Source organism: Paraburkholderia sp. BCC1876, assembly GCF_902833695.1.
Classification (GTDB): Bacteria; Pseudomonadota; Gammaproteobacteria; order Burkholderiales; family Burkholderiaceae; genus Paraburkholderia.
On the sequence record NZ_CADFGI010000006.1, the window covers coordinates 285,219 to 342,889 of the forward strand.

Consider the following 57,671-nt stretch of genomic DNA (forward strand, 5'->3'; position numbering starts at 1 on the left):
AGCGCTTCGACCGTGTGTTCTTCGAAGAACGCGGGCGTGACGCGTTTGCTGGTCGCCTCGGCGGCGACCGCCTTCACGCCGTTCTCGCAGAACTCGAAGGTGGACGCGTGCTCGCGGTCCGGCCATGCGCAGCCCGGGCAGTCGAAGCCGTTCGGCTGATTCTGCTTGAGCAGCGTGCGGTAGTTGCCGCCCGCGACCTTTTCCTTGAGCAGGTTGATGGCGACGTATTTCAGCGCGCCCCAGCCGGCGGCGGGGTGCGTGTAGGGTTCGATGCGAGCTTCGGGTTTCTTCATGATCTTGCCGCCGGATGGGCCTCGACATGGCTTTTAAGCCGATACCGTGAGCCTACTGTGTTCCAAATAGCGCGCAGCATACAGAAAATTGGAAAGGGGAGGGATACAGTTGCGGGGCTTTTGGCATAGACTGGCGTCCCAGCCCATGCCGGCGTGAGCGTTCTTTGAATGTTCTCTGCGTGTTCTTTTGAACGCCCCGGCGTTTTCTGTGAGCCCAATCCTTGAAACTGTACGAAAAGCTTGCCGCGGAAATGACGGAGGCCGTACGCCGTGGCGTGTTCGCGCCGGGCGAGCGGATTCCGTCGGTGCGGCAAGCGAGCCAGCAGCACGGCGTCAGCATCAAGACGGTGCTGCATGCGTATGCGTTGCTGGAAAGCCTGGGGATCGTCGAGACCCGTCCGCAGTCGGGCTATTTCGTACGCGACGCCGCGGCCACGGCCGCCGCGCTCGACCGGGCGGCTGTTTCGGCAGTGTCCGCTGTCTCAGCGGTCTTCGAGCAGCAGCGCCTGACCCGCCAGCCCGCGCCGCAGGCGTCGCCGGTAGCCGCCGCGGTCGACGTGAGCCGGCTGGTGCTGTCCACGCTGCGCAGCATTCGCGCGCACGACGCCGTGCCGTTCGGCTCGCCGTATCCCGATCCTTCGCTGTTCCCCTGGCGGCGCATCAACCAGTACGCGAACGCGATCGCGCGACGTCAGGCGAGCTGGAATCTGATCGACGATTTACCGCCGGGCAACCCCGAACTGATCCGCCAGATCGCGCGGCGTTACGCCGAAAACGGCGTGCCGGTCGATCCGGGCGAGATCGTCATCACGCTCGGCGCAACCGAGGCGATCAACCTGAGTCTGCAAGCGGTCGCCAAACCGGGCGACACGGTGGCCGTCGAATCGCCGACCTACTACGCAATGCTGCACGCGATCGAACGTCTGGGCATGCGCGCGATCGAGGTGGCGACGCATCCGGTGCACGGCATCGACATCGACGCGCTGGCGCGAGTGATTGCCGAACAGAAGATCGCCGCCTGCATGGTGATGCCGAACTTCCAGAATCCGCTCGGTTTCCAGATGCCCGACGCGCGCAAACAGCAACTCGTCGAACTGCTCGGCGCGCACGACATTCCCGTGATCGAGAACGACGTCTATCAGGAACTGTATTTCGGCGACACGCGGCCTTCGACGCTGAAGAGCTTCGACACGCGCGGCCTGGTGCTGCATTGCGCGTCGTTTTCGAAGAGTCTGACCGCGTCGTACCGGATCGGTTGGGCGCTGCCGGGACGGTATCGCGCGCAGGTCGAGAAGCTGAAGTTTCTCAACACGCTGACCACGCCGTCGGTGCCGCAGGTCGCCGTGGCGGATTATCTGCGCAACGATGGTTACGATCGGCATTTGCGGCACGTGCGCAAGGTTTACCGGCAGCAGGCGCACATCATGACGGCGCTGGTGCAGCGGTTTTTTCCGACCGGCACGCGGATGTCGACGCCGCAGGGCGGCTATGTGCTGTGGGTGGAATTGCCCGAGCGGGTGGACTCGATGCGGCTCTACCAGGCGGCGCTCGCGCGTAGCATCACGGTGGGGCCGGGGATGATGTTTTCGACGCGTAACGATTTCCGGCATTTCATCCGGCTGAACTACAGCTATCCGTGGACGGCGCAGACGGAAGCGGCGTTGAAGACTTTGGGCGAACTGGTCACGCAGATGGCGTGAGTCCACGGAGCGGCATCTGATGAGATTGACGGATTAGGCGGAGAGACTGGGAGACAAACCATGCAAGACGACGAAATCGATCCCGTGCTGGTGGCCGTGCTGGCGCAGTTGTGGCGGGCGCATCGCGAAACGCCGGGCGGCGCGTGGTCGCTCGCCAAACTGTCGAAGCAGGCCGGCGTGCCGATGAGCGGCCTGCGCCGGCAACTGACAGCGTTAGCCGATGGCGGGTTGGTTGAGACCACCTTCAATGAGGAAGGCACCGGCACGGCGCGCCTGAGCGAGGTCGGCGAGGGGTTGTGCGCGGAGTTGTTCAGCGAGAGAGCGGGCAATGACGATGATGACGATGGCGATGACGATGCGCCCGATCAGGATCAGATGGACCCGCCGCCGAAGATCCACTAAGTCATCTCCACGAGCGCGATGCCAGGCCCCGCGCCTATCAATTCGGGCTTATCCAAAACGCATTTGCCCCATGCCAATACGCGAAAAATTGATGCGCGCCACAGCCGCAAAAAAACGGCAAAAAGCCGCAAAAAAATTTTCGCGCTGAAATTGACCTCCGAATATGGCCCCCTATGCTGGAGCCTTGCCTGGTGATGTCGAGCCACGCCAGGCGCTGCGGCGGGCACCTTTATCCATCTTCGGAGAATCCATGAAAACAAAGCTGGCGCGAGCCCTCCATCATTCATTGCGCATTAGAGGCGTCCGTGCCGTGCTGGCCGCGACGCTTGCGTTAGGTGCGGCTAGCGCCGTACATGTCGCGGTCGCGGCCACCGCGCAGCCGCTCGGCATCGCGTTCGTCTACCTCGGCAATCCGGGCGACGCCGGCTGGACCTACGCGCACGAACAGGGCGTTAAAGCGGTCGAGGCGAAGTTCGGCGACAAGGTCAAGGTAACGCGTGTCGAGAACGTGCCGGAATCGGCGGATTCGGAGCGCGTGTTTCGCGATCTGGCGTCCAAGGGCAACAAGATCGTGGTCGGATCGAGCTTCGGCTTCCAGGACTTCGAACTGAAGGTCGCGAAAGATTTCCCGGACACCGTGTTCGAACACGCGACCGGCTACAAGAAGGCGGCCAACTTCGGCACCTATGACGTGCGCACCTATCAGAGCGCGTACCTCGCGGGTCTCGTCGCGGGTTATACGACGAAGTCGAACACGCTCGGCTTCGTGGGCTCGGTGCCGGTGCCCGAAGTCGTGCGCAACATCAACGCATTCACGTTGGGCGCGCGCTCGGTCAATCCGAAGGTGCGGGTGAAGGTGGTGTGGATCAATAGCTGGTTCGATCCGGGCCTCGAAAAACAGGCCGCCGAAACGCTGATCGGTCAGGGCGCCGATGTGCTGATTCAGAACACCGATTCGACCGCGACCATGCAGACCGCCGAGCAGAAGAAAGTGCATGCGTTCGGTTGGGATTCCGACATGAAGAAGTTCGGGCCGAATGCGCAACTCGGCGCGTGCGTGAGCAACTGGGGCGTGTATTACACGCATCTGGTGGATCAGGTGATGGCGGGCACGTGGAATAACACGCCGGTCTGGTGGGGGCTCAAAGAGAAAGCGATCGACCTCGCCGACATCAACACCGACGCCGTGTCGCCGGTCGCGCAAAAGGCGTTGAGCCAGAAGCGCGACGACATCATCGCGGGCCGCTTCAATCCGTTCGCGGGACCGATCATGGATCAATCCGGCGCGGTGAAGGTGGCGGCTGGAAAGTCGCTGAGCGATCCCGAGTTGCTGCGCCTGAACTGGTTCGTGCAAGGCGTGGACGGGTCGCTGCCTAAGTGAAGGCAGACCCTGGTGTGAGCGGCCGCGTCACGGCGCGGCGGCCGCTGCCACCTCCGTTGTCGCGGTGGGTTCGAGCATCGCGACGCCGCAGAACCAGTCGCCGCCATGCGGCTTGTATTTCCATCGACTGCCGTTCTCGCTGAGCACGGTGGAACACTGATCGTTCACCACGATCCCGGGATTCGCGGCGGTGCATTGGAGCATCGCCGTGGTGGTTTTTTGCGCGGGTGGCAGCGGCGCTTGCGTGCCCGCCTGCAAACTCGCGTTCAAACGCTGCAGTTCCTCGATACGCGTCGCGTACCACGTCGAGAGGCACGCCGCATCGCGGCAGTTCGCTTCCCGCCACGCCCATTTACTGTCGCTGTCGTTGAGAAAGGCCCGCCGGTTGACGACTCGCCGTCGTGCTTTCCAGTACAGTTGGCCTAGCGTGTCGTCGAGCGTCGAGAGCGCGGGGTCGTTGCAAATCATGCGCTCCGTCAGCGAGCGTCCCTTGTTGCAGTCGAAGCTGGTCGCATGCGCGGACAGGCTGGCGAGCATCAGCGCGGCGATCAGGCAAGGGCGAAGGTTCTTCATGGCGGTCCCGGCAGTGCATGGCTTTTTCATGCCGTCGATGATCGGTCGAGTCGCCGCAACCCGGACGTCGGAACAACGCGTGAGTTCGGGTGGGTGATTACAAAATCTTGCCGGTCGAGACGAATGCGAAGGCTTAAACGACTTGGCGCCGCGCGTTGACGGAACGCTTTCAGGCATGCGCCGTGCAACTCACGGAGCAGCGGACGGGGATGGGTGGATGCCACGGTCTTCATCACCCGCGCAGATCGGCCGGCAGTCGGAACGCGGCCGTTGAGAAGCAGGAAAAACAGCAGGCAACGGGAGACAGAATGAAACAACACCTCGTTCGACATTTTCGATGTCTTTATGCAGCGGCCGGTTTGTTCGCTGTGTCCGCGGGGGCCCACGCGCAGTCGCAGGCTTATACGAGCAGCACGGTTAACGTGCGTGCTGGTCCCGCGTCGGATTACCCGGTCGTGACGCAGTTGCCCGGCGGCGTGCCGCTGACCGTGATGGGGTGTCTCAGCAACTATCAATGGTGCGATGTCGCCGCGCCGAATCTGCGCGGCTGGGTGTATGCGGGACGTCTCACGTATCCGTACCAGGGCGGCAACGTGCCGGTGATGAACTACGGCACGGTGATCGGCCTGCCGATCGTGACGTTTTCGATTGGCGCTTACTGGGGGAATTACTATCGCGGCCGGCCGTGGTATGGGCAGCAGTCGCGCTGGGCGCATCATCCGCCGCCGCCTCCGCCGCGACCTGGTGCGGGACGGCCGCCGGGTGGTGGTCGACCGGGTGGTCCGCCGCCTGGGAATGTAGGTGGTGGTCGGCCGGGCGGTCCGCCGCCAGGGAATGCGGGTGGTGGTCGACCGGGCGGTCCGCCTCCAGGGAATGCGGGTGGTGGTCGTCCGGGTGGTCCGCCGCCGGGGAATGCGGGTGGTGGTCGACCGGGTGGTCCGCCGCCGGGGAATGCAGGTGGTGGTCGACCGGGTGGGCCTCAGCCCGGGAATGGGGGTGCCGGTCGTCCAGGCGGTCCTCAGGGCAATGCGGGTGGCCGTCCTCAAGGCGGTCCTCCGCAAGGTGGCGGAGGCCGGCCACAGGGCGGCGGCAACGGCGGCGGTGGTGGTGGTGGCGGTGGCGGTGGCGGTGGCCGTCCACCCGATCAGCACTGAATGCGGGAGCGGCGCTCGCGAGTGGAACACAACGACTCGACGCGCTCGCTCAACCAGAAGACCTGCGACGGCCCCTTTCTTAGCGGGCCGTCGACTCGCCCCCGTCGATCTCCGTAAGCCGCGGTGCGTTCAATATGCCCCATTCACAAATGCAGAACTCACCGCCCGCAGCGTCTCCTGCGAACGCGGATCGCTCAACCGCGTGTCCTGCACCCGCTCAGACACCGGCAGCCGCCAGCCAACACCTCGCTCGACACAACACGGCACACACCCGCCCATAACCGGCCCGTCAGCCGCCAAGTCCCGTCAAAATTTATGCGTCGCGATTAAATCGCGACAGACTCGCGTAAACCCCGGTGCGCCGCGTACACTAAGCTGCCGATGTTGGATTGGGGGGAGCGCACATATGACTTGTGAAGCGACATCTGGTAGCGCGGCGGAAACCAGGCCTGAGAGCACATCCGGGAGCACACCTGAGAGCACTCACTATCGGCCGGAACTGGCCGAGGAGGTGCTGGCGTCGGAGCGCAGCGTGTTGCGGCTGATCTCGCGCAATACGCCGCTGCCCGAACTGCTCGACGAAGTCTGCCGTCACGCGGAAGCGTTGCTCGGTGGCGGCGCGTTGTGCTCGATCCTGCTACTGGACCCCGACGGCGTGCATGTCAGGGTAGGTGGCGCCCCTTCGCTGCCGGCGCACTACAGCGCCGCGCTCGACGGCATCGTGATCGGCCCGCAGGTGGGCTCCTGCGGCACCGCGATGTACGAGCGTCGCCTCGTCGCGGTGGACGATATCGAAACCGATCCGCTGTGGGCGGATTACCGGCACCTGGCGTTGCCGCTCGGCCTGCGCGCCTGCTGGTCGGTGCCGTTCGACAACGACGCCGGCGTCGTGCTCGGCGCGTTCGCGGTGTATCACCGCACGCAGCGCCGGCCGACCGCCGAAGAAGAAACCATGCTGCGCGACATCAGCCGCAGCGTCGGTCTGGCCGTTCAACAGGACGCCATCTCGCAACGTCTCGAACAAAGCGAAGAACATCACCGGCTGGTGGTCGATCATCTGATCGAGGGGATCGTCGTGCAGTCGCGCGAGGGTATTGTGCTGGCCTGCAATCCGAGCGCGCAGCGCATGTTGCGCACGACCTCGCAACTCGTCGGGCGCAGCATCCAGAGCGTCATGAAGCGCGCCTATCACGAAGACGGCGCGCTCGTGACCGAGGCCGAGCGTCCGACCGTGCGGGTGCTGGCAAGCGGCAAGCCGATGCTGGGCGTCACGATCGGTCTGGAGCTGGTCGACGGCAACGTGGTCTGGCTCACCGAAAACGTCGTGCCGATCTTCAAGCCGGGCGACACCGTGGCGGCCTCGGTGCTGATTTCATTTACCGACATCGGGCCGGTGCGCGAGGCGCAACGGCAACTCAAGTTTCTCGCCACCCGCGATTCGCTGACCGGTCTCTATAACCGCGCCTATCTGACCGAGCGGATGCGCGACCTGTTCAAGCCGGGCTCGGCGCCCGGCATGCCGGAACTGGCGAGTGTCGCGGTGCTGTTCGTCGATCTGGACAGCTTCAAGAAGGTCAACGACACCGCCGGTCACGAAGCCGGCGACGCCTTGCTGTGCAGCGTCGCGGAGCGCCTGTCGGCCTGCATTGGCCGCGACGACACGCTCGCGCGCGTGGGCGGCGACGAGTTCGTGATCGTGGTCAGCGCGTACGACAACTCCGCGCATCTGATCGGCCTCGCGCGTCGCATTCTCGACATGATCGCGCTGCCGTTCGCGGTGGCGGATACCGAGTACTACCTGGGGGCGTCGATCGGCATCAGCCTGTTTCCCGAAGACGGCCAGGACGTCGCCACGCTGATGCGCAACGCCGATTCCGCGATGTACCACGCGAAGCAGCGCGGCCGGAACAACTTCCAGTTTTTTACCGCCGAGCTCAATCAGCATCTGCAACGCCGCTTCGTGATCGAGCAGGCGTTGCGGCGCGCGCTCGCCGGCAACGAGCTGAGCCTCGTGTATCAGCCGATCGTCGACAGTCAGGACGGCCGCACGATTGGTGCGGAAGCCTTGCTGCGCTGGTACAACGGCGAGCTGGGCAACGTGTCGCCGGTCGAATTCATTCCGGTCGCGGAAGATTCGGGCCTGATCGCCGAGATCGGCGAGTGGGTGCTGGCGCGCGCTTGCGAACAGGCCGCACTGTGGCGGCAGACGCTGGCGCCCGAGTTGATCGTCGCGGTGAACCTGTCGCCGCGGCAGTTCAACGACGGCCTGCTGGAGCGCATCGAACGCTGTCTGACGCGCTCCGGGCTCGATCCGGCGGCGCTGGAGCTGGAAATCACCGAACGGCTGCTGATGCACGACAGCGACTCCGTGCTGCCGATCCTGAGCGCGCTGAACGGCATGGGCGTGCGGATTTCCGTCGACGATTTCGGCACCGGCTATTCGTCGCTGTCGTATCTGAAGCGGTTCCCGCTGCATAACCTGAAAATCGACCGGTCGTTCGTTGCCGGCTTGCCGGATCATCGCGATTCGATCGCGATCACGCAGGCGGTGGTGGCCATGGCCCATTCGCTCGGCATGAACGTGACCGCCGAAGGCGTCGAGACCGTCGAACAGGCGGCGTTTCTGCGGTCGATCCATTGCGACAAGCAGCAGGGCTATCTGTACAGCCGACCCGTGGGCGCAAGCGCCTACGCCCGCGGGTTGGGCGAAGCGCAGCTGGGCATGATCGACGGCGCGGTCCGGGGTGCGATTCATACGCGCTGTAGCGGCACTTAAGCCGCGCTGAAGCCGATTGTTCTGTTTGGCAAACAACTGACTTCGCTTTCCTGGTATTTATCCGGAGGCGCGGTCTCCCTACAATTCACCCATCGAAACGTAAATGGTGCATGGCGTCGAAGCGACGCCGGGCGATGGGAGTGGTTATGCCGGCTTTAATCAGAGATCAGCTTTACCGGCCGTCGGTGGTTCTGCCGATGGTCGCGCTCATGCAGGTGATGGTGTCGCAGGACTTCAATCTCGGCCAGGTCGGCTGGGTCGTGGCGGCGCGCGGTGCGCAGGCGGCGTTGCAACGCTCGCGCCGGTTGATTTGCGCCGCGGCACATTGCGAGGCTTGAGCGCGTAAGGGCTTAAGAGCTTAAGCGCACCCAGCACAGGCAACCTGAAGCGCTGAGGGTAAGATGCTACGACCTGCATTCAAGCCCCAGGAGCGTTGCCATGCCACAGCACTTCGACGCGGTCGTGATCGGTACGGGACAAGGCGGTTCGCCGCTGGCCGTACGCCTTGGTGAAAGCGGCCGCAAAACGGCGGTGATCGAGCGGGGCGCCTTTGGCGGGACCTGCGTGAATGTCGGCTGTACGCCGACCAAATCTTATGTGGCCAGCGCCCGCGCGGCGCATGTGGCGCGTCATGCCGCGGAACTGGGCGTGCAGGTGAGCGGGACCGTCAGCGTCGATCTGGCGGCCGTCAAGGCGCGCAAGGACCGCATCATCGGCCAGTCACGCGACGGCGTCGAACAATGGCTGCGCGGCGCGGACAACGTCACGGTATTCAACGGCCACGCCCGTTTTACCGGCGCCCATACGCTGTCCATCAGCGGGCCGGACGGCGCGGTGATCGACGAAATCAGCGCCGACGACATCTTCATCAACACCGGCACACGCGCCGTCGTGCCGCCGCTCGAAGGACTCGAGCGGATTCGCTACTACACCAACTCCAATCTGCTTGAACTGACGGAATTGCCGGAGCATCTGGTGATTGTCGGCGGCAGCTATATCGCGCTCGAATTCGCGCAGATCTTCCGGCGCTTCGGCAGCCGGGTGACGCTGCTCGTGCGTGGCGAACGCGTGCTGACGCGCGAGGATGCGGATTTTGCCGAGTCCGTGCGCAAGGTGCTTGCGCGGGAAGGCGTGGAGTTTCGCTTCGGCGTCCAGCCTTCGCGGGTCGAGCCGCATCCGCATCGCGAAAACGACGTGTGTATCGGCTTCGAGCAGAACGTGCCCGCGCTGGAGGCGTCGCACTTGCTGTTCGCGACCGGGCGCGAGCCGAATACCGACGACCTCGGTCTCGCCGCTGCGGGCATTGCTGTAGACAAGCACGGCACGATTCCCGTCGACGGACAACTGCGCACCAATGTGCCGGGCGTCTGGGCGATCGGCGATGTCAACGGCCGGGGTGCGTTCACCCATACGTCGTATGACGATTTTCAGATCGTCGCGGCCAATCTGATCGATGCGGGTTCGCGCAGCGTCGACACGCGCATCATGGCGTACGCGGTGTTCGTCGATCCGCCGCTGGCGCGGGTGGGGATGTCGGAGGCGGAGGTGCGCCAGGACGGGCGGGCCGCGTTGATCGCGACGATGCCGATGTCGCGAGTGGGCCGCGCGCGTGAGCGCGGCGAGACGGACGGCTTCATGAAGGTGATGGTCGACGCGCACAGCAAGCAGATTCTCGGCGCGGCGATCCACGGAATTGAAGGCGATGAGGCGATCCACACGTTTATCGACATCATGACGGCCGGGGCGGCGTATCCGACGTTGCAGTTCGCGATGCATGTGCATCCGACGGTGAGCGAGCTGGTGCCGACATTGCTGGACCGGTTGAAGACGATGGAGTGAACGGAGTGAGTGGGGTGAGCGATGGCGGCGAACTTCACGCCCGAAAGCCCGGCGAACGACGCAACCAACCAGGGACCGTCGATGAAGCACGCAATCAGCAGCGGTAATGTGTTCGAACTCGGCGCGACGGTGTCCCCGGACGAGCAGGTCGACGCCCTGGTCGAGCAGAGCGGCGTGAGCATCGAGCGGATCGTGTCGCGGGGCCACGCTAGCCCGCCTGGTTTCTGGTACGACAGTCCGCGTGCTGAATGGGTGGCCCTGTTGAGCGGCGCCGCGACGCTCGAATTCGACGACGACGCGAAGCCGCACCGGATGAAGCCCGGTGATCACGTGTTGATCGACGCGCATCGCAGGCATCGGGTGGCATGGACGAGCGAGGCGGAGCCGAGCGTGTGGCTCGCGGTGTACTGTCCCGAAGACGCGTCGATCTGAACCCTGCCCGCGCGCGGTATTTAACGATTGCCGCGCGCCGTGGTTGCGACTGGCCGGCCGCATTCGACAAAGCCTTCCCCCATCGCCGATAATCGCCTTCGGCGCGAGCCGCCGGTGACGGGTCACACACTGGCGGGTTGTGCGCCCAACCGTATTCATCATCAGGAACCCGAGCGATGGGCAAAGGACGCGTCGAAGCCTTCAGCGATGGCGTAATCGCCATCATCATCACGATCATGGTGCTCGAATTGAAGGTGCCGGACGGTTTCGATCTGGCGGCGCTGCGTCCCATGGTGCCGGTGTTTTGCGCGTACGTGCTGGGTTTCATCTACGTCGGCATCTACTGGAACAATCATCATCATCTGTTCCATACCGTGCAGAAGGTCAACGGCGCGGTGCTGTGGGCCAACCTTCATCTGTTGTTCTGGCTGTCGCTGCTGCCGGCCGTCACGCACTGGGTCGGCGAAAATCATCTGGCGTCGTGGCCCACCGCGATGTACGGCGTCGTGCTGTTCATGTCGGCGATCGCGTATTTCATTCTGACGCTCGTGCTGATCCGCGAACATGGGCGGGACTCGACGCTTGCCAAGGCGATCGGCAACGACTTCAAGGGCAAGGTTTCGGTGGTCATCTACCTCGCGGGCATCGTGCTGGCGTTTGTCGCGCCGTGGGTTTCCGCGGCGCTTTATACGCTCGCCGCCGCATGGTGGCTGGTGCCGGACCGGCGCATCGAACACGTGCTGGAAGCGTAGGGCGGCGCGGTGGCGCTCAGGAATCGATGATGTCTTCAGCCACACTCAAGCTCGTAACATCCGCAGTCGCTCGTATCGGCTTGATCTCCGACACGCATAACCTCGTGCGTCCGGAGGCGTTGCCCTATCTCAAGGGTTGCGATGCGATCATCCACGCGGGCGACATCTGCAATCAGGCCGTGCTCGATGCGCTGATGCAAATCGCCCCCGTCACGGCCGTGCGCGGCAACAACGACACGGGCGACTGGGCCACGTCGCTGCCGACGCACGCCAGGCTAACCGTCCATCAGGTGACGATTCTCGTCGTGCACGATATCGCCGACGTACCCGCCGACCTGCGCAGCGAAGGGATCGGTGTCGTGGTGACCGGCCACTCGCACAAACCGTCGATCAGCGAGCGTGACGGCGTGCTGTTCGTCAATCCCGGCAGCGCGGGCCCACGGCGCTTCAAGCTGCCGATTTCCGCCGGCATATTGCGGGTAGACGGCGCGCACGCCAGCGCGACGTTCGATTTGCTGCTGACATAAAAAAACGGGCCGACCTGTCTGTCGACCCGTTTCGTACGATTTTCAATCGATCAATCGATCAATCGAGCAATCGGATTAATCAATCAGGCACGTGCCGTTGCCGCCGCCGCGTAGCCTTCATCCATCTCCGCCGCTTCACGCTCGCCGCGCAGCACCGCATGCGCTTCCGCACGCGTCGCCACACACGGACCCGAGCCCAGCAGCGGCTTACGCGCCGTTTCACGCAGGGCGAGCACCGACACGATACCGATCAGCGACGCGCCCATCAGGTAGTACGCGGGCATCATCAGATTGCCGGTGCTGTTGACCAGCCACGCGGTCACCAGCGGCGTCGTGCCGCCAAACAGCGACACCGAAATATTGAAGCCGATCGCCAGCGCGCCATAACGGATTTTGGTCGGAAACAGCGCCGGCAGCGCCGACGGCATCACGCCGGTAAAGCACGACAGCAGCACGCCCAGAATCATCAGCCCGCTGAACACCGGCAGCACGGTGCCCATGCGGATCAGCAGCAGCGCGGGGATCGACAGCGCGAACAGACCCACGCAACCGAACAGCATGACCGGCTTGCGGCCGATCGTGTCCGACAGACGGCCGGCGGCGAGCGTCATCGGCATCATCAGCACCATCACGAGCAGCACGAGGAACAGGCCGTGCGTTTCGTCGAAGTGCAGCGTGGCCGACAGATAGCTCGGCAGATACGACAGCGCCATGTAATCGGTGACGTTGAAAATCAGCACGAGGCCGACGCACAGCAGCAGCGGCTTCCACTGTTGCGCGAGCAACTGGCCGAACGATTGCTTCGGCAGCGCCTTGTCTTCGGCTTCGCGTTGCTCGGCCTGCTTCTTGAACGCGGGCGTCTCTTCGAGCTTCATGCGGATATACAGACCCACCAGACCCAACGGACCGGCGATCAGGAACGGCACACGCCAGCCCCACGAGAGCAGCGCGTCGTGCGAGAGCGTCGCGGTCAGCACGGCAACCGTGCCCGCGCCGAGCACGTAGCCGATCAGCGTGCCGAACTCGAGAAAGCTGCCCATGAAGCCGCGGCGCTTATCCGTCGAGAATTCGGCGATGAAGGTGGCCGCGCCGCCGTATTCGCCGCCGGTCGAGAAGCCTTGCACCAGCCGCGCGACCAGCAGCAGCATCGGCGCGAAAATGCCGATCGTGCCGTAGCTCGGAATCAGGCCGATCGCGAAGGTGCCGACCGCCATCATGATCATGGTCATGGCTAGCACGCGTTGCCGGCCGATCCGGTCGCCCAGCGGCCCGAACACCATACCGCCCACGGGGCGCACGAGGAACGCCGCGGCGAACGTGCCGAACGTGGCGATCAACTGCGCGGCCGGACTCGCCGACGGGAAGAACACTTTGCCGAGCGTGACGGCGATGTAGCTGTACACGCCGAAATCGAACCATTCCATCGCGTTGCCGAGCGCCATGGCGCCGACGGCCCGCTTGAGGAGAGATTTGTCGACGACGGTGATGTCGTCGAGAGAAAGGCGCTGTTCTTCTTTATGGTGTCGCCAGAAGCCGTTGCTGGAAGCGGTCAAGGTAAAAACTCCAATGACTGCGACGAAACTCATGATGCGCATGAACGTTCCGCCACGGGTGCTGGGGAAGTGCCGTTTCGCGAGCCAAAGCGAAGGCGGCGCTCGTCGCCGGAACCGGCGAAGGAGCGAAATGGGCGCCAAAACGAAAACGCCCGTGCCTCGCGAGACATCTCGCGAAAAAACACTCGTCTAGATTGTGCTTGCTGTTGTACCTGCGTGGCCGTGGAAGGGGGGCAGGTACATGAGGACGCTGGGGTGGCTGGAAGCTGGCCCACGCGCCGCTGGAAGGCTTGAAACGAAAAAGGCCGGTGTAAATTCACCGCTCACTGAGTGACATGAGACGGGGAAACGACCGACGAGCCTTCTTGTATAAAAACTGTTCGATTCAGGTCTGCGTGTGCACAAAAATAAGCACGAAATCTGCTCGCAAGGCCATGTTGAAAAGAACGCGAATGAAGGTGAAATGCAGTTGGAACGACGCACATATTAGCACGATGACAGAGGATCGTGCAAACCCAAGGCTCGGCGCAAGCCTTGGCGGACCGACTCAATCCCTTACAGGGCGGGGGATTGAGCGAATTGAAACGGTATGTAAAGACGGCTTAAAAGTGGCCCTGAAATGGACCATCTGGAGAGTTTTGGGGCGAAAAAAATCCGCGCACGCGGCGCGGATTTTTTGCAGGTTTCACGGGCTGCTTTAAGCCCTTTTTTGCAGCGCGGAGCGTGGCTTACTTCGGTGTGGCTTACTCCGCCGTCGGCGGCACATACCCTTGCGCGGTATCCGCGCCTTCGCCGAAGAAGAACTTTTCGGTCTGCTTCATCAGGTATTGGCGTGCGCGCGGATCGGCCATGTTCAGACGGTTTTCGTTGATCAGCATGGTTTGCTGCTTCAACCACGCCTGCCAGGCTTCTTTCGAAATGCTTTCGTAGATCCGCTTGCCGAGTTCGCCGGGCAGCGGCGGGAAATCGAGGCCTTCGGCTTCTTTGCCGAGCTTCGCGCATTGAACCATACGAGTCATGCTGTGCTTCTCCTTGAATCCTGTTGTCGATGTGGGGGGCGGGCAGTTGCTTGATCGCGCGCTGCTCAGAGCTGTTTCATCAGCACGAGCGATTTGCGCTGCCAGTTATAAAGTCGGCGGCGATCTTCCGGCAGGTCGTCGACCGTTGCCTTGACGAAGCCGCGCTTGAGGAACCAGTGTTCGGTGCGCGTGGTGAGCACGAAAATACGCGTGAGGCCGCGAGCCCGCGCGCGCTGCTCGATGCGCTTCAACAGCCGCTCGCCGTCGCCGGTGCCTTGCGCTTCGGGGGCGACCGTCAGGCACGCCATTTCGCCGATGCGCTCCTGCGTGTACGGATACAGCGCCGCGCAGCCGAACAGCACGCCATCGTGCTCGATGACCGAGAAATGGTCGATGTCGCGTTCGATCTGATGGCGGCCGCGCCGCACCAGCGTGCCGTCCGACTCGAGCGGATCGATCAGCGCAAGAATACCGCCGACATCGTCCGGCGTGGCTTCACGCAGGCTTTCAAGGTTCTCGTACGAGATCATCGTGCCGACGCCGTCGTGCAGGAAAAGTTCGAGCAGCAGGCTGCCGTCGAGCGCGTAGGGGATGATGTGCGCCCGCGCCACGCCGCCGCGGCAGGCGCGAATCGAGTGCTTCAGGTAGAAGCCCGCGTCGCCGGTGACTTCGCCGCTTTCGTGCAGCTTGTAGGCGTCGTCAAGCGACAGTTCGCGCACCAGTTCGGGACCTTCTTCGCCTTCTTCCATCAGGCCCGGCGTTTCGGTCAGGAACACGATCTTGTCGGCGCGCAGCGCGATCGCCGCCGCCGAGGCCACGTCTTCCATGGACAGATTGAACGCTTCGCCGGTGGGCGAGAAGCCAAGCGGCGACAACAGCACCAGCTTGCGGCTCGCGAGCGAATGGCGGATCGAATCCGCGTCGATCTTGCGCACCACGCCGGTGTGGGCGAAGTCGACACCGTCCAGAATGCCGACCGGCCGCGCCGTCACGAAGTTGCCCGACACCACGCTGATGTGCGCGTGCGCCATGGGCGTGTTCGGCAAGCCCTGGCTGATCGCCGCCTCGATATCCAGACGCACTTCGCCGGCCGCTTCTTTCGCGGACTCGAGCGCGCGGGCATCCGTAATGCGCATGCCGTGCGAAAACTCGGACTCCACGCCGTGCAGGCTCATCTGCTCTTCGACCTGCGGTCGCGAGCCATGCACCAGAACGATCTGGATGCCCATGGCCTGCAACAGCGCGATATCGGACACGAGCGCATTCAGGAGCCCCTGATGCACCACCTCGCCGCCGAAACCGACGACGAAGGTCTTGTTACGGAATGCATGGATGTAAGGGGCGACTGAGCGCATCCAGTCGACGAATTGCGCATGCTGGGCGAGGTTTTCCGTTGCCCCGGCGGGGGCCGGAACGCTCGCGGGCGCGGGGACGAGGTCGGTTTGGGAATTCATGCCGGGGATTATAATGCGCCCCCATGTCGAATGTACCCAAAAGTCCCGCTGCGGCGAACGAGAATCCGGCGCCGGCCGCCGATCAGTTGAACACCGGCGACGCCGGGCGCCGTCCTGCGCAGGACGCCAACCGAAACACGCCGCACAAGGCGCGCGAAACGCGTCGTCCGGAGCAGGGCGCGCAGGCGAACGCGCAGAAAAAAAATCCGCCGCGTGAGGGTGGTGCGAGTGGCGCGCAGGCGCCGAATCAGCCGAAACGCGGTGAAGGCCGAAGCGACCATCCGCGCCGCGAACCGCGCGCTCCACGCCCGCCGCGTGTCGTCGAACCGAACCCGATTCCGCCGATCACCTTCCCCGAAGCGCTGCCGGTTTCCGGCCGTCGCGAGGAGATCGCCAAAGCGATCGCGGAAAACCAGGTCGTGATCGTCTGCGGTGAAACCGGCTCCGGTAAAACCACCCAGCTGCCGAAAATCTGCCTTGCGCTGGGCCGCGGCCTCGGCGCGGGCGGCGCCGGTCTGATCGGCCATACGCAGCCGCGCCGGATCGCCGCCTCGGCCACCGGTCGCCGGATCGCCGAAGAACTCGGCACGCCGTTCGGCGAAGTGGTCGGCTACAAGGTGCGCTTTACCGACAATCTGTCGCCGGGCGCGTCGGTCAAACTGATGACCGACGGCATTCTGCTCGCCGAAACGCAGACCGATCCGCTGCTCAAGGCCTACGACACGCTGATCATCGACGAAGCGCACGAGCGCAGCCTGAACATCGATTTTCTGCTCGGCTATCTGAAGGAAATTCTCGTCAAGCGTCCCGATCTGAAGCTGATCGTGACCTCGGCGACGATCGACGCCGATCGGTTCGCGCGCCATTTCGGCAGCGACGAAAAACCCGCACCGGTGATCGAAGTGAGCGGCCGTCTGTATCCGGTCGAAGTGCGTTACCGTCCGGTCGTCGAAGACAGTCCGGCGGTGAAGGCCGCAGAAGGCACGAAGAGCGCGGCGGGTTCGCAGGCCGGCGGGCGCGATCGGCCCGATCGTCCGAAAACCCAGCGCGAAACCGACCGCGACCTGATGGACGCGATCGTCGACGCCGTGGACGAACTGTGCCGCGATGGCCCCGGCGACGTGCTGGTGTTCCTGCCCGGCGAGCGCGAAATTCGCGACGCCGCCGAAGCGCTGCGCAAACACCATCCGCCGCACACGGAAATTCTGCCGCTGTTCGCGCGCCTCTCCGCCGCGGAACAGGAACGCGTGTTCCGTATTTCGAATACGCGCCGCATCGTGCTGGCGACCAACGTCGCCGAAACCTCGCTGACCGTGCCGGGCATTCGCTACGTGGTCGACACCGGCCTCGCGCGCGTGAAACGCTATTCGTACCGCAACAAGGTCGAGCAGTTGCAGGTGGAATCGATTTCACAAGCCGCTGCGAATCAGCGGGCCGGGCGTTGCGGCCGGGTTGCCGACGGTATCTGCATCCGTCTGTACGAAGAAAGCGATTATCAGGGCCGCGTGCGCTTCACCGATCCGGAGATTCTGCGGTCGTCGCTGGCGTCCGTGATTTTGCGGATGAAGTCGCTGCACCTGACCGCGATCGAAACGTTTCCGTTCATCGAACCGCCGCCGGGCCGCGCGGTGGCCGACGGTTATCAGTTGCTCAACGAACTCGGCGCCGTCGACGACGACAACCAGCTCACGCCGCTCGGCCGCGAACTCGCGCGCCTGCCGCTCGATCCGCGCGTCGGCCGGATGATTCTGGCCGCGCGCGATCAGCAGGCGTTGAAGGAAGTGCTGATCATCGCCAGCGCGTTGTCCGTGCAGGACCCGCGCGACCGGCCGATCGAAGCGCAGGAGCAGGCCGACCAGGCGCATCGCCGGTTCGCCGACGAGCGCTCCGAATTCCTCCAGTGGCTAAAAATCTGGAACTGGTTCGAAGAAGCGATCACGCACAAGAAGTCGAACAAGCAGTTGCACGAGGAATGCCGCAAGAACTTCCTGTCGCAAATGCGTCTGCGCGAATGGCGCGACGTGCACTCGCAACTGTTGACCGTGGTGCGCGAACACGGCTGGCGTCTGAACGAGGCGGAAGCGACCTTCGAGCAGATCCACCTCGCGTTGTTGACGGGCCTGCTCGGCAACATCGGCCTGAAAGCCGACGACGAGCCGTATTACCTCGGCGCGCGCGGCATCAAGTTTTATTTGTGGCCCGGCTCGGCGCTGGTGAAGAAGGCGGGCAAGTGGGCGATGGCCGCCGAACTGGTCGAGACAAGCCGGCTGTACGCGCGCTGTATCGCGAAGATCGAGCCGGAGTGGATCGAGCGGATCGGCGCGCATCTGTTGAAGAAGTCGCTGTCCGAGCCGCATTGGGAGAAGCGCGCGGCGCAGGTGTCGGCGTTCGAGCGGGCCATGCTGTACGGCCTGCCGATCTATCACCGCCGCCGCGTGAGCTTCGGCCATCAGGACCCGGCGCGCGCGCGTGAGCTGTTCATTCGCGGCGCACTGGTGGAAGGCGAGTTCGACACGAAGCTCGCGTTCTTCGCGCACAACCGCAAGCTGCTCGCCGACATCGAGCAACTCGAACACAAGTCGCGCCGGCAGGACGTGCTGGTCGACGACGAGCTGATTTTCGGCTTCTACGATCAGGCGGTGCCGCAGGGCATCCACACCGGCGCGGCGTTCGAGCGCTGGTATCGCGACGAGTTGAAAGCGGCCGGCCAGACCGAAGACAAATTGCGTCTGCTGTACCTGTCGCGCGACGATCTGATGCGTCACGAGGCGGCCGGCGTCACGACCGATCTGTTCCCGAAGCGGATGACGATGTCGGGCGTCGAGATGGCGTTGACCTATCACTTCGAACCGGGTTCGCCGCGCGACGGCGTGACGCTCGCCGTGCCGCTGTATGCGCTGAATCAGGTCGACGCGCGACGCTGCGAGTGGCTCGTGCCAGGCATGCTGAAAGAGAAGGCGCAACTGCTGCTGAAATCCTTGCCGCAGAAATTGCGACGTCACTGCGTGCCGTTGCCCGAGTACGCGGCGGGTTTCGTCGACCGGCATAGCGGGCCGCGTTACGGCGCGGGCGGTTTGCTCGAGTCGCTGATCGCCGATGTTCGCGAGCAGAAGCAGATCGCGATGAAGCAGGCCGACTTCAAGCTCGAGACCTTGCCGGCGCATCTGTTCATGAACTTCAAGGTCGTCGACGAACACGGCCGTCAGCTCGCGATGGGCCGCAACATGGCGCAATTGCGCTCGGAGTTGGGCAGCCAGGCGCAGCAGCATTTCCAGAAGATCGCGTCGAGCGCGGCGGGCGCGGCGCTGGCGGATGCGGGCGGCGGCAGCGTCGCGGCGGCCGCGCAGTTGGGTGGGCGAGGTGCGCAATCGGGTGCCCAATCCGGTGCGCAGTCTGGGGCGGCAGGAAATGCAGGCGCGGCGGCGCAGCGCGGTGGGAAGGGTGTGCCTGGCGTTGCTATGTCGCAAACCGCGCAAGGCGGCACGGCCGGCACCGCGCTGTACGAAAAACTGACCACGTGGAATTTCGGCAAGCTTCCCGAGTTGCTCGAAATTCGTCGCGGCGGCCAGACGTTGTTCGGCTATCCGGCGCTGGTGGATCGCGGCACGCATTGCGACGTCGAAGTGTTCGATTCGCCGGAAGAAGCCGCGCGGATTCATCGTGCGGGGTTGCGTCGACTGTTTGGGCTGCAGTTGAAGGAGCCGATCAAGTATCTGGAAAAGAACCTGCCGGGCTTGCGCGAAATGGCGATGCAGTTCATGCCGCGCGGCACGCAGGAAGAGCTGCGCGATCAATTGATCGATACCGCGCTGGATCGCGCGTGTCTGCAAGACCCGCTGCCCGCCGACGATCTGTCGTTCCACACGCGCCGTGACGAAGGCCGTAGCCGGCTGACCTTGCTGGCCCAGGAGATCGCGCGTCTGGTGGGGCAGATTCTCACCGAATACGCGACGGTGACGAAGAAGCTGGTGCAGGCCCGCACGTTCACGGCCGCGCACGCCGACATTCAGAATCAGCTCGATGCGATGATCGGCAAGCGCTTTGTGGTCGACACGCCGTATTCGCAGTTGGCGCACTTTCCGCGCTATCTGAAGGGCATCGTGCTGCGTATCGACAAGCTGCGAGCGGACCCTGCACGCGACGCACGGCAGTTCGTCGAGTTTCAGCCGCTGTTGCAGAACTACCAGCGCGCGGTGGCGCAACGCGGCGGCGTGCTGGATACGCGGTTGTCGGAGTTTCGCTGGCTGCTGGAGGAACTGCGGATTTCGCTATTCGCGCAGGAGTTGCGTACGCCGATGCCGGTCTCGGTGAAGCGGCTTTATAAGGTGTGGGAGTCGATGCAGCGTTGAGTAGTGGTTTAGCGGTGGCGGTTTCGGCTGGTTACGCCGTGCTGGCGCTGGTCAACGCGGCGGACCGTTTTGACTGAGTCAATCGCGCCCCGCGCTAGCCGAGCCCGAGCCGGCTCCCCGGCTCGGCCCTGTTCCGCTCACCAATGCATGCCCGCGCCAAGCGACGCGCCGATTTGCCCGCGCGAGTCGGTCGTGCCTTGAACCTTGTAAACCCACTTGCCGGTTGGCGACAGTTGCGACACACCGATCGCAACCGCCGACTGTCCGCCGTAAGTGCCGCCGGCCATCGCCACCATGCCATGTCCCGGCAGCACCGCTTGCGGCAGGCCCGCGACGGCGAGCGCGGCCGCTGTACCGCCGTAGGCGTCGCGGCGGGCGGAACGGACCTGGTCGTCGGTATAGCTGTTGGCCTGACTGACCGCGCCGCCCATGCTCTGCTGCAACTGGTTGACGTTGACCGCGTCCGTGCCTTGCACGCCAGCGGCGACGTTGGCGATCTGCCGCTCCTGCCCGGCAGTACCGACCGACACAGTGCCGGCCCGGTCGGCCACTGAGCCCTGACCCAATGCCACCGAGTTATCCGCACTCGCGTTCGCCGTGGCGCCGAGGGCGATGGCGTCGCTGCCACCCGCACTCGAATTCACGCCCAGCGCGGCGGCGTTGCTGCCGGTGGCGCTAGCCGTTGCGCCAACGGCCACCGCGCCGGTCCCCGACGCTTGCGCGCTCGCGCCGGCCGCCACCGACAGCGTGCCCGACGCCAGGGCGCTTGCGGTCGGATCGCCCGCCGCGCCGAACAGCGAATTAGCCCCCGCGCTGTTCACCGCGACGTTATTGACCGCGCCGCTGATGGCCGCGTTCAATTGCCCGAGGTTGACCGCATCGCTCGATTCGACGCCGTTCGCGACGTTGTGAATCAGCGTGCCGCTCGCGGCCGGATCGCCGCCGAGCGTCACGTTATGCCGGTCGACACTGCCGTCGGCATTGCGCGCATAGGACAGCGCGCCATCGAGCGCCACCGTGCTGCCGTCGATCCGGGTCTGCAGCGCCTTCAACTGGCTCACGTTAACGGCGTCGGTATCGTTCGCGCCGGCGGCGACATGGGTGAGGCGGCGCTCGTTGCCCGCCGAGCCGATCGACACCTGCCCAGTCGCATTGAACCCTCGGATGACGGAGGCGTCCGCGCCGGGCGGAACGTAAGCGACCCCGCCTAGCGGCGCCGCGACCGAGGCGGCGCCCAGCGCGACGCTGTTGGCCTCCGAGGCGAAGGCGCCGGCGCCGAACGCTGCCGACTGGTTGGCGGTCGCCCCGGCAGCCGCGCCGATCGCGGTGCTTTGCGTGCCGGTAGCCGCCGAGGACCCGCCGATCGCGACGGCCTCCGAGCCGGCGGCGCGGGCCCACGTGCCCAACGCGAACGCATCGGTGCCGCCTGCGAGCGCGCTGGTGCCAATCGCGCTCGCATTGGCGCCCGTCGACGTAGCGAGGTCGCCGATGGCAATCGAGCCCGGATCGCTCGCGAGCGCACGGCGACCCATCGCAATGGTGCCGTCTGTGTCCGCGATCGCGCCGACGCCGATGGCCAGCGCGGCGTTGCCTGTCGCGAGCGGCTGGGCGTCGCCGGTGTCGGTGCCGGTGGCGCTGAAGTAGCGCGGCGCGGCGCTGTTCGCGGCTGCCGTGACGCGGTCGTTCACCGCCTTCAACTGGCTGACGTTGACCCCATCCGTGTCGTTGGCGCCGGCCGCGACGTGAGTCAGACGACGCTCGCTTCCCACGGCGCCAATCGAGACCTGGCCCACCGCATTGACACCCTGAATGGCCGCAGCGTCCGCGCCGGCGGGAACGTACGCGAGCCCGCCCAGCCGCGCCGCGATCGAGGCGCCGCCGAGCGCGACGCTGTTGGCTTCCGAGACGAAAGCGCCGGCGCCTAACGCGACGGCCTGGTCGGCGGTGGCGACCGTGCCCGCGCCGAGCGCAATACTTTGCGCACCGGCCGCCCGCGACCTCGGACCTGTCGCGATGCTGGCGCCGCCGCTCGCACTTGCGTGAAAACCTAACGCGACGTCGGCGTCTTCGATGGCGAATGCATAGGCGCCGAACGCCATGCTGCCCATGCCGTTAGCCTCGGCATTGCTGCCGACGACCGACGCGCCTCCGCGGGTGGCGCGTGCCGCGTAGCCGACCGACGTGGCCTCTTCCGCGCTAGCCACCGAGTAGGGGCCTAGTGACACGGCTGCACCGCCGGTTGCGTTCGATTTGGCGCCGAGCGCCATGCTTTGCCAACCGGATGCGCTGGCCAGGTAGCCGATGGCGATTGAACCGGCGGTCGTCGTGCTGGCCTGGTCGCCAACCGCGATCGACGCAGTAGCGCTCGCCTGGGCGTTCGGGCCGACAGCCACGGCGTTCTCACCGGCTGCCGCAGCGTCGTCGGCGCCTGTGGCGGGCGCGCCGACGTCGAGATAATGCTCCGCCGTATCCCAGGGCACGGCGGCTTGCGCGCCAGTCATGCCGCCGAGCAGCGCGGCACTAGACAGCGTCAATCGGACCGCGACAGCCGTGCCGATTTTAAACGGGACGCTTTGTATTAACCCGGTCGATTTTCCGGTCTCGTCTTGCCATGTCGATGCAATCAATTGGGTCATTTTTTACCTTGCTCCAGATATCGGAAAGGAAATGAGGGGTGGCAATCCGGTCTGATTTAATTCGCTCTTTAATGGAGTGGGCGAGCTTTCATCGCCTGCGAGATAAAATCATGCGAAATGGTGTGGGTCTCGCGCGAACGGACGTCGGATCAGGCCTTTGTCTCAGTGGCAAGAGCCTCAAGCTGTTGTCATTTTGGATAATGTTGGCCCAAAACCGTGATGGGACAAATCCGAAAATAAAATTTTGCCTCGCCCGCGATATTTTTTTAATTCTTATTAAAGGAGAATTGATTAGGACGGAAGGCTTGGGTGATGATGGTTTTGGCTGGCAATTCGCAATTAACTTATGCTGAATTTAAATTGCGGTGATCGATGGCGCATTATTTCAAGAGGAAATAAGAAACATCCCCTACGATATTTCGAAATCCGCCGCGCGAATGCGTCGCGCCTTTCAGCGGCGCTGCGGGCCAAACCAGCCAACCCCCGACCCATGTCAACCTTGCATCACAGTAAACGTTCTACAATGACGAACGTTCTCCCGAAGTGAGTTTTCATGCGCAATTTTTCCTTCTCCGGCTTGACCGGCACGGTCCTGGCGGGCGCGGCAGTGGTCGCGGCAACAGGTTTTTTCTCTCCCGCGGCGCACGCGAACAACGTGATCGTGCTCAATTCCGGCGAAGCCACGCTCAGCCTGATCGACGAAACCACGCACCAGGTCGTCGGCACGGTGCCGACCGGCAAGGAACCGCACCATCTGATGGCCACGCCGGACAATTCGTCGTTGATCGTCGCGAATTCGGTGTCCAACAATCTGATGTTCGTCGACCCGAAAACGGGCCAGGTGCAGCGCTGGGTCGAGAACATCGAAGACCCGTACCAGATCGGCTTTTCGCCTGACCGCAAGTGGCTGGTCACGACCGGCCTGCGTCTGGACCGGCTCGACATCTATCACTACGACGGCCAGAAGAACCAGATGACGCTGGCCTCGCGCCTGCCGCTCGCGGTCATGCCGAGCCACATGGCGTTCACGAACGACAGCAGGACGGTGTTCGTCACGCTGCAGGTGTCGGGCGAGCTGGCCGCGATCGATCTGGCCACGCAAACCGTCAAGTGGAAGATGAAGGTCGGCAAGGTGCCGGCCGGCCTGTGGATGACGCCGGGCGAAAAATATCTGCTGATCGGCATGACCGGCTCGGATTACGTCGCGGTGGTCGACTGGCGCAACCAGAAGATCGTCAAGACCATCCAGACCGGCAAGGGCGCGCACAACTTCCGCTCGCTTGCCGACGGCAAACACGTCGCGGTGTCGAACCGGGTGGCGAGCACGATCAGCATCATCGACGAAGACACGCTCACCAACGTCGGCGACATCACCGGTCTGATGCCGGGACCGGACGACATGGAACTGACCGCCGACAAACGCTATCTGTGGGTCACGTTCCGCTTCGCGAAGCACGTCGGCATCATCGACCTGACCACGCGCAAGCTGATCCAGACGATCGCCGTGGGCCGTTCGCCGCACGGAATCTATTTTTACAATCGCGCACCGGTCACGGCGCCGAACGGCGCTTGACGCCTGCCGCCGAGGCGCGCAACGACGCATGAAGTAACCAGGCCAGCACCATGTTCCATCTGATTTTCGCCTCTCTCGACAGCTTCGTCTCCGCCGTGCAGACGTTGCTGTACGTCGACGTGGTGCAGCCGCTGCTGTTCCGCTTCGACCTGATGGGTTACGACGAAGACACCTACGACAGCCTCTACTGGGTGATAGTCGGCGTACTGGAAGTGCTGGCCATGTACGCGGTGCTGCGCCCGCTGGAGGCGCTGCGTCCGGTGGAGCGGTGGCCCGACCGGCGTGCGGTGCGCGTCGACGTGATCTACACGTGGATCGCCAAGCTCGGGATTCTCAACCTGTTTTTCTTCTTCGCGCTGCAGCCTTTGTTCGACAACGTGCAGGCGTGGCTGCGGCTGCATAACATCGCGAATCTCGAGTTCGACAATCTGTGGCCCGGCGTCACCACGCAGCCGCTCGTCACGTTCGTGATGTATCTGCTGGTGCTCGATTTCGCCGGCTACTGGTATCACCGCTGGGAGCACCGTATCGGCGTGTGGTGGGAGCTGCACGCGGTGCATCACAGCCAGCAGCAGATGTCGCTATGGTCCGACGACCGCAACCATCTGCTCGACGATCTGCTTCAGGCGTCGTTCTTCGCGGTGATCGCGCTGGTGATCGGCGTGCCGCCGTCGCAATTCGTCGTGCTGGTCGCGATCACCAATCTTGCACAGAGCGTGCAGCACGCGAACATCCGCCTGTACTTCGGCTGGCTCGGCGAGCGCCTGCTGGTTAGTCCGACTTTCCATCGCCGCCATCATGCAATCGGAGTCGGCCATGAAGGGCTGAAGTACGGGTGCAACTTCGGCGTGCTGTTTCCGTGGTGGGACATGCTGTTTCGCAGCGCCTCCTGGAGCCGCGTGATGGAGCCGACCGGCATCAGCGATCAACTGCAAGGCCGGCGCTACGGCGACGGCTTCTGGGCGCAGCACGGGCTCGCGTTCGTGCGGATTGCCCGGCGCCTCGCGTCGAAACGCGACGGTGAACGCGGCACGGGTAGCGACGCCAGCGCCGTTTGAGTCTCTCTTCCTTTGCGCCGCCGGTTCCCCGGCGGCGTGTCACGTGGTTTATCCTGTTCAGGTTTTCGCCCGCCCCGAAGAAAAGCTTGGGGCGCGGCGCGCGGCTTTCCTTATTCCATCGTTATGTTTACCGGCACTGGCTCGCATGAATGATCTGTTGCGCTCGTTCGGGCGCGCGCTGGCAAGCGCGCTCCACCCGCGCATGCTCTGGCTGACCTTCATGCCGTTTTTCGCGGCAACGGTTGGCTGGGGCGTGATTCTGTGGTTCTCGTGGCAGACGCTGATCGGCGCCACGCGCGGCTGGCTCGATAGCTGGTCGTTCACGCTCACGCTGTACCGGCTGTTCGACTGGCTCGGCTTTTCGGCGCTGCACACGGCGGTCGCGCCGTTTATCGTGATCGCGATGGCGATTCCGCTGATCGTCGTCACGGTGTTGCTGCTGATCGTCACGCTGTCGATGCCGTCCGTGATCCGCTTCCTGGCGGCGCGGCAATTCGCAGGGCTCGAAATGCGCCACGGCGGAACGTGGTACGGTAGCCTCGGCCATGCGTTGTGGACCACGCTGGTCTGTCTGGTGCTGCTGATCGTCACGCTACCGCTGTGGCTGGTGCCGCCGTTCTTCGCGCTGATTCCGCCGCTACTGTGGGGCTGGTTGACTTACCGGGTGATGAGTTACGACGCGCTCGCGCTGCATGCCACCCGCGAGGAACGGCGCGCGCTGGTGCGGCGCTTCCGCTTGCCGCTGCTGCTGATCGGCGTGGCCAGCGGCCTGCTCGGTTCGCTGCCCACTTTGTTGTGGGCGTCGTCGGTGTGGCTGATCGTGCTGTTTCCGGTGATCACCGCGGTGACGATCTGGATCTACGCGTTCATCCTCGTGTTTTCGGCGCTGTGGTTCGGCTACTACTGTTTGCGCGCGCTGCAGCGCATGCGCGCGGAAGAGCACGGCGGCGTGCGGCACACGGCGCCGGTTACTTATTGATTGATGAATTACTGACTAGGCAAAAGAGGCGGCAATGGCATTTGGCGTCATCATCATCGGCGATGAAATTCTGTCGGGCAGACGGGTCGACAAGCATCTACCGAAGGTCATCGAATTGCTGGGCGCGCGCGGATTGTCGCTCGGCTGGGCGGAGTACATCGGCGACGATCCCGAGCGCATTACCGCGACGCTGCGACGCACGTTCGCGTCGGGCGATATCGTGTTCTCGACAGGCGGCATCGGCGCCACGCCGGACGATCACACGCGGCAATGCACGGCGGCCGCGCTCGGCGTGCCGCTCGAATTGCATCCGGAAGCCGCCACGCTGATTCAGGAGCGCATTCGCGACATGTATCCGGCAAACGCGGCGACGCCGCTCGACCTGGATTCGCCCGAGAACCGGCATCGGTTGAATATGGGCACGTATCCGCAGGGCGCGTCGATCATTCCGAACGGCTACAACAAGATTCCCGGCTTTTCGATCAACCAGCACCACTTCGTGCCGGGCTTTCCGGTGATGGCCTGGCCGATGATCGAATGGGTGCTCGATACGCAGTACGCGGATCTGCATCACGCCATGCCGCATGCGGAGAAATCGCTTCTAGTGTTCGAGTTGCCGGAGTCGCGTCTGACGCCATTGATGGAGAAGATCGAACACGATTTCCCGAGCGTGCGGGTGTTCAGTCTGCCGAGCGTCGGCGACGCGGAGCGCGGCGGCGTGTACGCGCGCCATCATATCGACCTGGGGGTGAAGGGCGAGCCGGAAGCGGTGGCGGCGGCGTTCGTCAAACTGCGCGAAGGGGTGCATCTGCTGGGCGGCGATATCGTCGAGCCCGAGGTGGCGGCGGCGGCGGTGGCTGCGGCTAAACCGCGCGACTGATACGCGCGGTTGGTTTCACGTTTCACGTTTGGCGTTTGAAGTTTGACCCGATTCGGGCGCTGCGGCGCCCGTTTTCAATTGTGCTCGCGACCGGCCTTGCGCTCGGCGCCCTCGGCGGATCATCCGCCTGTCACATTCAGCGCCGACGATGAGACTCCGTTCCCGCTACGACCCGCGGCGCGCTCAACGAGCGCAGCGCACGGCCATCACGCGCCGATCCACGGCAAGCCCCGATAGCACCAGCCCGACACCGTCTTCCGATGCCCCTGGCCGTCCTTGTCGCCTTCGAAGCCTTCCAGCAGGTCATACGCCTTCGTAAAGCCGGCCTGCGTGGCGGCGATCGCGGCCAGCTTCGAGCGCGCGGCGCTGCGGCACAGGAACAGCACCGGCGTATCCGACGACGCCACCTGGCTCAACTGCTGAAGGAATGCCTGATTCGGCACCGCGCCCGGATAGCGGGTCCATTCCACATGTGCGTACTGCCCGTCGCCGATCACCGGCCGGCCGACCCAGTCGAGCTCCGCGCGGGTGCGCACGTCGACAAGACGCGTGCGCGGATCGAGTTGCAACAGTTCGAACGCCTCGGCGGGCAACACCGCGCCGGCGTAGGGCAACTGGTTGTCGGTGCGGCGGGTGTCCGCCAAAGCGTACAGTTGGTCGAGCGTGGCCATGAGCGTCAGTCTCCTTCGGACCAAATGATCATTCTAGCGCGCGGCGTGCGGTGCGCAGGGGTAGCAAGTCCGGGGCAGCGCGTGTTCGGCAGCAATCGCCGTTCAACCGTCGCGCGCGCAATCATGGTGCAGAATGTCGTGTCTGCACCAAAATAGGTGATGGTGTCGGATGCGGCCGACCTGATGCACGTCTTTGGTGCGTCGTTTGGCCTGAAGATTTCAACGGGGTTCATCGCGCGGTGCGGCCATTCCCCGCAAACGCGCGTGCAATGTGGTTTTGCGCCGGCTTGGCGCATAGGTGGCACAGAAGCTGCTTTATTGGTGCCGATCGATTTGTTCCAGCAGTTCCTTATGGTCCTCCTCATCGATAGAGGGGTGGACGTGCCGGGGCGGGTCCGCTAGATTGGGCGGCGGCTGAATCCGCCGAATTCGTTAATCAGGAGATAGGTTATGAGTAAATCCGTGGCCGACGTCATTCAACTCGTCAAAGACGAAGACGTCAAGTTTGTCGACTTCCGTTTCACCGACACGCGCGGCAAAGAGCAACACGTTTCGGTGCCGGTGTCGGCATTCGATGAAGACAAGTTCGAAAGCGGCCATGCGTTTGACGGTTCGTCGATTGCCGGCTGGAAGGGCATCGAAGCATCGGACATGTTGCTGATCCCGGACGCGAACACGGCCTTCATCGACCCGTTCTACGAAGAATCGACCCTCGTACTGACCTGCGACGTCGTCGAACCGGCTGACGGCAAGGGCTACGAACGCGACCCGCGTTCGCTCGCCAAGCGCGCTGAAGCGTACCTGAAGAGCACGGGCCTCGGCGACACGGCTTTCTTCGGTCCGGAACCCGAATTCTTCATTTTCGATTCGATCAAGTGGGGCACGGACCAGTCGGGCACGTTCGTCAAGATCGGTTCGGAAGAAGCACCGTGGTCGTCGTCGATGGACTTCGAAGGCGGCAACACCGGCCACCGTCCGGGCACCAAGGGCGGCTACTTCCCGGTCGCGCCGGTCGACACGTTCCAGGACATCCGTTCGGAAATGTGTCTGCTGCTCGAACAGATCGGCATTCCGGTCGAAGTGCATCACCACGAAGTCGCGGGCCAAGGCCAGAACGAAATCGGCACGAAGTTCTCGACGCTGGTGCAACGCGCCGACTGGCTGCAGCAAATGAAGTACATCATCCACAACGTGGCGCACACGTACGGCAAGACGGCAACGTTCATGCCGAAGCCGGTGGTCGGCGATAACGGTTCGGGCATGCACGTTCACCAGTCGATCTGGAAAGACGGCGCGAACCTGTTCGCGGGCAACGGTTACGCAGGTCTGTCGGAATTCGCGCTGTTCTACATCGGCGGCATCATCAAGCATGCTCGCGCGCTGAACGCGATCACGAACCCGTCGACGAACTCGTACAAGCGCCTCGTGCCGCACTTCGAAGCACCGGTCAAGCTGGCTTACTCGGCGCGCAACCGTTCGGCATCGATCCGCATTCCGCACGTGTCGAACCCGAAGGGTCGCCGTATCGAAACGCGTTTCCCGGATCCGATGGCGAATCCGTACCTGTGCTTCTCCGCGCTGATGATGGCGGGTCTGGACGGCGTGCAGAACAAGATTCACCCGGGCGAAGCTGCCGACAAGAACCTGTACGACCTGCCGCCGGAAGAGGATGCCAAGATCCCGACCGTGTGCGCCGGCCTCGACCAGGCTCTCGACGCGCTGGACGCGGACCGCGAATTCCTGACGCGCGGTGGCGTGTTCACGGACTCGATGCTCGACGCGTACATCGAACTGAAGACGGGCGAGCTGCAACGCTATCGTCAGTCGGTGCACCCGATCGAATTCGAAATGTACTACTCGCTGTAAGCGGCCATGGCGCTTCGCCCTTCACCCGGCGAAGCGCTTGACCCGACGCTCGCGATCGGTCACGAAGGGACGGCGGCGCCGTCCCTTTTTTGTTAGATCGCGCACAACGTTTGCGGCTTCGTCGCAATGGGCGTGGCCTGCATGTAGCGTCATGGTTGGAGCAACACAAGTAGCAAAAGCAACACAAGCAGCGCAAGCAGCGCAAGCAGCACAAGCAGCACAAGCAGCACAAGCAGCACAAGCAGGAGAATTAGCTGACACCCCGTTTTATCACCATCTCCTATCGGCCAGACTGCAAGATGGTTCTCAAGAATCTGATCAAGGCAAGGAAAGGGCACGAGCAGTCGCTGTCGGACGACGTCCAACTCGTCGGCTCCGGTTTGTTGCCGGGCTTCGAGGCGTTGCCCACAGTCGTACTGGTGCTCGACAAGCGCACGCTGCGCGTCGCGTTTGCGAATCCGTCCGCGGAGTCGATGCTCGAACTCTCGCGCAAGCAATTGACGCAGATGGCGTGGGGAGACATCTTCTCCAACGGCGACGAACTGGTCGCGACCATTTCCGCGATCGCCGCCAACCGTTTTCACGCGACCCATCTCGACGCCGTACTCGAGCGCCCTGGCCACGAGCCGCTGCATGTGCATGCGATCGTCGGCTTTCTGGAAAGCGCGCAAGATTATGTGCTGCTCGAACTGTTCGAGAACGAGCGGCATCTGCGCACCGATCGTGAAGAGCGCATCAACGACCTCACGGCGGTCAACAAGCAACTGATCCGCAATCTCGCGCACGAGATCAAGAACCCGCTCGGCGGGATTCGCGGCGCGGCGCAACTGCTCGAGTTCGAACTCGGCGAGCGTCAGCGCGACGAGTTGCGCGAGTACACGCAGGTCATCATCAAGGAGTCGGATCGGCTGCAGACGCTGGTCGACCGATTGCTCGAACCGCACCGTCATCCGCATATTGTCGGCGACGTGAATATTCACGAAGTCTGCGAGCGCGTGCGCCAGGTGATTCTCGCGGAGTTTCCGCGCGGCCTGACGATCGAACGCGATTACGACGTGAGCGTGCCCGACTTGCGCGGCGACAAGGAACAACTGATCCAGGCGCTGCTGAACATCGTGCGCAATGCGGCCGAAGCGCTGCGCGAACGCATTTCGCAAGGCGATGCGCGGATCGAATTGCGCACCCGCATTGCCCGCAAGATCACGGTGTCGAAACGCTTATGTAAGCTGGCACTGGACTTGCATATCACTGACAACGGCCCAGGCATTCCCGAGGAAATCCGTGACCGTATCTTCTATCCGCTCGTGTCGGGGCGCGAGGATGGTAGCGGTCTCGGTTTGACGCTCGCGCAGACTTTCGTGCAGCAGCACGACGGTTTGATCGAAGTGGACAGCCGGCCGGGCCACACCGAGTTTCAGATTTTGCTGCCGCTCGACTGCTAAAACCAAAATGTATCTCTAGACTTCTGACCGACCTATATGAAGCCGATCTGGATAGTAGACGACGATCAATCGATTCGCTGGGTGCTTGAAAAAGCGCTCGCCCGCGAAAACTTCGCGACCCGCAGCTTCGCGAACGTGCGCGAGGCATCGGCCGCGCTCGATCACGACAGCCCGCAGGTGCTGGTGTCCGACATCAGGATGCCGGGCGGTTCCGGCCTCGAATTGCTGCAAACCGTGCGTGACAAGGTGCCGGGCTTGCCCGTCATCATCATGACTGCGTTCTCGGATCTGGACAGCGCGGTCGCCGCGTTTCAGGGCGGGGCGTTCGAATATCTCGCCAAGCCGTTCGACGTCGACAAGGCGGTCGAGCTGATCCGTCGCGCGGTCGACGAAAGCATGCGCGGCGAGCAGACGTGGGACGACCGTCCCGCCGAGGCGCCGGAAATGCTCGGCCAGGCGCCGGCCATGCAGGACATGTTTCGCGCGATCGGCCGCTTGTCCCATTCGGCGGCCACCGTGCTCATTACCGGCGAATCAGGCACCGGGAAGGAACTGGTCGCGCGCGCGTTGCACCGGCATAGCCCACGCGCGAACGGTCCCTTCATCGCGCTGAACACCGCGGCGATTCCGAAGGATCTGTTGGAATCCGAACTGTTCGGTCACGAGCGCGGCGCGTTCACCGGCGCGCAGGCCATGCGCCAGGGGCGTTTCGAGCAGGCCGAAAACGGCACGCTGTTTCTCGATGAAATCGGCGACATGCCGTTCGATCTGCAAACGCGTTTGTTGCGTGTGCTGTCGGATGGGCAGTTTTATCGGGTCGGTGGGCACAATCCGTTGCGCGCGAATGTGCGCGTGATCGCGGCGACGCATCAGAATCTCGAATCGCGCGTACGTCAGGGCTTGTTCCGCGAGGACTTGTATCACCGGCTCAATGTGATCCGTTTGCGCTTGCCGGCGTTGCGCGAGCGCAGCGAAGACATTCCGCTGCTCACGCGTCACTTCTTGCAGAAGAGCGCGCGCGATCTCGGCGTCGAGCCGAAGCGCGTGTCCGAAGAGGCGCTCGCTTATCTGGCGTCGTTGCCGTTTCCGGGCAACGTGCGGCAACTGGAGAATCTGGCCAACTGGCTGACGGTGATGGCGCCCGCGCAGACTATCGAGATCAAGGACTTGCCGCCCGATCTCGGTCCGGCGCAAGCGGGTATCTCCGATCTGAGCGGCGGTGGCGGGGTGCTCGGCGCGGGCGAAGCGGGGCTGGCGGGCACGGCGCCGATCAACGGCGTCAGCGCGGCGGCGCATCCGGCCGCGGGCGGCGTGCCGGTCGCGTCGACGGTGGCCGCCTGGGAAGGCGGCTTGCGTACCGAAGTCGCGCGCATGCTGCGTGAAAACGCCGCGGACGTGATGGACGAACTCGCGCGGCGCTTTGAAGCGGCGGTGATTCGCGAGGCGCTGGATTTCACGCGAGGCCGCAAGGTGGAGGCGGCTGAACGGTTGGGGATCGGACGGAATACGATTACGCGGAAGATTCAGGAGTTGAATCTCGAGCCGTGATGCGTGAATAGTTTGATCGGCCAAGGCGGTACGTACACCGCCTTGGCCTTTGACGTCTTGCCGCTGCCGCTACGACGCGGTCTTTTCGACGGCTTTCACCAGAACGAATTCCGAACCCTCCAGCCGGTAATAGTAGGTGCCGCCGCCGGTCTCGTTCCGACTGCCGTGCACGACGATCAGACTGCTGTCGCGTCTGAACTCAATCGGTTCGTTGACGTCGACATCCCAGCAACAGACCGTGAACGGCAGCCAGATAACACCGCCGGTTTTCGCGTCGATCGCGACAGTCATAATGCAGGATGCACCGCATCCCCAGCTCGCCAGCGTGTAGTGCCCGGCGTAGTTTGGTTTCTGGCCGCTTAACTGACGCAGGCGAGTGGCGAATTTGCGATCCCGCGCCGAAATAATCTTCACTTTTGCGGGTTGACCGTTGAATACGTTTTCGACCGGAAAAGCGTCGAAGCGGGGCAAAGGTTCGTCCGCGAAGGTTCGGCCGATGCCGCACATTGCCAAAACAAATAACGCGAGGAATAGCCTTTTCATATTCAATACCAGTGATGTTTTTCCCAGAATTTTCGAGCGACCTGAACCGTGTGGTAACGGCCTGGCAAGTAGCGAATTCCACCTTGGCATTCTTCAACCGCGTTGCCAAATGATTTTTCACCATTTGGATTCAGTCCATATTGCGGGCGAAGCAATTGGAAGAGGCCTCGGGCAGTCGATTCGGAATTGCGGGTACCGACAACGCCGCTTGACTCTTGAGCCATGATCCAGAGTAAATCGTTGAAATCGGTGAGCGGGACGCCCTCAAGTGACATCGCGGTGCGCAGCGCGTTTTGAGAAGTAACGGGGACCGCGGCGGGATTTTTTGTTAGCCATCCCTTCTTGCTGTGTTTGATTTGACGATGGTTATGTGCATGCTTGCTCAAACGGAATATCCAATTCGCATTTGGTCGGATTCGGTTAAATCGAAAGATCGATTAGATCATGCACGTCTTGAGATTTTCAACAACATCACACTTTTGTGACGAAATTGATGCAATGAGCAATGAGTTGAGAAGTTGATCGTAGCGAATGCGGTCACCTGGTAGCAACGTACTCCACGCGTTCCGACGTCCCCCACGCCCCACAAGGCATAATCAACGCTGTTTTCCTCCGACAGCCGACGATGCCCGCTTCCCCCGCTTCTTTCTCCTGGCCGCTTTCCCCCGATCCTTTCCTGTCGCTCGAAGACCTCGACGATCCCGACGCTCTCGCCTGGGTCGAGCGGCAAAACGCGCGCACGCGCGCCGCGTGGTGCGATAGCGCCGAATTCGAAGCGCTCAAACAGCAACTCGCCGACGCCTATCTGCCGCGCGAACGTCCGGTGATTCCCGATCGCTGGAAGGATTGGGCGTACGACCTCTGGCAGGACGAACGCAACCCTAAAGGCATCTGGCGACGCACCACATGGGCGGCCTGGCGCAGCGGCGCGCCCGTCTGGCAGACCCTGCTCGACTTCGACGCGCTCGGCGGCGCCGAAGGCACGCCATGGGTCTGCGTTGAACTCGACATTCTTTATCCCGATGGCGATCGCGCGTTGATCACGCTGTCGCCGGGCGGCTCGGATGCGCTGGTGGTGCGCGAGTTCGATATCGACGCGCAGCAGTTCGTCGACGGCGGTTTCGCGATCGCGAAGGCCGGCAAGCACACGGCGTCGTGGATCGATCGGGACACGCTTTACGTCGGCTGGGACAACGGCCGCAAGACGCTGACGCGCTCCGGCTATCCGCGCGAGGTGCGGCGCTGGACCCGCGGCACAGTACTGGCCGATGCGCCCGTCGTCTTCAAGGCCGCGTTCGGCGATATCGGCGTGGAAGCGCATTACGATCCGATCGAACAACGCCACACAGTGGCGAGCAGCGTCGATTTCTTCGACTCGCACACGTATTACCTCGACAGCGCCGGGGCGCCCGATGTGTGGCATCGATTCGAGGTGCCGTCGCACGTCGGGGTCGGTGGCTGGCACGGCTGGCTCTTGCTCGAACCGCGCCTCGATTGGGATTGCAACGACGTGCAGCATCCGGGCGGGTCGTTGCTGGCCATTCGCGAGGACGCATTCCTGCGCGGCGAGCGCGAGGTCGTGCCGTTGTTCACGCCGACGCCGCTCACGTCGGCCTGCGAGTGGACGCACACGCGCAACCATCTGATCGTCTCGTATCTGGACGACGTGCAGAACCGGACGCTGTTGTGGACGCCGTCGCAGCACAGCGATCAAACGTGGCATTGGGCACAACGTCTTTTCCCATCGCACGACGATACGCAAGCCGACGTTTCACCGGTTGAGCCGACCCTCAACGACGAAGTGTTCGTCGACACCGACGACTATCTGCAACCGCCGGCCTACTGGCTCACCGACCTCACGCGCGAGAACCTGAGCGAATGGGAATTGCTCGACCGCTGGCCGACGCAATTCGACGCCACGCAGTACGCCGTGACGCGCGGCCATGCGGTCTCCGCGGATGGCACGCGCGTGCCGTACACCGTGATCGGCCCGCGTGACGGGCAACCGTCGCTTCGCCCCTGTCTGCTGAGCGGCTACGGCGGTTTCGCGATTCCGTTGCTGCCGAGCTATCTGACCGGGCAGGGCATCGGCTGGCTGGCGCGCGGCGGCGTGTACGTGGTCGCGCATATTCGCGGCGGCGGCGAGTTCGGCACGCGCTGGCATACGGAAGCGCAGGGCGCGCAGCGCCAGCGCGCATTCGACGATTTTCTGGCGGTGGCCGAAGCGCTCGTCGCCAGCGGCGTGACGAGCGCCGCGCAACTGGGCATTCAAGGCGGCAGCAACGGCGGCTTGCTGGTGGCGGCGTGCATGGTGCAGCGTCCCGAACTGTTCGGCGCGGTGGTCTGCGAAGTGCCGTTGCTCGATATGAGCCGCTATCACCTGCTGCACGCGGGCGCGTCGTGGATCGACGAATACGGCGACCCTGACGAGCCCGACGAAGCGCGCGTGCTGGCCGCGTATTCACCGTATCACCGCGTATCGGCGGAGGCGGTGTACCCGCCGGTGCTGTTCACCACCTCGACGGCCGATGACCGTGTGCATCCCGGACACGCGCGCAAGATGGCCGCGCGCATGCAGGCGCAGGGACATGAGCGCGTCTGGTATCGGGAGAATACGGAGGGCGGCCACGGCGGCTCCGATGAGCTGGAGCAGGCCGAGCACGATGCGATGGTGTTCGAGTTTCTGTGGCGGACGTTGAGCGGTGCGTCGGCGGCGCGATAAAGGTCTGAAAGAACGGTTGTCAGGCGAAAACGCCCGGTGCAGGACTTCTGGTTAGCGAAGTCTCTACACCGGGCGTTTTTGCGTCTGCCCGAAAACAGTCAGCCTGATTCATTCGGCTGCGGATTCAACCGAGTTGGGCCACCACCGGCGCGTGATCCGACGGCTGTTCCCACTTGCGCGGCACCTTGTCGACTTCGCACGAGGTACAGATACCCGCGAGCGCCTTCGACAGCAGAATATGGTCGATACGCATTCCCGCGTTGCGGCGGAACGCCATCATCCGGTAGTCCCACCACGAGTAGATCTTCTCCGGCTGCTCGAACTGACGGAACGCGTCGGTGAGACCGAGCGCGATCAGCCGCACGAACTCGGCGCGTTCTTCGGGCGACACCAGATTCTGGCCTTCCCACGCTTTCGGATCATGCACGTCGCGATCTTCGGGCGCGATGTTGTAGTCGCCGAGCAGCGCGAACTTCGGATACAGCGCCATCTCGCTCGCGACCCAGTCGTGCAGCGCGGCGAGCCAGCGCAGCTTGTACGCGAATTTGTCGGTGCCCGGCGCCTGGCCGTTCGGGAAATAGGCGGAGACGATGCGCACGCCTTCGATCGTCGCGGCAATCACGCGCTGCTGCGGATCTTCAAAGGCAGGAATGTTGCGCATCACGCTGTCTTCGTCGACGTTCAGGCCCGCACGCACCACGATGCCGACGCCGTTATAGGTCTTCTGGCCGGCGAACCAGCTTCGGTAGCCTTTCTCTTCGAGTTCGGCGCGCGGGAATTTGTCGTCGGTCAGTTTCAGTTCCTGCAGGCACAGCACGTCGGTGCCGCTGGCTTCGAGCCAGTCGATCACGTGTTGCTGGCGCACTTTCAGGGAGTTGACGTTCCACGTTGCGATTTTCATGTTTCTCTCACATTCCTGCGGGATTCCGATAGTCCCGCATCTTATCGTGCGGCAGAACCGGCGGTGAAGGCGGCGCAGTGAAAAAATGCCGCGCGGCGAGCGGAAAATAAAAGCGCGGCCGACTTGAGGCGCGGCGTATAGTGAGACACCACATACGCGCGATCATGCGCATCGGGGAGGCATCATGGCGGAACGGTATCCAGCGCTTTATAAGGACTTCGAAGTGCACCCGCTGGTGTTCTCGCGGGCCTTCGACAAATTCGACGGCCACAAGCGTCATGCCGAAGGCTACGACGTCGCTGTCCGCGTGTGTCGGCCGGGCGCGATCAGCGGCTCGACAGCGAGCCGTGTGTTCCGTCTCGTGTTGCCTGCCACCTTCTCCGATTTCGGCGTCGCCAAACGCAGCGCGAGCCAGTACGGCGCGGACATCATCGACGGCAAAGTGGAAGGCGCCACGGTGCAGGATCTTTAAGCGTTGCACGGACATATAGGCAGTCGCGCGAAGCACTTGAGTGAAATAATTCGCACGAATGTTTGACGTTTAGATGACAGCAAGATATACTCTTTTTCTCTGACGCGGGGTGGAGCAGTCTGGCAGCTCGTCGGGCTCATAACCCGAAGGTCGTAGGTTCAAATCCTACCCCCGCAACCAAGTATTGTTGAAAGCCTGCATGACGAAAGTCATGCAGGCTTTTTGACTTTTCGGCGTGTGAATTGCTGAACGCAAACGCGCGTCATAGGCAACTGCAGGCGGGCAACGCCCGCCTGTCATCACCTCTCTCTACGCTGCATCAATCGCCCATTCCACCGCCGCCTGCGCATGCAGCGCCGTGGTATCGAACACGGGCAACACAGAATCTTCCGGTTTGATCAGCAACGAGATCTCGGTGCAGCCGAGAATCACCGCTTGCGCGCCACGCGCGGCCAGCGTTTCGATCACACGCTGATACACCGCGCGCGAATCGTCCTTCACTGTGCCGTGGCACAGCTCGTCGTAAATGATGCAATGCACGTCCGCGCGTTCGGCCTCATCGGGCACCAGCGTGTCGAGCCCGTGACGCTCGCGCAGGCGGCCGGTGTAAAACGTTTGTTCCATCGTATAGCGTGTGCCGAGCAAACCGACCCGCTCGATGCCCGCGGCACGCAATGCAGCGCCGGTCGGATCGGCGATGTGCAGGAACGGCACGTCGATTGCCTGCTCGATCGCTTCGCATACGCGATGCATCGTGTTGGTCGCGAGTATCACGAGTTCGGCGCCGCCGCGTTCGAGCTGGCGCGCGGCATCGGCCAATTGCTCGCCGAGCGCAGGCCAGTCGCCCGCGCGCTGCAGTGCTTCGATCGGCGCGAAGTCGACCGTGACCATCAGGCTGCGCGCGTTGTGGTGGCCGCCCAGGCGTGCTTTCGTGTAGCGGTTGATAAGCTTGTAGTACTCGGCGGACGATTCCCAACTCATCCCGCCGATCACACCGATCGTTTTCATAGTCCTGCTCCGCGAGTAGATGACGGATGCGGCAGCGCGCAGGCCAGGCACGCCCGCGCACTCCGTTTGAATGGCCGAGTATAGGCGGCGGATGGTGTGGTCAGCCGGTACGCATTGCCCGCTGCTCGCCGGTACGGCCAGGCGATAAAACGCCGGCACGGGGTTTCTGACGCCGATAGAATTGGGTCAATACAAACAAGTTGCATGAGACCCGAGGAGCGACACATGGATCTGATCATCCGCCGCGCGACGCTGCCGCCGGGCGCCGCGCCGCAGCACAAGCACACGGTCGACATCGGCATCGAAGCGGGCCGTATCGTCGCCGTCGAGCCGAATCTGGCCGCCAACGCGGCCGAAGAAATCGACGCCGCCGGCTCGCTCGTCACGCCGCCGTTCGTCGATCCGCACTTCCACATGGACGCGACGCTGTCGTACGGTTTGCCGCGCGTGAACGCGTCGGGCACCTTGCTCGAAGGCATCGCGCTGTGGGGCGAGCTGAAGCCGGACCTGACGCAGGAAGCGTTGATCGAACGCGCGCTGGAGTATTGCGATTGGGCCGTCGCCCGCGGGCTGCTAGCGATCCGCAGTCACGTCGACGTGTGCGATCCACGCCTGCTCGCCGTCGAGGCGCTGGTCGAAGTGAAACGCCGCGTCGCGCCGTATCTCGACCTGCAACTCGTGGCCTTTCCGCAAGACGGCGTGCTGCGCAGCGTGGGCGCGTTCGAGAACCTGAAGCGCGCGATCGCGATGGGCGTCGACGTGGTCGGCGGTATTCCGCATTTCGAGCGCACCATGGCCGACGGCGCACAGTCCGTGCGGCTGCTGTGCGAATACGCGGCGGAGCAGGGCCTGCGCGTCGACATGCATTGCGATGAATCCGACGACCCGATGTCGCGCCATATCGAAACGCTCGCCGCCGAAACGCACCGGCTTGGTTTGCAAGGGCGCGTGACCGGCTCGCATCTGACGTCGATGCACTCCATGGACAACTACTACGTCAGCAAACTGCTGCCGCTGATGCGCGAAGCGGGCGTCGCCGCGATCGCGAATCCGCTGATCAACATCACGCTGCAAGGCCGCAGCGACACGTATCCGAAGCGGCGCGGCATGACGCGCGTGCCGGAGATGATGGCCGCCGGCATCACGGTCGCGTTCGGCCACGATTGCGTGATGGACCCGTGGTACAGCCTCGGCTCGGGCGACATGCTCGACGTCGCGCACATGGGCCTGCACGTCGCGCAGATGACAGGCGTCGACGGCATGCAGAAGTGCTTCGACGCGGTCACGGTGAATGCGGCGCGCATTCTCGGTCTGGAGGGTTACGGCGTCGCACCGGGATGCGCGGCGAATCTTGTGCTGCTCGATGCGCGCGATCCGGTCGAGGCGATCCGCTTGCGCGCCGCGCGGCTCGCGGTGGTGAGCCGCGGCAAGGTGGTGAGCCGTGCGCCCGCTGCGCGTGCGGCGTTGTCGCTCGAAGGGCGGCCTGAGCAGGTGGACTTCAAGCTGCACCGCGGCTAGGCGTACGTGGTACGGGAAAAGAAAAGCCGGTGATTTGCTCGCGCAAATCACCGGCTTTTTATCGAACGCGATCAGGCATGCAAACGCTCAGCGGACCGCTCGAGCGCTTGCGCAATCGCGCAATCAATGCTCCGCGCCAGGCGCCATGCCGCTATGACGCAGCAGCGCGTCGATATTCGGCTCCCGCCCGCGGAACGCCTTGAACGATTCCATCGCCGGACGGCTGCCGCCCACCTCCAGAATCTCCTTGCGATAACGCATGCCGGTTGCCTGATCGAGCACGCTGCCGCTCGCAGCTTGCGCCGCTTCTTCGAACGCGGCGTACGCGTCCGCCGACAGCACTTCGGCCCACTTGTAGCTGTAGTAGCCCGCTGCGTAACCGCCCGCGAAAATATGGCTGAACGTATTCGGCCAACGCGAGAACGCAGCCTGCGGCACCACGTGGAAACGCTCGTTGATCTCGCTTGCGAGTTCGGTGGCGTTCTGCGTGCCGGACGCATCGAAACCGGTATGCAGTTGCATGTCGAACATCGAGAACACGATCTGGCGCAACGTGCCCAAGCCGCTCTGGAAGTTCTTCGCGGCCAGCATCTTGTCGAATAGATCGCGCGGCAGCGGCTTGGCGGTGTCGACGTGCGAGGTCATGTCGCTCAACACGTCCCACTCCCAGCAGAAGTTCTCCATGAATTGCGACGGCAGCTCGACCGCGTCCCACTCCACGCCGTTGATGCCCGACACGCCCAGCTCATCGACACGCGTCAGCATGTGATGCAAACCATGGCCGAACTCGTGGAACAGCGTGATGACTTCGTCGTGCGTGAAGCAGGCGGGCTTGCCGCCGACCGGCGCCGAGAAGTTACAGGTCAGATACGCGACCGGCGTCTGCAGGCCGCCTTGCGCGTGCCGGTGACGGCCGCGCGCGTCGTCCATCCAGGCGCCGCCGCGTTTGCCTTCGCGTGCGTACAGATCGAGGTAGAACTGCGCGACCAGCCCGCCGTCCTGATTCTCGACGCGGAAAAAGCGCACGTCCGGATGCCACACGGCCGCTTCGTCGCGACGGATGCGCACGCCGAACAGCGTCTCCGTGACCTTGAAGAGGCCCTTGAACACCGTGTCTTCCGGGAAGTACTGCTTGACCTCGTTCTCGGAGAACGAATAGCGCTTCTGACGCAGACGTTCGGCGGCGAACGTCATGTCCCACGGCTGCAACTCGCTCATGCCGAGTTCGTTCGCGGCGAATTCGCGCAGCTCTTTCCAGTCCTGTTCGGCATGCGGACGCGCGCGCGTGGCGAGGTCTTCGAGGAAGGCCATGACTTGCGCGGGCGACTCGGCCATTTTCGGCGCGAGCGAGACTTCGGCGAAGTTGTTGTAGCCGAGCATGTGCGCTTCTTCCGCGCGCAGCTTCAACTGGTCGGCGAGCACGGCGGTGTTGTCCCACTCCGCTTTGCCGCCGCCGTATTGCGGCCCGAGTTCGGACGCGCGCGTCACGTAGGCGCGATACATCGTTTCGCGCATCGGACGATTTTCCGAGTACTGCATCACCGGGAAATACGACGGAAAGTGCAGCGTGAATTTGTAGCCGGTTTTGCCGTCGCGTTCGGCGGCTTCCTTCGCGCCTTCGATCACGTCTTCCGGCAGGCCGGCCAGTTGCTCGGTGGCGCCTTCTTCGACGAGATACGCGTAAGCGTTGGTCGCGTCGAGCACGTGGTCGGAGAACGCTTTCGACAGCCCGGCCTGGCGTTCCTGCAATTCGGCGAAATGCGGCTTCTGGTCTTCCGGCAGTTCCGCGCCGGACAGACGGAAATCGCGCAGCGCATTGCCGAGGATTTTCTTGCGCTCGCCGGTCAGCGACGCGAAGTCGCTGCTGGCGTGCAAGGTCTTGTACTTTTCGTACAGCGCCAGGTTCTGACCGACGCTCGACCAGAATTCGGTGACGCGCGGCAGGTTCTCGCCGTACGCGGCGCGCAACTCAGGCGTATCGGCGACGGCGTTCAGATGGCCGACCACGCCCCAGGCGCGCGCCAGCGGTTCGGTGGCGCGCTCGACCGGTTCGACCACGTCGGCCCACGAAGCGGGGGTGATCGGCTGCGCGGCGCGTTCGACGGCGGCGGCCGCGTCGGCGAGCAACACGTCGAGTGCGGGCGTGACGTGTTCGGGGCGGATGTCGCCAAAACGCGGCAGGTCGGAGAAATCGAGGAGCGGATTGTCGTGCTTCGAGGGGGTAGTGGACATAAGGCTTCCTGTCTGACGCGAGTGAACGGGTAATCGATGCATCGGCGAATCGGTGGATCGGCGGGCGTCCCTTCAGGGGACGGCGATAAACACCCGATATGGACATTATTGGGGCAGGGCACGCCGATTCCAATCCGTGGGCACACAAATTATCAGATCAGCTTGTCCCACGCGCGCGGAGCAGAGCCGCCGCGCGTTTGTGCGACAGCGAACGGTGCAAATTGCTGCCGTGCCGCAAAGTGACGTGTCGCTGCCGGTCATCAGTTACCGGTGGGCGACGCTTTCTGCCTGAGAGGTATCGATGAACCCGCTTTCGCACGCTCTATCGCGCAACGGCAACAACTTCGACCTCGTGCGGCTTCTGGCCGCCGTGGCCGTCGTGTATGGCCACTCGTATCTGCTGCAGGCGCCCGACGGCACCACGGACTGGATCCAGAACGCGCTCGGTTTCGACGGTTTCGGCGCGCTCGGCGTGTATGCGTTTTTCCTGCTGAGCGGCATGCTGGTGACCGCGAGCTTCGACCGGCAGCGCTCGGTGCCGCGCTTCGCGGCGTTGCGCATCGCGCGTTTGTGGCCGGCGGTGGCGCTGGGCTCGCTGGTGACGGTGTTCATCATCGGGCCGTTGTTCACCACGCTGCCGCTGCGCGACTATTTCGCGTCGGGCATGACGTGGACCAACCTCGACAACTTCTCGACCATCGTGCTGAAAACCGGCTGGGCGCTGCCCGGCGTGTTCGAGCACAACCGCTTTCCCGTCGACATCTGCGGCCCGCTGTGGACGCTGCCACTCGAAGTGCGCTGCTACCTGATCGTGCTCGTGACCGGCCTGCTGGGACTGCTGTCCAGCGCGCGCGGCGTGGCGCTGGCGGCGGCGCTGGGTTGCGCGGCGTTCGTGCTGCGTGTGCATGTGCCGCATCTGCAGATCGGGCTGCGCGATTTCAGTGAAACGCCCGGCGGCTATTCGTTCTGGCCGGAGCCGTTCTTCATGCTGGGAATGCTGCTCTACGGCTGGCGCGAACGGATCGACATTAGCGGCCTGACGGCGCTTGGGCTGATGATGGTGTTTCTCGTGTTCCGCGATACGGCCGGCGCGCAGCCGCTGTTCTATCTGGCCTTCGTGTACGGCGTGCTGTGGGTCGGCACGACGCCGTTGCTGCGCCGCCTGGTGCCGCGCCACGATTACTCGTATGGGATCTATCTGTACGGCTTCATGGTTCAGCAATGCATTGCGAATATCGCGCCGCAGTTGAGCCATGTGACGGCGGTGCTGATCGCCGCGCCGCTGATCCTGCTGTGCGCGGCGCTGTCGTGGCACTGCGTGGAGCGGCCGGTGCTGAAGTGGTGCCGCGCAAGGCTTGCGCGCCGTGAGGCGCCGCTTGCCACGGGCATGGCGGCGGGGGATCAGGCGGGGTGAGGCATCGATACCGAACCCATGGCGCGGATCTTGAAATCGGCACTCGCGGCAGCCGTTTCGCCCACTTGCCGGCGAAACCACTCCGCCGGCTTTCCCCTTCAGCGTTACGCGTTCGCGGCCGCTTCGCGCTCGGCGGCTTCGATCGTATTGACCAGCAGCATCGTGATGGTCATCGGGCCGACGCCGCCCGGCACCGGCGTGATGTAGCCGGCCACTTCCTTGACGCCCGCGAAATCGACGTCGCCGCACAGCTTGCCGTTTTCGTCGCGATTCATGCCGACGTCGATCACCGCCGCGCCCGGCTTGACCATCTCCGCCGTCAGAATGTTGCGCAGGCCGGTGGCGGCGACGACCACGTCGGCATTGCGCGTATGGGCGGCCAGATCGCGCGTCTTGCTATGGCAGATCGTGACGGTTGCGCCGGCTTCGAGCAACAGCAGCGCCATTGGCTTGCCGACGATGTTCGAGCGGCCGATCACCACCGCGTTCGCGCCTTGCAGCGGAATTTCGTAGGCGGCGAGCATTTTCATCACGCCGTAGGGCGTGCACGGACGGAACAGCGGCTGGCCGGTCATCAACGCGCCGGCATTGGCGACGTGAAAGCCGTCCACGTCTTTCTCCGGCGCGATCGCCTCGATCACCTTGTGGCTGTCGATATGCTTCGGCAACGGCAGTTGCACCAGAATGCCGTGAATGCGCGGGTCGCGATTCAGTTCGTCGATGCGTGCGAGCAGATCGGCTTCCGGCAGATCGGCCGGATAACGGTCGAACGACGAACCGAGGCCGTTGTCGTGGCAGGCCTTGATCTTGTTGCGCACATACACTTCGCTAGCCGGGTTGTCGCCGACCAGCACCACGGCTAGGCCCGGTTGATGGCCGCGAGCGGTCAACGCGGCGGCGCGCGTGGCGACGTCGGCGCGCAGGGTCTGGGAAAGGGCTAGGCCGTCGATCAGTTTGGCTGTCATGGTCGGGTCGAGATGGGCAGTTTGAAAAGCGGGGCAGGGCACGGGCGCGGAAGCGCGCCACGCAATGGCGCGTTTCGACGGGAGCGGGTCGCCGCATGAAAAGCGCGCGGCGCGAATCGGAGATAGGCGCCACTGCGAAGTCCGACATTATACCGGCCCTACATGACGCGCCGTGGACGGATTCCCGGTCGCAAGCGACGTAGATCACGCGTTGCACGCTTGAGGGGTTCGAGCGGGCCCGGCGGCCCAGCGACTCGACAGCGAGCGGCCCGGCGGCCCGACCGCGAGCGGCGGCTGCGGCCGGCAGGTGCCCGACCGCAACCCATGGCCACCTTTAAGGCTGCTGCACCGCCTGCCAGCTATCGTCCGGATCGAACGCCCGGATCGCGGCCGCGGTTCGTGCGGTCTGCGGACCGAGGTTCTTCTGATAAACCTGACCGTCCTGATTGACGATAAAGCTCATCACGCCCGTTTTGCCATACTCGGCCGGCGACGCGATCAGCCCGAACCCGCCGGTCATCGATCCGTTCACCACATAGTTCTGCGCGCCACCCTTCGCGTGCGCGCCCTGCGCGGTCAGGATCCGGTAGTGATAGCCGTGATAGGCCTCTTTGGGCAGCGTGCCGTTAGGCATCGTTGCGGCGAGCGGGCCGAGCGGGCTTTCCGTTTCGCCGGGCGCCGTCGCCCAGTACAGGCCGTCGTGCTGTCCCGCCGTACTGACGAAGCGCTCCGCGTAGCGCTGCGTCAGGTTGTGATAATCGTTTTGCGCGTCGAGATAGGCGAGCGAGGTCTGGATCGCCGCGCGCTCGTTACGGCCGATGCGGCGCGTCAGCATCTCGTTGCGCGCCGCGGGCGGATCGAAGCGCCAGCCGTGTGCGGCCTGCACGAGCGGAATCGGCAGGGTCCAGCCGCTGTCGCCGACAGCCAGATGCGCGGTCGGGTGGCCGTTGCCGGTGGCCGGGTCGTCGACGATCTGGTGACCCTTCGACCATGCGCCGAGGAACTCGTAGATATCGTCCTGGCCAATGCCTTCGGTTGGAATGAAGCGATGGTAGTCGCTGCCGAGCACGTGTTTGAGCGCCCCTTCGTCGTTACGCGAGAGGGCGTCGACGAACGCGTTGGCGGCGGCGTCGGCGCTGGGGTAGACCGCTTGAGCGTGCGCGGCCGGCGCGCCCATCAGCAAGGCCGACGCCATCAGCAGCGTGCCGGCCGTGCCGAACTCGGCGGCAAGTGTCGCAAGGTGGGCGCGCAACGCGCCGCGTGGGGATAAGCGCATCATCAGAGACTCCTCTTGATCGTTCAACGGCCGCGGCCGAAATGGTGTCCACCGCCACCACCAGCGCCGCCCCCACCCCCGCCACCGAGCCTGCCGCCACCACCGCCACCGCCGCCGCCACGCTGGACGCCGCCGCCATTCGCGCCGAGCCCGCCGCCCGTACGTTGCTGACCGCCGCCATTGGCACCGACGCCGCCTCCCGTGCGTTGCTGACCGCCGCGATTCGCGAGCGAATCGCGGCTCGACTGGCCACGCTGCATATCCTGACGGGCGTTGTTGCCGTCGCCGGCGCCGCGCAGCGCGTTATCTCGATTGACGTTCTGCGCGCGATTCTGCAAATCGGCGTTCGCCGTACCGCCCTGGTGGATCCCTTGCACGCGCTGGCTCGCATTGCCGCTCAGATTTTGCCCGGTGCGGTTCTGCAGGGTTTGCTGCGCCTGGGCGCGGGCGTCGTCGCGGCCACGGTAGGCATCGCGCTGCGCACCGCCGAGGTTGTTATTGCCGTTGCGATTCAGATTCGCGTTGTTGACGTTGCGATTGACGTTGGCGTTGCGGTTCCAGTTCGTCGTGTTGCTGTTGACGTTGAGCCGGTTGTTCACGTTGACGTTGTTGTAGCGATTGACGTTGATGTTGACGTCATGCGTATTCCAGTTGAAGCCGCCCCACAGCGAATTGGCCACGGCGACACCGGCGCCGAACGCAAGCCCCGCGGCGAGACCGCTCGCGATCGCATAGCCGGGCGGCGGCGGCACATACACCGGCGGATACGCGGGGTAAGGCCAGGTGCCGTACACCACCGTCGGGTTATAGGTCGGCACGTAGACCACCTGCGGATTGGCCGGCACGATCTGGATCGTGCTCTGTTCGACCACGACCTTCTGCTGCGAGCTCGTCTTCAGATTGCCGGCGGCCTGCGCCTGCTTGCGCAAGCGTTGCACGGAGTCCATCACGTCGTTGGACTGGCCGAGAAAAGCGGTGCCCAGTTGCGCGACCCAGTCGGGTTTCGAGGCCATCGTGGCGAGCACCTGCGGAAACGCGACCAGCGACTGCACGCTCGGATCCCACGGTTCGGACGCGACCGCCTTGACCGCGTCGTCGCCTTGCAGCTTCGAGTTCGCTTTCGACCACGCGGCCGCGGCCTGCACGTCCTGCGGAAAGGTCGAGGCCATCAGCACCTGGGCGAGCAGCGCGTCGGGATACAGCGCGATCGGCGCGGTCAGCGAGTCGAGTTGCTGGTTCGACATCTTCGGCGCGCTTTGCGCGTGGACCGCGCTCGGCGCGAGCAGTCCGACGAAGAGTGGCGCCCCGGCCAGAGCGGCGCAAACCAGCATCACACGCGAGCGGTGTGCTCCGGATCGTTTCACGATGAAATCCTCCCGGTTGTATAAGACGCGAGACGTCGATGCGCAGCTAAAGCTGCGCCGGTTCACGGCAATGGAGCAAATGACGGTGCAAACGGCGGAGCAAACAGCGGAGCAACCGACTGCCTAAAAACGGGCAGCGGCGAGGCGGGACGGCACGCGTTTAGCGTTGCGACGGCAAGGCGGGTGAGACGCGGGAAGGGAACGAATAGGCCGAATGTGCGATGGCCGTTGCTTTGCACGGTCGGTCGACCCTGCATGCGGCGTTCGCGGCACGTCATTCCGTGTTGATCGTGCATCAGCCATTCCCGTTAAGGCGCTCTGTTTAAATTAGGGCGCGCAGCGAGGCTTGTCAATCACGTCAGAGGAAAACGTGGTTACAAACGGGTGTAAGCGATGGCTGAGTCATGCGTAACGATTCACACGAGGTGGCGTGTCGACGCGAGGCGCTGAATTTTTACTGCAGTGCGGGAGAGCGGCGGAGAAGCGGGCAGAGAAGCGGCGGGAAGCTGGCAAGCAAAGCGGCGCGCACGCATGGCGGGCGAGGGCGCCTTGGGCCGGACCCTGTTGCGAGTCCGGCCGTGTTCCACAGTTCAGATTTCAGATCGGCGTGAAGCGGCGAGCGCCGCTGCCGGTCTTACTACGCCTGTTGCGGCTTGTTCGACAGCGCCAGTCGCAGCAGATCGGCGACCGTGTTGACGTTGAGCTTTTCCATGATGTTCGCGCGATGCGCTTCGACCGTCTTGATGCTGATGCCGAGGTCGTCGGCGATCTGCTTGTTCAAACGGCCGGCGATGATGCGCTCCAGCACCTGGTGCTCACGCGCGGTCAGCTTGCCCAGGCGCTCGGCGGCGGCGCGCTGTTGCTGGACGCTGGTGCTTTCGCTGCGCGCCTTGTCGAGCATGCGCTCGACCAGCTTGCGCAACTCGGCTTCGTCGAACGGCTTTTCGATGAAGTCCATCGCGCCTTTTTTCATCGTCGACACCGCCATCGGCACATCGCCGTGGCCCGTCACGAAGATGATCGGCAACACAGCGTTGTCGGCGATCAGGCGTTCCTGCAATTCGAGTCCGCTCATGCCGGACATCCGTACATCGAGAATCAGACACGCGATCTGGCCCGGTTGCTGATGCGGATGCCAGGCGTCGAGGAACTGCTCGGCGCCGGAGAAGCATTGCACGCGGTAGCCGTTCGCCTCCAGTAGCCAGCGCAGCGAATCTCGTACGGCCTCATCGTCGTCGACGACAAAGACGGTTTCCTGTGTGGTGACTGGGCTGTTCATAGCTCTCCCGTAACGGTTTGTGGTGTCGGCGCCTCTGACCCGCCGTTGCTCGGGCCGTCAGGCTCTCCAATAGGCAGACTGCAATGGAACGTGGCGCCTGTGATGTGACCGTCGGACTCGACGTTGTTGACCACCCACAGACGACCGCGGTGCGATTCGATAATCGAACGGCAAATGTTCAGCCCCATGCCCATACCATCGGACTTGGTGCTGTAAAACGGTTCGAACAGCCGCTCGGCTGTCGCTTCGTCGACGCCCGGACCCTGGTCGACGACACTGATGCAGACAAACCCGCTCTCCAGCCGCACAACCACGCGGATCACCGGATCGACCGCATTCGGGCGCGCTTCGGCCATGGCTTCGGCGCCGTTCTTCAGCAGGTTGACCAGCACCTGCTCGATCAGCACCGGGTCGACGTAGATCACCGGCAGACGCGAGCGCAGATCGGTGACGATGCGAATCCGCCGCTTGCGCACTTCGATCTCGGCCAGGCCCACCGCATCCGCGACGATATCGGCGACGCGCGTGGCTTGCCGCTTCGGCTCGCTGCGTTTCACGAACTCGCGAATCCGCCGGATGATCATGCCTGCCCGCACCGCCTGTTGGGCCGTCTTTTCGAGCACCGGCAGCAGATTGTCGGGCGTGGTTCGACCGGATTTAACCAGCGCCACGGTGCCGGAGCAATAGTTATTGATGGCGGCGAGCGGCTGATTCAGTTCGTGCGCGAGCGACGAGGCCATTTCGCCCATGGTCATCAGGCGGCTGGTGAACTGCAGTTTTTCGTCCTGCTGGCGCGACAGTTCCTGCGCCTGCTTGCGGGTGGTGATGTCGGTCGCGATCTGCATCTGCGCGAGGTGGCCGTCCACCCACTGAATGTACTGGCGGCGCACTTCGAACCATTTCTGGGCGCTTTGCACGTAGATTTCCTGTGCGTCGGCGGTGCTTTCGGTCAGCGCCGCAGCGGGCAGGCCCGCATAGGTATCCACCATATCGATCGAATCGGACGAGGCCTGTGCGCTATCGAACCCGCCGCCCGCCAATTCCAGATGGCCGTCCGGACGAATCCCGAACAGATGACGGTAGTAGCGGTTGGCGAACAGCAGTTCGGCTTCGTCGGCGGCCAGCACGGACACGGCCGCGTCGAGGCTTTCGAGCACCGTGGTGAAGCGTTCGTGCGCGGCGGCGAGTTCTTCGCGCGCGCGTTTCGGTTCGGTGATGTCGGTCATCGACGACATCCAGCCGGTCTGGCGGCCCGAACTGTCGATCAGCGGCGACACATAGAGGCGGGCGTGGAACGTCGAACCGTCTTTGCGGCGCACCCGCAGTTCGAAGCCCGACGACGGCGCCTTGCCGCGCAGCGTCATATCGAGCTGGCGTTGCATTTCCGGGTACGAATCGCGCGGCCAGTAGGCGAACGGCGCGTTCTTGCCGACCAGATCGCTTTCGTCCCAGCCGGTCATGCGGCAGAACGCCGGATTCACGTGGGTGATGCGGCCGTGCATATCGAGCACGCGCATACCGATCAGCACGGAATTTTCCATCGCGCGGCGAAAGAACGCTTCGGCGTACAGCGCCTGCTGCGCTTCGAAGCGTTGCCGCGTGTGCTTCCACAAACTCCACAGACTCCACAGCACGAAGCACGACAGGCCGGCCACCAGCCAGACGAGCGTGTTGTTGGTGAAGTTGGTCATCTGCGGGAACGCGTAGACGCGTACCGAGACGCCCTGGCCCGGCGGGTCGAGCGGCAGATCGTAGAACATGTCGCGCGGCAGGCGCGGGCGGGTCGACGTGGTGGTCAACTCGCGGTTGTTCACGTCGATGATCGAGATTTTGTATTTAGCCGATAACTCGGGCGGAATGTCGTGCTTCAGGATGCCTTCCACCGAGAACACGGCGGCAATCGTGCCGAGAAAGTCGCGGTCGCGGAACACCGGCGTTTGCAGCGTGATGTAGCCGTTGCCGACGTCGTCGTAGATCAGCGGGGAGTAGACCTGGCGGCGCGTGTTGCGCGCCTCGGTGAAGGCGGCTTTGACCGCCTCGTCCATTTGCGCGTCGTTCGGTTTGGCGAGACGCTGGCCGAACACGGGCAATGCAGTATTGGGCCAGCGCGGCTGCTGCTGACTCGTATACCAGTTCATGTAGAGGATCTCGGGATGCCCCTGCATGATGTCTGTTGTGGACACCTGGAACGAATGCGGATCGGCGTGGCCGGCGACCAGATCGCGGGCCAGCGCCTGAATCTGTTCCTGCGCGCCCGTCATGGACAGGCGGATCTGCTGCTGCGCCCACGCGACATTACGGTAAAGCGTGTCTTCCTGCTGTTGCTGTTCGCGCCGATTCAGGCTCCACAAAATCAGACTCATGACGACCAGGAACACCAGGATCGACAGGAGCGGCGTCAGCAAATAGGAATTCGACCACCATGGTCCATGGTGCCAGCGGGAGGACGGCGTCGAATCCGCCGGCGAACCAGCGGTGCGCGCCGAGCGAGCGAAAAGCCGTTCGGTCAACATGCGTGGCATTGTAGCGCAGCAGGTCGCTAGCAAATGGCGCAAAAAAGCGCTGAAAGTGCCATTAATCGGCGCAAACTAGCCGACGTATCCGTCGAAGGGCAGTCAATTCAGGTTGCGCCGCAGCAATTTTCCGCATTATGAGAAGTGATCTCGCAATTCGAAAATTTTGTTGCGCGGACGTCGGGACCCCTTTTACAATCGGCCGAAGCTGCCGCGGCCGTGCTTCGTCCGCGTCGTCTGTTCAAAGAGCGTTCCTCTAAATCCAGGAGACGAGCATGTCCGCTGTACCCGACGAAGTCATGAAATATGTCGCCGCCGAAAAAGACGACGATCCCCAGGAAACCGGCGAATGGCTGGAAGCGCTGGATGGCGTGATTTCTGCTGTGGGCCCCGATCGCGCCCACTACCTGATCGAGAAACAGATCGAATTCGCCCGCGTGCATGGCGAACATCTGCCGTTCTCGGCTAACACCCCGTACATCAACACGATTCCGGTTGCGCGCCAGGCGAAGATCCCCGGCGACCAGGACATCGAGCACCGTATCCGTTCGTACACCCGTTGGAACGCCATTGCCATGGTGCTGCGCGCCGGCAAGGACACCAACGTCGGTGGCCACATCGCTTCGTTCGCGTCGGCAGCCACTTTGTATGACGTCGGCTACAACCATTTCTGGCACGCTCCGTCGCCCGAACATGGCGGCGATCTGATTTTCGTGCAGGGTCATTCGTCGCCGGGTGTGTACTCGCGCGCGTTCCTGCTCGGCCGTCTGACCGAAAACCAGCTCGACAACTTCCGTCAGGAAGTGGGCGGCGAGGGCATCTCGTCGTACCCGCATCCGTGGCTGATGCCTGACTTCTGGCAGTTCCCGACCGTGTCGATGGGCCTCGGCCCGATCATGGCGATCTACCAGGCGCGCTTCATGAAGTACATGCACGCGCGCGGTATCGCGAAGACCACGGGCCGCAAGGTCTGGGCCTTCCTCGGCGACGGCGAAACGGACGAACCGGAATCGCTCGGCGCGATCGGTATGGCCGGCCGCGAACGCCTCGACAACCTGGTGTTCGTGATCAACTGTAACCTGCAGCGCCTCGATGGCCCGGTGCGCGGTAACGGCAAGATCATCCAGGAACTCGAAAGCGAATTCCGCGGCGCCGGCTGGAACGTCATCAAGGTGGTGTGGGGCAGCCGCTGGGATGCGCTGTTCCAACGCGACAAGTCGGGCGCGCTGATGCGCCGCATGATGGACGTCGTCGACGGCGAATACCAGACGTACAAGTCGGAGTCGGGCGCGTATGTGCGCGAACACTTCTTCAACACGCCGGAACTGAAGGCGCTGGTCGCCGAATGGTCCGACGAGGACATCTGGAACCTGAACCGCGGCGGCCACGATCCGCACAAGATCTATGCTGCGTTCACCGAAGCGTCGAATTCGCAAGGCCAGCCGACCGTCATTCTCGCGAAGACGATCAAGGGCTACGGCATGGGCGAAGCTGGCCAGGCGATGAACATCACCCACCAGCAGAAGAAGCTGCATGTCGATCAGCTGAAGAAATTCCGCGATCAGTTCCGTCTGCCGATCACCGACGAAGACCTCGTCAACGTGCCGTACCTCAAGTTCGAAGAAGGTTCGAAGGAACTCGAGTACATGCGCGCTCGCCGCCAGGACCTGGGCGGTTATCTGCCGGCGCGCCGTCAGAAGGCTGAGTCGCTGCCGGTGCCGGCACTGACGGCATTCGAGCCGCTGCTGAAAGGCACGGGCGAAGGCCGCGAGATCTCCACGACGATGGCGTTCGTGCGGATCCTGAACATCCTGCTGAAGGACAAGGCCCTCGGCAAGCGCATCGTGCCGATCGTGCCGGACGAGTCGCGTACCTTCGGTATGGAAGGCCTGTTCCGCCAGATCGGTATCTGGAATCAGGACGGCCAGAAGTATGTGCCGGAAGATTCCGACCAGCTGATGTTCTACCGCGAGTCGGAAACCGGTCAGATTCTGCAGGAAGGCATCAACGAAGCCGGTGGTATGGCGGACTGGATCGCTGCCGCGACGTCGTACTCGACGCACGGCGAGACCATGATCCCGTTCTACATCTTCTACTCGATGTTCGGCTTCCAGCGTATCGGCGACCTGTGCTGGGCAGCGGGCGACATGCGTTCGCGCGGCTTCCTGCTGGGTGGCACCGCGGGCCGTACGACGCTGAACGGCGAAGGTCTGCAACACGAAGACGGCCACTCGCTGCTGTGGGCCGCTTCGGTGCCGAACTGCATCAGCTATGACCCGACGTTCGGTTACGAACTCGCGGTTATCGTGCAGGACGGCCTGCAACGCATGGTCGCGGATCAGGAAGACGTGTACTACTACATCACGGTGATGAACGAAAACTACGAGCACCCGGCGATTCCGCAGGGCGACGCTGTAGCGGCCGACATCATCAAGGGCATGTACGCGTTCAGCAAGGCGGAAGCCGATGCGAAGGCGCCGCGCGTTCAACTGATGGGCGCAGGCACGATCTTCAACGAAGTGATCGCCGCCGCCGAGCTGCTGAAGAACGACTGGGGCGTCGCCGCCGACCTGTGGAGCGTGCCGAGCTTCACCGAACTCGCGCGCGAAGGTCACGAAGTGCAGCGCTACAACCTGCTGCACCCGAACGAAGAAAAGAAGCTCTCGCACGTCGAGAAGCTGCTCAAGGACGCACAAGGCCCGGTCATCGCATCGACCGACTACGTGCGCGCGCTGACCGAGCAGATCCGCGCGTTCGTGCCGCAGAAATTCGTCGTGCTGGGCACGGACGGCTACGGTCGTTCGGACACGCGTGAAAAGCTGCGTCACTTCTTCGAAGTCGACCGCTACTGGGTCACGGTTGCCGCGTTGAATGCACTGGCAGATGAAGGCACGATCGAACGCAAGGTCGTCGCCGAGGCGCTCAAGAAGTACAACCTTGATCCCGCCAAACCCAACCCGATGACCGTCTAAGGCATCCTTCCCCGTGTGCCACGGCGTGCGCGCCTGCTCCCGATTGCCGGGAGCAGGCTGCGTGCGCGGCCCAGGAGACACTAACAATGAGTCAAGCGATCGAAGTCAAGGTGCCGGACATCGGCGATTACAAGGACATTCCTGTGATCGAGGTGCTGGTGAAGGCGGGTGATACCGTCGAGAAAGAGCAATCGCTCGTTACGCTGGAATCCGATAAAGCGACCATGGACGTGCCGAGCTCGGCCGCCGGCGTCGTCAAGGAAGTGAAGGTCAAGGTCGGCGACAACGTGTCGGAAGGCGTGTTGATCGTCGTGCTGGAAGCGGCTGAAGGTGGTGCGGCGGCACCGGCACCGGCTCCCGCTGCTGCACCGGCTCCGGCGCCCGCACCGGCTGCTGCGCCTGCGCCGGCCGCCGCGCCTGCTGCAAGCGGTGGCGGTCTGCAGGACGTGAAGGTGCCGGATATCGGCGACTACAAAGACATTCCCGTGATCGAAGTCTCGGTGAAGGTCGGCGATCGCGTCGAGAAAGAGCAGTCGCTGGTGACGCTCGAATCCGACAAGGCGACCATGGACGTGCCGAGCTCGGTCGCCGGCGTCGTCAAGGAAGTGAAGGTCAAGGTCGGTGACAACGTGTCGGAAGGCTCGGTGATCGTGGTGGTCGAAGCCGAAGGCGGCGCGGCTGCCCCGGCTGCGGCGCCCGCGCCGAAGCAGGCCGTCGAGAAGCCGTCCGACGCGCCGGCCACGCCGTCGCCCGCACCGGCGCAACCGTCGGCGCTGGCTCAGGCACCGGTGATTCAGGCTGGCGAAGGTTCGCGTCACGCGAGCCACGCGTCGCCGTCCGTGCGCAAGTTCTCGCGCGAACTCGGCGTGGATGTCGCGCAGGTGCAAGGCACGGGGCCGAAGGGTCGTATTACGCAGGCCGACGTCACCGCTTTCATCAAGGGTGTGATGACCGGTCAGCGTGCTGCGCCGGCGGGTGCGGCTGCACCGGCTGCCGCAGGTGGCGGCGAGCTGAATCTGCTGCCGTGGCCGAAGGTCGACTTCACGAAGTTCGGTCCGGTCGATCCGAAGCCGCTGTCGCGTATCAAGAAGATCTCGGGCGCGAACCTGCACCGCAACTGGGTCATGATTCCGCACGTCACCAATAACGACGAAGCGGATATCACCGACCTCGAAGCGCTGCGCGTGCAATTGAACAAGGAAAACGAAAAGTCGGGCGTCAAGATCACGATGCTGGCTTTTGTTATCAAGGCGGTCGTCTCCGCGTTGAAGCAGTTCCCGACGTTCAATGCCAGCCTCGATGGCGATAACCTGGTGTTCAAGCAGTACTTCCATATCGGATTTGCTGCTGATACGCCGAATGGGTTGGTCGTTCCGGTTATTCGCGATGCGGACAAGAAGGGGTTGATCGATATCGCCAAGGAAATGGCCGAGCTGTCGAAGCTTGCTCGTGATGGCAAGTTGAAGCCGGATCAGATGCAAGGTGGGTGCTTCTCGATCTCGTCTTTGGGTGGGATTGGCGGTACCAACTTCACGCCGATTATCAATGCGCCTGAAGTCGCTATTCTCGGGTTGTCGCGCGGTGCGATGAAGCCGGTTTGGGATGGGAAGCAGTTTGTTCCGCGTCTCACTCTGCCGCTGTCTTTGTCGTATGACCATCGGGTGATCGATGGGGCTTCGGCGGCTCGGTTTAATGCGTATCTGGGTGCGATTCTTGCCGATTTTCGGCGTGTGATTCTTTGATCGAGTGATGTTGTGGGCGGGGGCGCGGGTTTGGTTGTTATCCGCGTCTCGCTGTAGAACCTGATTTCATGGCGGTCTATTAGCGTCGCCCCTGTGCGGGGCGGCACTTACTTTTCTTTGTCTTCCAAAGAAAAGTAAGCAAAAGAAAGGCGCGTCCTTGGGCGGACAGCAAAGGCTGATTCTGTCCTTGTTTCTGCCAGCTTTTAGGCTGTTTTGTGGCTTGTTCTTTCCATCACCGATCAATAAGAGAAGGGGACACTATGAGTCTCGTCGAAGTTAAAGTGCCGGATATCGGTGACTTCAAAGACGTCGATGTCATCGAAGTCAATATCAAACCGGGCGATGTCATCGAGAACGAACAAGCTCTCATGACCCTGGAGTCCGATAAGGCCTCCATCGAAGTGCCCAGCGATATCGCCGGCACCGTCAAGGAAGTCCGCGTCAAAGCCGGTGACAAAGTCTCGCAAGGCACTGTCATCGCTTTGGTCGAGTCGTCGGCCGATGCGGCGCCCGCGAAAGATGCGCCCAAAGCGCCCGCCAAAGAACCCGAAAAGGCTCCGGCTCAAGCCGAAGCGAAGCCGCAGGCAGCGCAAGCTGCTGCTGCACCGAAGGCCGCTGCGCCCGCTCCGCAAGCGGGTAGCTTGTCCGGTAGCGCCGATATCGAATGCGACATGCTCGTGCTCGGTTCGGGCCCCGGCGGTTATTCGGCCGCGTTCCGCTCCGCCGATCTGGGTATGAAGACGGTGCTCGTCGAGCGTTATTCGACGCTCGGCGGCGTCTGTCTGAATGTCGGCTGTATTCCGTCGAAGGCGCTGTTGCATACGGCGCTCGTTATCGACGAAGCCGAAGCGCTCGGCGCGCACGGCATCACGTTCGCCAAGCCGCAGATCGATCTCGACAAACTCCGTGACTTCAAGTCAGGCGTCGTCAAGAAGCTCACCGGCGGTCTCGCGGGTATGGCCAAGATGCGCAAGGTCGAAGTGGTGACGGGCACCGGCGCGTTCGTCGATCCGAATCACATGGAAGTGCAGACGGAAGCGGGCAAGAAGGTCGTCAAGTTCAAGCAGGCGATCATCGCGGCGGGCTCGGAAGCGGTGAAGCTGCCGTTCATTCCGGAAGATCCGCGCGTGATCGACTCGACCGGCGCGCTCGAACTGCGTCAGATTCCGCAACGCATGCTGGTGATCGGCGGCGGCATCATCGGGCTGGAAATGGCCACGGTGTACGCGACCCTCGGCGCGAAAATCGACGTGGTCGAAATGCTCGACGGTCTGATGGCCGGCGCGGATCGCGATCTGGTCAAGGTCTGGGAAAAGTACAACAGCAAGCGTTTCGCCAACGTCATGCTGAAGACCAAAACCACCGCGGCGGAAGCGAAAGACGACGGTATCTACGTGTCGTTCGAAGGCGAAAAAGCCCCGGCCGAAGCGCAGCGCTATGACCTCGTGCTGGTCGCCGTCGGCCGTACGCCGAACGGCAAGAAGATCGGCGCGGATAAGGCCGGCGTCGCGGTGACGGATCGCGGCTTTATCGACGTCGACAAGCAGATGCGCACCAACGTGCCGCACATCTTCGCAATCGGCGATATCGTCGGTCAGCCGATGCTCGCGCACAAAGCCGTGCACGAAGGTCACGTCGCCGCCGAAGCCGCTCATGGCGAAAAGGCGTACTTCGACGCGCTGCAGATTCCGTCGGTGGCCTACACCGATCCGGAAGTGGCGTGGGCCGGCAAGACGGAAGACCAGTTGAAGGCCGCCGGCATCAAGTTCGGTAAAGCGGTGTTCCCGTGGGCCGCGTCAGGCCGCGCGATCGCCAACGGCCGCGACGAAGGCTTCACGAAGCTGCTGTTCGACGAGGAAACGCATCGCGTGATCGGCGGCGGTATCGTCGGTC

At 63.5% G+C, this 57,671-nt stretch carries 43 protein-coding genes and 1 tRNA gene (2 of these 44 cut by a window edge); 27 read left to right on the forward strand and 17 right to left on the reverse strand.

Annotated features, from left to right (window positions below; translation table 11 throughout):
- Window positions 1-293, reverse strand: partial view of an FdhF/YdeP family oxidoreductase gene (locus tag HWY05_RS23050; protein ID WP_176059763.1) — the 5' portion only. It extends 2,059 nt beyond the left edge of the window; 293 of the gene's 2,352 nt are visible here — the first part of the coding sequence; its start codon is at window positions 291-293; its stop codon lies beyond the left edge, outside the window.
- Window positions 294-514: 221 nt separating this feature from the next.
- Here HWY05_RS23050 and HWY05_RS23055 point away from each other — a divergent pair, with 221 nt between their 5' ends.
- The 3 genes from HWY05_RS23055 (at window position 515) to HWY05_RS23065 (ending at window position 3,776) form a co-directional block, all read left to right on the forward strand.
- Window positions 515-1,993 carry a PLP-dependent aminotransferase family protein gene (locus tag HWY05_RS23055; protein ID WP_176059764.1) on the forward strand — a complete coding sequence of 493 codons (1,479 nt, stop codon included), beginning with the start codon at window positions 515-517 and terminating at the stop codon, window positions 1,991-1,993.
- A 60-nt stretch (window positions 1,994-2,053) separates the two neighbouring features.
- Window positions 2,054-2,395 carry a helix-turn-helix transcriptional regulator gene (locus HWY05_RS23060; RefSeq protein ID WP_176059765.1) on the forward strand — a complete coding sequence of 114 codons (342 nt, stop codon included), beginning with the start codon at window positions 2,054-2,056 and terminating at the stop codon, window positions 2,393-2,395.
- Window positions 2,396-2,645: 250 nt separating this feature from the next.
- Window positions 2,646-3,776 carry a BMP family ABC transporter substrate-binding protein gene (locus HWY05_RS23065; RefSeq protein WP_176059766.1) on the forward strand — a complete coding sequence of 377 codons (1,131 nt, stop codon included), beginning with the start codon at window positions 2,646-2,648 and terminating at the stop codon, window positions 3,774-3,776.
- 27 nt (window positions 3,777-3,803) lie between these two features.
- On the opposite strand, the gene HWY05_RS23070 is transcribed toward HWY05_RS23065, so the two are convergent.
- Complete coding sequence (locus HWY05_RS23070) at window positions 3,804-4,349, reverse strand: hypothetical protein (protein WP_176059767.1); 546 nt, start codon at window positions 4,347-4,349, stop codon at window positions 3,804-3,806.
- A gap of 308 nt (window positions 4,350-4,657) precedes the next feature.
- Here HWY05_RS23070 and HWY05_RS23075 point away from each other — a divergent pair, with 308 nt between their 5' ends.
- The 7 genes from HWY05_RS23075 (at window position 4,658) to HWY05_RS23105 (ending at window position 11,829) form a co-directional block, all read left to right on the forward strand.
- Window positions 4,658-5,503 (forward strand): SH3 domain-containing protein, encoded by an 846-nt coding sequence (locus tag HWY05_RS23075; protein WP_176059768.1) that lies wholly within the window; start codon window positions 4,658-4,660, stop codon window positions 5,501-5,503.
- A 406-nt stretch (window positions 5,504-5,909) separates the two neighbouring features.
- A complete protein-coding gene (locus HWY05_RS23080) occupies window positions 5,910-8,279 on the forward strand; it encodes an EAL domain-containing protein (RefSeq protein ID WP_176059769.1) in 2,370 nt (789 codons plus the stop codon).
- A 146-nt stretch (window positions 8,280-8,425) separates the two neighbouring features.
- Window positions 8,426-8,617, forward strand: a complete 192-nt coding sequence (locus tag HWY05_RS23085) for a hypothetical protein (RefSeq protein ID WP_035546560.1) — start codon at window positions 8,426-8,428, stop codon at window positions 8,615-8,617.
- Window positions 8,618-8,717: 100 nt separating this feature from the next.
- Window positions 8,718-10,118: an FAD-containing oxidoreductase gene (locus HWY05_RS23090; protein ID WP_176059770.1), complete on the forward strand. Its 1,401-nt coding sequence runs from the start codon at window positions 8,718-8,720 to the stop codon at window positions 10,116-10,118.
- Between the two features lie 81 nt (window positions 10,119-10,199).
- Window positions 10,200-10,550, forward strand: coding sequence for a cupin domain-containing protein (locus tag HWY05_RS23095; protein ID WP_176059771.1), 351 nt, complete (start codon window positions 10,200-10,202; stop codon window positions 10,548-10,550).
- A 176-nt stretch (window positions 10,551-10,726) separates the two neighbouring features.
- Window positions 10,727-11,302, forward strand: a complete 576-nt coding sequence (locus HWY05_RS23100) for a TMEM175 family protein (protein WP_176059772.1) — start codon at window positions 10,727-10,729, stop codon at window positions 11,300-11,302.
- A 29-nt stretch (window positions 11,303-11,331) separates the two neighbouring features.
- Complete coding sequence (locus tag HWY05_RS23105) at window positions 11,332-11,829, forward strand: metallophosphoesterase family protein (protein ID WP_176059852.1); 498 nt, start codon at window positions 11,332-11,334, stop codon at window positions 11,827-11,829.
- A gap of 83 nt (window positions 11,830-11,912) precedes the next feature.
- Here the strand turns inward: HWY05_RS23105 and proP are convergent, their stop codons facing one another.
- From proP to argA, 3 genes are all read right to left on the reverse strand, one after another.
- Entirely contained in the window at window positions 11,913-13,415 is a 1,503-nt protein-coding gene (gene proP, locus HWY05_RS23110; protein ID WP_231584877.1) for a glycine betaine/L-proline transporter ProP, read from the reverse strand.
- Window positions 13,416-14,125: 710 nt separating this feature from the next.
- Complete coding sequence (locus HWY05_RS23115) at window positions 14,126-14,401, reverse strand: oxidative damage protection protein (protein ID WP_035546551.1); 276 nt, start codon at window positions 14,399-14,401, stop codon at window positions 14,126-14,128.
- Between the two features lie 65 nt (window positions 14,402-14,466).
- On the reverse strand, window positions 14,467-15,855 hold the full coding sequence (argA, locus tag HWY05_RS23120) for an amino-acid N-acetyltransferase (protein ID WP_035546550.1): 1,389 nt from the start codon (window positions 15,853-15,855) through the stop codon (window positions 14,467-14,469).
- A 23-nt stretch (window positions 15,856-15,878) separates the two neighbouring features.
- On the opposite strand from argA, the gene hrpA reads away from it, so the two are divergent.
- Window positions 15,879-20,204: an ATP-dependent RNA helicase HrpA gene (gene hrpA, locus HWY05_RS23125; protein WP_176059773.1), complete on the forward strand. Its 4,326-nt coding sequence runs from the start codon at window positions 15,879-15,881 to the stop codon at window positions 20,202-20,204.
- A gap of 137 nt (window positions 20,205-20,341) precedes the next feature.
- Here hrpA and HWY05_RS23130 read toward each other — a convergent pair whose 3' ends face one another.
- Entirely contained in the window at window positions 20,342-22,738 is a 2,397-nt protein-coding gene (locus tag HWY05_RS23130; RefSeq protein ID WP_176059774.1) for a YadA-like family protein, read from the reverse strand.
- Window positions 22,739-22,878: 140 nt separating this feature from the next.
- Here HWY05_RS23130 and HWY05_RS23135 point away from each other — a divergent pair, with 140 nt between their 5' ends.
- From HWY05_RS23135 to HWY05_RS23155, 5 genes are all read left to right on the forward strand, one after another.
- A complete protein-coding gene (locus HWY05_RS23135) occupies window positions 22,879-23,193 on the forward strand; it encodes a hypothetical protein (protein WP_176059775.1) in 315 nt (104 codons plus the stop codon).
- A gap of 200 nt (window positions 23,194-23,393) precedes the next feature.
- Window positions 23,394-24,413 carry a beta-propeller fold lactonase family protein gene (locus HWY05_RS23140; protein WP_035546547.1) on the forward strand — a complete coding sequence of 340 codons (1,020 nt, stop codon included), beginning with the start codon at window positions 23,394-23,396 and terminating at the stop codon, window positions 24,411-24,413.
- 50 nt (window positions 24,414-24,463) lie between these two features.
- On the forward strand, window positions 24,464-25,471 hold the full coding sequence (locus tag HWY05_RS23145) for a sterol desaturase family protein (protein ID WP_176059776.1): 1,008 nt from the start codon (window positions 24,464-24,466) through the stop codon (window positions 25,469-25,471).
- Between the two features lie 145 nt (window positions 25,472-25,616).
- Window positions 25,617-26,450: an EI24 domain-containing protein gene (locus HWY05_RS23150; protein ID WP_176059777.1), complete on the forward strand. Its 834-nt coding sequence runs from the start codon at window positions 25,617-25,619 to the stop codon at window positions 26,448-26,450.
- A 34-nt stretch (window positions 26,451-26,484) separates the two neighbouring features.
- Entirely contained in the window at window positions 26,485-27,330 is an 846-nt protein-coding gene (locus HWY05_RS23155; RefSeq protein WP_035546542.1) for a molybdopterin-binding protein, read from the forward strand.
- A gap of 206 nt (window positions 27,331-27,536) precedes the next feature.
- On the opposite strand, the gene HWY05_RS23160 is transcribed toward HWY05_RS23155, so the two are convergent.
- A complete protein-coding gene (locus HWY05_RS23160) occupies window positions 27,537-28,001 on the reverse strand; it encodes a rhodanese-like domain-containing protein (protein ID WP_035546540.1) in 465 nt (154 codons plus the stop codon).
- Window positions 28,002-28,451: 450 nt separating this feature from the next.
- Between HWY05_RS23160 and glnA the strand changes: the two genes are divergently transcribed.
- The 3 genes from glnA to ntrC all read left to right on the forward strand — a co-directional run bounded on the left by glnA (window position 28,452) and on the right by ntrC (window position 32,857).
- Complete coding sequence (gene glnA / locus HWY05_RS23165) at window positions 28,452-29,867, forward strand: type I glutamate--ammonia ligase (RefSeq protein ID WP_035546536.1); 1,416 nt, start codon at window positions 28,452-28,454, stop codon at window positions 29,865-29,867.
- A gap of 299 nt (window positions 29,868-30,166) precedes the next feature.
- Window positions 30,167-31,309, forward strand: coding sequence for a nitrogen regulation protein NR(II) (gene glnL, locus HWY05_RS23170; protein WP_035546535.1), 1,143 nt, complete (start codon window positions 30,167-30,169; stop codon window positions 31,307-31,309).
- A 36-nt stretch (window positions 31,310-31,345) separates the two neighbouring features.
- A complete protein-coding gene (ntrC, locus tag HWY05_RS23175) occupies window positions 31,346-32,857 on the forward strand; it encodes a nitrogen regulation protein NR(I) (RefSeq protein ID WP_035546533.1) in 1,512 nt (503 codons plus the stop codon).
- 69 nt (window positions 32,858-32,926) lie between these two features.
- Here ntrC and HWY05_RS23180 read toward each other — a convergent pair whose 3' ends face one another.
- Both HWY05_RS23180 and HWY05_RS23185 read right to left on the reverse strand, forming a co-directional pair.
- A complete protein-coding gene (locus tag HWY05_RS23180; protein ID WP_035546531.1) occupies window positions 32,927-33,400 on the reverse strand; it encodes a hypothetical protein in 474 nt (157 codons plus the stop codon).
- 2 nt (window positions 33,401-33,402) lie between these two features.
- Complete coding sequence (locus HWY05_RS23185; RefSeq protein ID WP_176059778.1) at window positions 33,403-33,786, reverse strand: hypothetical protein; 384 nt, start codon at window positions 33,784-33,786, stop codon at window positions 33,403-33,405.
- Window positions 33,787-34,025: 239 nt separating this feature from the next.
- On the opposite strand from HWY05_RS23185, the gene HWY05_RS23190 reads away from it, so the two are divergent.
- A complete protein-coding gene (locus HWY05_RS23190) occupies window positions 34,026-36,122 on the forward strand; it encodes a prolyl oligopeptidase family serine peptidase (RefSeq protein ID WP_176059779.1) in 2,097 nt (698 codons plus the stop codon).
- A 124-nt stretch (window positions 36,123-36,246) separates the two neighbouring features.
- Here the strand turns inward: HWY05_RS23190 and xth are convergent, their stop codons facing one another.
- Window positions 36,247-37,023: an exodeoxyribonuclease III gene (gene xth / locus HWY05_RS23195; RefSeq protein ID WP_176059780.1), complete on the reverse strand. Its 777-nt coding sequence runs from the start codon at window positions 37,021-37,023 to the stop codon at window positions 36,247-36,249.
- A gap of 184 nt (window positions 37,024-37,207) precedes the next feature.
- Between xth and HWY05_RS23200 the strand changes: the two genes are divergently transcribed.
- Both HWY05_RS23200 and HWY05_RS23205 read left to right on the forward strand, forming a co-directional pair.
- Window positions 37,208-37,495, forward strand: coding sequence for a hypothetical protein (locus HWY05_RS23200; RefSeq protein ID WP_035546527.1), 288 nt, complete (start codon window positions 37,208-37,210; stop codon window positions 37,493-37,495).
- Between the two features lie 103 nt (window positions 37,496-37,598).
- Window positions 37,599-37,675 (forward strand) — tRNA-Met (locus HWY05_RS23205).
- Window positions 37,676-37,804: 129 nt separating this feature from the next.
- On the opposite strand, the gene HWY05_RS23210 is transcribed toward HWY05_RS23205, so the two are convergent.
- Window positions 37,805-38,503 (reverse strand): aspartate/glutamate racemase family protein, encoded by a 699-nt coding sequence (locus HWY05_RS23210; RefSeq protein WP_176059781.1) that lies wholly within the window; start codon window positions 38,501-38,503, stop codon window positions 37,805-37,807.
- Window positions 38,504-38,728: 225 nt separating this feature from the next.
- Between HWY05_RS23210 and HWY05_RS23215 the strand changes: the two genes are divergently transcribed.
- The gene (locus tag HWY05_RS23215) at window positions 38,729-40,021 is read left to right on the forward strand and encodes an amidohydrolase family protein (protein ID WP_176059782.1); all 1,293 of its coding nucleotides are present in this window, start codon (window positions 38,729-38,731) and stop codon (window positions 40,019-40,021) included.
- 123 nt (window positions 40,022-40,144) lie between these two features.
- Here HWY05_RS23215 and HWY05_RS23220 read toward each other — a convergent pair whose 3' ends face one another.
- Complete coding sequence (locus tag HWY05_RS23220) at window positions 40,145-42,253, reverse strand: M3 family metallopeptidase (RefSeq protein ID WP_035546522.1); 2,109 nt, start codon at window positions 42,251-42,253, stop codon at window positions 40,145-40,147.
- A 301-nt stretch (window positions 42,254-42,554) separates the two neighbouring features.
- On the opposite strand from HWY05_RS23220, the gene HWY05_RS23225 reads away from it, so the two are divergent.
- Window positions 42,555-43,667, forward strand: a complete 1,113-nt coding sequence (locus tag HWY05_RS23225) for an acyltransferase (RefSeq protein ID WP_035546521.1) — start codon at window positions 42,555-42,557, stop codon at window positions 43,665-43,667.
- A 104-nt stretch (window positions 43,668-43,771) separates the two neighbouring features.
- On the opposite strand, the gene folD is transcribed toward HWY05_RS23225, so the two are convergent.
- The 5 genes from folD to fixL all read right to left on the reverse strand — a co-directional run bounded on the left by folD (window position 43,772) and on the right by fixL (window position 51,064).
- Window positions 43,772-44,632 (reverse strand): bifunctional methylenetetrahydrofolate dehydrogenase/methenyltetrahydrofolate cyclohydrolase FolD, encoded by an 861-nt coding sequence (folD, locus tag HWY05_RS23230; RefSeq protein ID WP_176059783.1) that lies wholly within the window; start codon window positions 44,630-44,632, stop codon window positions 43,772-43,774.
- Window positions 44,633-44,966: 334 nt separating this feature from the next.
- Entirely contained in the window at window positions 44,967-45,911 is a 945-nt protein-coding gene (locus HWY05_RS23235) for a DUF2950 domain-containing protein (RefSeq protein ID WP_176059784.1), read from the reverse strand.
- 20 nt (window positions 45,912-45,931) lie between these two features.
- Window positions 45,932-47,272 carry a DUF3300 domain-containing protein gene (locus HWY05_RS23240; RefSeq protein WP_035546515.1) on the reverse strand — a complete coding sequence of 447 codons (1,341 nt, stop codon included), beginning with the start codon at window positions 47,270-47,272 and terminating at the stop codon, window positions 45,932-45,934.
- A gap of 637 nt (window positions 47,273-47,909) precedes the next feature.
- Window positions 47,910-48,551, reverse strand: a complete 642-nt coding sequence (fixJ, locus tag HWY05_RS23245; RefSeq protein WP_035546514.1) for an oxygen response regulator transcription factor FixJ — start codon at window positions 48,549-48,551, stop codon at window positions 47,910-47,912.
- Window positions 48,548-51,064, reverse strand: coding sequence for a PAS domain-containing sensor histidine kinase (gene fixL / locus HWY05_RS23250; RefSeq protein WP_208459106.1), 2,517 nt, complete (start codon window positions 51,062-51,064; stop codon window positions 48,548-48,550). The genes fixJ and fixL overlap by 4 nt, the downstream gene beginning before the upstream one ends.
- 275 nt (window positions 51,065-51,339) lie before the next feature.
- On the opposite strand from fixL, the gene aceE reads away from it, so the two are divergent.
- The 3 genes from aceE to lpdA all read left to right on the forward strand — a co-directional run.
- Window positions 51,340-54,036 (forward strand): pyruvate dehydrogenase (acetyl-transferring), homodimeric type, encoded by a 2,697-nt coding sequence (gene aceE / locus HWY05_RS23255; RefSeq protein ID WP_035546513.1) that lies wholly within the window; start codon window positions 51,340-51,342, stop codon window positions 54,034-54,036.
- Between the two features lie 86 nt (window positions 54,037-54,122).
- Window positions 54,123-55,778: a dihydrolipoyllysine-residue acetyltransferase gene (gene aceF / locus HWY05_RS23260; protein ID WP_176059786.1), complete on the forward strand. Its 1,656-nt coding sequence runs from the start codon at window positions 54,123-54,125 to the stop codon at window positions 55,776-55,778.
- A gap of 260 nt (window positions 55,779-56,038) precedes the next feature.
- Window positions 56,039-57,671 carry the 5' portion of a dihydrolipoyl dehydrogenase gene (gene lpdA / locus HWY05_RS23265; RefSeq protein ID WP_176059787.1) on the forward strand. Its footprint extends 173 nt past the window's final position, so 1,633 of the gene's 1,806 nt are visible here — the first part of the coding sequence; its start codon is at window positions 56,039-56,041; its stop codon lies off the right edge, out of view.

Bases quoted from the DNA above. Each gene is read 5' to 3' on its own strand.
- hrpA (WP_176059773.1), top strand. From the start codon at position 15,879: ATGTCGAATGTACCCAAAAGTCCCGCTGCGGCGAACGAGAATCCGGCG.
- HWY05_RS23200 (WP_035546527.1), top strand. From the start codon at position 37,208: ATGGCGGAACGGTATCCAGCGCTTTATAAGGACTTCGAAGTGCACCCG.
- proP (WP_231584877.1), bottom strand. From the start codon at position 13,415: ATGAGTTTCGTCGCAGTCATTGGAGTTTTTACCTTGACCGCTTCCAGC.
- HWY05_RS23160 (WP_035546540.1), bottom strand. From the start codon at position 28,001: ATGGCCACGCTCGACCAACTGTACGCTTTGGCGGACACCCGCCGCACC.
- HWY05_RS23145 (WP_176059776.1), top strand. From the start codon at position 24,464: ATGTTCCATCTGATTTTCGCCTCTCTCGACAGCTTCGTCTCCGCCGTG.
- HWY05_RS23140 (WP_035546547.1), top strand. From the start codon at position 23,394: ATGCGCAATTTTTCCTTCTCCGGCTTGACCGGCACGGTCCTGGCGGGC.
- folD (WP_176059783.1), bottom strand. From the start codon at position 44,632: ATGACAGCCAAACTGATCGACGGCCTAGCCCTTTCCCAGACCCTGCGC.
- HWY05_RS23075 (WP_176059768.1), top strand. From the start codon at position 4,658: ATGAAACAACACCTCGTTCGACATTTTCGATGTCTTTATGCAGCGGCC.
- glnL (WP_035546535.1), top strand. From the start codon at position 30,167: ATGGTTCTCAAGAATCTGATCAAGGCAAGGAAAGGGCACGAGCAGTCG.
- HWY05_RS23235 (WP_176059784.1), bottom strand. From the start codon at position 45,911: ATGATGCGCTTATCCCCACGCGGCGCGTTGCGCGCCCACCTTGCGACA.
- aceE (WP_035546513.1), top strand. From the start codon at position 51,340: ATGTCCGCTGTACCCGACGAAGTCATGAAATATGTCGCCGCCGAAAAA.
- HWY05_RS23155 (WP_035546542.1), top strand. From the start codon at position 26,485: ATGGCATTTGGCGTCATCATCATCGGCGATGAAATTCTGTCGGGCAGA.
- HWY05_RS23070 (WP_176059767.1), bottom strand. From the start codon at position 4,349: ATGAAGAACCTTCGCCCTTGCCTGATCGCCGCGCTGATGCTCGCCAGC.
- xth (WP_176059780.1), bottom strand. From the start codon at position 37,023: ATGAAAATCGCAACGTGGAACGTCAACTCCCTGAAAGTGCGCCAGCAA.
- argA (WP_035546550.1), bottom strand. From the start codon at position 15,855: ATGAATTCCCAAACCGACCTCGTCCCCGCGCCCGCGAGCGTTCCGGCC.
- HWY05_RS23180 (WP_035546531.1), bottom strand. From the start codon at position 33,400: ATGAAAAGGCTATTCCTCGCGTTATTTGTTTTGGCAATGTGCGGCATC.
- HWY05_RS23080 (WP_176059769.1), top strand. From the start codon at position 5,910: ATGACTTGTGAAGCGACATCTGGTAGCGCGGCGGAAACCAGGCCTGAG.
- HWY05_RS23190 (WP_176059779.1), top strand. From the start codon at position 34,026: ATGCCCGCTTCCCCCGCTTCTTTCTCCTGGCCGCTTTCCCCCGATCCT.
- HWY05_RS23085 (WP_035546560.1), top strand. From the start codon at position 8,426: ATGCCGGCTTTAATCAGAGATCAGCTTTACCGGCCGTCGGTGGTTCTG.
- glnA (WP_035546536.1), top strand. From the start codon at position 28,452: ATGAGTAAATCCGTGGCCGACGTCATTCAACTCGTCAAAGACGAAGAC.
- HWY05_RS23060 (WP_176059765.1), top strand. From the start codon at position 2,054: ATGCAAGACGACGAAATCGATCCCGTGCTGGTGGCCGTGCTGGCGCAG.
- HWY05_RS23095 (WP_176059771.1), top strand. From the start codon at position 10,200: ATGAAGCACGCAATCAGCAGCGGTAATGTGTTCGAACTCGGCGCGACG.
- HWY05_RS23115 (WP_035546551.1), bottom strand. From the start codon at position 14,401: ATGACTCGTATGGTTCAATGCGCGAAGCTCGGCAAAGAAGCCGAAGGC.
- HWY05_RS23105 (WP_176059852.1), top strand. From the start codon at position 11,332: ATGTCTTCAGCCACACTCAAGCTCGTAACATCCGCAGTCGCTCGTATC.
- fixL (WP_208459106.1), bottom strand. From the start codon at position 51,064: ATGTTGACCGAACGGCTTTTCGCTCGCTCGGCGCGCACCGCTGGTTCG.
- HWY05_RS23225 (WP_035546521.1), top strand. From the start codon at position 42,555: ATGAACCCGCTTTCGCACGCTCTATCGCGCAACGGCAACAACTTCGAC.
- HWY05_RS23065 (WP_176059766.1), top strand. From the start codon at position 2,646: ATGAAAACAAAGCTGGCGCGAGCCCTCCATCATTCATTGCGCATTAGA.
- ntrC (WP_035546533.1), top strand. From the start codon at position 31,346: ATGAAGCCGATCTGGATAGTAGACGACGATCAATCGATTCGCTGGGTG.
- HWY05_RS23215 (WP_176059782.1), top strand. From the start codon at position 38,729: ATGGATCTGATCATCCGCCGCGCGACGCTGCCGCCGGGCGCCGCGCCG.
- aceF (WP_176059786.1), top strand. From the start codon at position 54,123: ATGAGTCAAGCGATCGAAGTCAAGGTGCCGGACATCGGCGATTACAAG.
- HWY05_RS23100 (WP_176059772.1), top strand. From the start codon at position 10,727: ATGGGCAAAGGACGCGTCGAAGCCTTCAGCGATGGCGTAATCGCCATC.
- HWY05_RS23090 (WP_176059770.1), top strand. From the start codon at position 8,718: ATGCCACAGCACTTCGACGCGGTCGTGATCGGTACGGGACAAGGCGGT.
- HWY05_RS23210 (WP_176059781.1), bottom strand. From the start codon at position 38,503: ATGAAAACGATCGGTGTGATCGGCGGGATGAGTTGGGAATCGTCCGCC.
- fixJ (WP_035546514.1), bottom strand. From the start codon at position 48,551: ATGAACAGCCCAGTCACCACACAGGAAACCGTCTTTGTCGTCGACGAC.
- HWY05_RS23220 (WP_035546522.1), bottom strand. From the start codon at position 42,253: ATGTCCACTACCCCCTCGAAGCACGACAATCCGCTCCTCGATTTCTCC.
- HWY05_RS23150 (WP_176059777.1), top strand. From the start codon at position 25,617: ATGAATGATCTGTTGCGCTCGTTCGGGCGCGCGCTGGCAAGCGCGCTC.